The following is a 57032-nucleotide window of genomic DNA, read 5'->3' as shown; positions in this document are numbered from 1 at the left end:
TGGCTTCCAGAAGAACGATAGGCAGGCCAAGGCAACGCCGAAGCGGCCAAAGGGTTGGCGAAAATGTTCGCAGGCGCACACTTTGCGTTTCACCCACCGCTGCCCCCTCGCCTTGCCTTGGCCACGCTTCGGGCTATGCAGGCGTCATGACGACTTCCGACACGCCCGACGACACCCGATCCATGGTGGAGGCGGCGCGCGACGTCATCGGCCTAAACATCCAGGCGCTTCAAGCCCTCTCGGCGGCGCTGGACGAGCGGATCGCCCAAGCGGTCCGGATCATACTGGGCCGTGACGGCTATGTGGTGGTCACGGGCATGGGAAAGTCCGGTCACATCGGCGGCAAGATCGCCGCGACCCTGGCGTCGACCGGCACGAACGCCTTCTTCGTCCATCCGGCCGAGATGAGCCACGGCGACCTGGGCATGCTGCGCGGTGACGTCACCCTGTTGGCCATCTCCAACTCGGGCGAGAGCCGCGAATTGCGTGACCCGCTTCTATTTTGCCAGCGCAATGACATTCCGGTTATCGGGATCACCCAGCGACGCGGCAGTTTTCTGGAGCGGATGTCGACCGTCTCTCTGATGCTGCCCAAGGTCCAGGAGGCCTGTCCGAACAATCTGGCGCCGACGACCTCCACCCTGATGACCTTAGCCATAGGCGACGCCCTGGCCATGGTGCTGATGAAGGAGCGGGGCTTTTCGGCCGAGGACTTCGGCGCAAGGCATCCGGGCGGAGCCTTGGGGATGCGGCTCCAGTCCGTGCGCGAATGGATGCAGTTGAAGACGGTGGAGCCTGCGACCGTGGCCCCAGGCGCCGCCTTCGCCGAGGTGGTCTCGGCGATCACCAAGGGACGTCAGGGCTGTGTCGCCGTGACGGGCGCGGATGGTTTGCTGGTCGGAATGATCACCGACGGCGACGTACGCCGCGCCTTCTCCAACGACATCTCAAGCCTGACCGCCGCCGACATGATGAACCCGCGACCCAAGACCGTCGGACCCGACCAGCGGATGAGCGAGGTGATCGATATTCTGGCCGACAACCACATTTCGAACCTCTTCGTCGTCGAGGACGGTCGGCCGGTCGCGGTCGCTCACATCGGCGAACTGATCCTGGCCGGTTACGTCTCGTGACGGGCGCGATTGTCGCCGGCCCCGATATGCTGCTAACCATCTGATAACCGGAGCGGGGCGTATCACAGCCACATGAGTCTCAGTTCCTTCCCGTATGGATCCGGGTCGGGCACGCCGCGAGGCGGCCCGGGGAACGCCGGCCCGTTATCTTTGATTGAACGCCTGCTGGGCGGCGACGGCCTGTTCCGAAATCTGAAGACTGATTTCTGGCCCAAAGTGGTGCGGAGCTGGCGCGTGGTTGAGGCCATGATGCTCCGCGAGGCCCTGACCCGCTACGGTCGGCGGTCGGCCGGCTTCGTATGGGCCATCATCAATCCCATGATGCTGGTCATCATCATGATGGTGATCTTCACCTATCTAGGCCGCCAGGCGGCTGCCGGGGAATATCTGTCCGTCTTCTTCATCACCGGCATCATCCCGGTCATCGCGTGGCGGAATGCGGCGGTCCAGGGCGCGGGCGCGATCACCTCCAACCGGGGTTTGCTCAACTATCCGCAAATCCGGCCCTTCCACATCGTCGTGGCGCGAACCCTGCTGGAACTGTCCATCAGCGGGCTGGTCGTCCTGCTGTTCGTGGTGGGGCTGTGGGCCTTCATGGACGTGCCGCTGAACGCGTGGGTCGACGAGCCCTTCACCGCCATCAGCGCTCTCGGCTGTCTGGTCTTCCTCTGCTACGGCAGCGCCGTGCTCTCCAGCCAGATCGGCCGGGTCTTCCAGCTGTGGGGCCAGGTCATGTCGCGGCTGGGCCGGGTGCTCTTCTTCACCTCCGGCCTTTGGTACACCTTCGCCAGCCTGCCGACGGGGCCGCGGGCCCTGATGAAGTACAATCCCCTCGCCCACACCATCGAGTGGTTGAGGGACGGGGTTATCCCGGGTTTCGAGAGCGACTTCTATAATCCGTGGTTTCCGCTTTGGATCGGGCTGATCTTCCTCGCCATCGGCCTGCTGATGGAATGGCTGATCGCCATTTCCACCTTCGTGGACGAGTGATCCGGTGATCGAGCTCGTCGACATCGAGAAGACCTACAACACACGCTATGGCGTGAAACGGGTCATCAAACCCACCAACCTTGCCTTCTACAGGGGCGCCTCCACCGCGGTTCTCGGACTGAACGGCGCCGGCAAGTCCACGCTGTTGCGAATGATCGGCGGGGTGGAGAAGCCCGATCGGGGCAAGGTGGTGAAGACGGTGACGGTGTCGCCGCCCCTAGGCATCACCAACACCTTCAACGGCGCCCTGACGGGCGCCGAGAACCTGAAGTTCGTCTGCCGCCTGTACGACATCGACATCAAGAGAGCCGAGGCTTTCGTCGAGGACTTCGCCGATCTGGGTCCCTATTTCCACGAGCCGGTCAGGACCTATTCCTCAGGCATGCGCGGACGCCTGGCGTTTGGCATGAGCATGGCGGTGGACTTTCAGGTCTATCTGATCGACGAAGGACTGAGCGCGGGGGATGCGCGGTTTCGTCAGAAGTCCCGTGACGCCTTCGAGCGGCGCAAGTCGAGGTCGGACATTATCATGACGTCCCATAACATGAACACGATCCGCGACTTCTGCACGCGCGCGGTCGTCATTGACGACGGCAATGTCACGCCGTTCGAGGATCTGGACGCGGCGGAGGAATTCTACATGGAAGTGGTGGCGAGGCGCCGATGACCAGTCTGGACACCCCCGTCTCGAATGCGCGCCAGCGCACGCTTCGGCGACGCACCATTCTGGCGCGCTCAGCCCTCGTCGTGATCCTGGGCCCGGCCCTGATCTATTTCCTCTATCTGCTGCTGCTTGCCCCGCCGCAGTACACCGCCACGGCGGCCTATGCGGTGCGCGGCGCCCAGTCCGGCGGCGGCGATGCGCTGAGCGCCATCGGCCTGGTGGGCGCGACCTCTACGTCGACAGACGCCCGCATCGTCGACGACTTCATCCGTTCACCCGCCATGGTCGAGAAGCTGCGCGCTCGCTTCGGCTTCAACGAGGCCTATTCGCGCCCGACACTGGATCCTTTTTCGTACCTGCCGCGCAACGCGCCGCTGGAACGCGCCACCAACTTCTGGCGCGACAAGGTCGAGATGAGCTTCGATCCCGCCACCTCGGCGACGACGGTGCAGATCGCGGCTTATCGCGCGGAAGACGCGCTGAGACTGACGAACGGCGTGCTGATGCTCGGCGAAGAGCTGGTCAACACCATGTCCGACCGCGCCATGAGCGATCTGTCGGCGGCCGCGCGTCAGGAAATAGAGCGCAAGCGCACCGAGTACGAAACCGCCCGAGATCGCTTGGCCGCACTCCAGGGGACACGCTCCTCGGTGGATGTGAACACGCCGCAGGAACAGGCCGCCGGTCTGGTCGGCGCCTTGGATAGCCAGCTGGCCGCCAAGCGCACCGAACTTGCGTCGGCGACCCAGATCTATCAGCCGAGCGCTCCACAGATCCGCCAGCTTCGCCAGGAAATCGCCGCCCTGGAAGGCGAACGCGCCCGCGCCGTTTCAGCCGCGATGTCGTCGCCCGGGGAAGGCGCCGCCGCCGGCCAGATCGAGGCCCAGGCGGTGCTCATGGATTATGAGTTCGCCCAGACGGCCTATCAGAGTGCTCTGGCGGCCGGCGAGGCCGCCCGGCGTCAGGACATGACGGACCGCAAATACGTCATCGCCTACGTGCCGCCGGAATTGCCGCAGACCAATGACCGCTGGAGCCGGCTCAGCAATGTGCTGGCCCTGCTTATCGCCTCGGCTCTGATCTGGAGCATCGGCGCCCTGACCTATTCGATCATTCGGGACCACATGGAATGACCTGGGGAATGACCGTGCTCTCAAAGGCGCGCAACGCCATCGCGGCGCTCGTCGTCGCCCCCGTCTTGCTGCTGGGGTCCGCCGCCGGCGCTCAATCCCAGGGAACCACCGCGCCGGTTCAGACGCCTCAGACCGAACGCTCTGTGCTGGGGCCCGAGGCTCTGGTGCGCGATGACGCCCGCGGCTTCCGGCCGCCGCCTCTCGGTTCGGAGCTGTTCCTGTCGACGCCAGCGGACGGCGACAACACCATCGTCGATTCCGGCTATGTCCTGAAGCCGGGCGACCGGGTCAGAGTGACCCTGTACGGTCTCGTTGATAGCGACCAAGAGCTGGCTATCGACAGCCAGGGCAATGTGCTGGTGCCCGGCGTCGGGCCGGTGCGTCTGGCGGGCGTCACAGCCGGAAACGCACCGGGTGTGATCGAGCGGGCCAGTCGTCAGATCTATTCGTCTGGCGTTCAGGTCTATGCCGCCCCGGTGGCGGCGGCCAGCATCCAGGTTCTGGTCACGGGTCCGGTCGAACGTCCCGGGGCCTACGCCGGAGGGTCGGATGACGCCATCGTCAGCTATCTTCAGCGCGCCGGCGGCATTGATCCGGAACGCGGCAGCTATCGCCGCATCCGCGTGGTCCGGCAGGGTCAGACCATCGCCGAAGCCGACATCTATGACTTCCTGCAGCAGGGCCTGAGCCCTCAGGTCAATTTCCGCAACGGCGACGCCATCGTCGTCGGCGACCAGGGATCGATCGTCTCCGTCTCGGGCGACGTGCGCGCGCCCTACACCTTCGAACTGGCCCAGCCGACCGGCCTGGGCGGCGAAATCATGGCCTTCGCGCGCCCGCGCCCGGACGTCAGTCACGTCGCCGTGGTCGGCGTCCGCCAGGGGATGCCCTTTTCGGCCTATGTGCCAATGGCCGAGTTCGTGAACTTCCCGCTGTACGACGGCGACAGGGTCCAGTTCGAGAGCGACGTACGCGCCGCCGAAATCCTGGTGCGCGTCGAGGGCACGGCCGGCGGTCCCTCGGTGTTCTCCGTGTTGCGTGGCTCGACGGTGGCCTCGGTGCTGGCCCAGGCGCCGATCTCGCCCGAGGCCGACATGGCCAATATCTACATCCGCCGCGAAAGCGTGCGCCAGACCCAGAAGCAGCTTCTGGACGACGGCCTGGCCCGGCTGGAGCGGGCCATGTTCACCGCCCCCTCGCGCGGCCCATCGGAAGCCGCCGCGCGGGCCCAGTCGCTGAGCTTCGTCAGCGAATGGATTGAGCGCGCCCGTCAGGTCGAGCCTCTGGGTATCCTTGCGCTCGGCGATCAGGACCTGAACGCCGTCCGTCTGGAGACCGGCGACGTCATCGTCGTGCCCGGCTATTCGCAGGTGGTGACCATCGCGGGCGAGGTTCATGCCCCTCAGACGACCATCTTCACCGGGCGCAGCAATGTCAGCGACTACGTGAGGCTGGCCGGCGGCTACACGCCGCGCGCGGATCGTCGAAACGTGCTGGTGTTCCGCCCGGACGGCCGCATTCGTCCGGATCGGCGCGTGCAGCCTGGCGATCGCATCCTGGTGGTCGGCAAGCCGGATTCGACCTTGCTGCCGTTCATCCGCGACCTGACCCAGACGCTGTTCCAGACGGCCGGCATCTTCCTGGCCATCGACCGCGCCGGCAACTGACCGTCAGGACGACCTCAAACGATGACGCCCGCCGCGATCCGATCGCGGCGGGCGTTTCTTTGTGGCGAAGCCTCTGACCCTTAGCCGGCCAAGACGTTCCGAACCGCTTGAAGTCCGGCCTCGGCCTTCGACCCGTCGGGGGCGCCGCCTTGGGCGAAATCCGGCTTGCCGCCGGCGCCCTGCCCGCCCATCGCCAACACCGCTGCGCGCGCCAGATCGGCCGCGTTGACCTTCCCGGCCATATCGGAGGTGGCGGCGACGGTGACCGCCGCCTTGCCCTCGGTGACCCCGATCAGAGCCACGACGCCGGAGCCGACCTGTTTGCGGAAGTCCTCGGCGACGCCGCGCAGGCCCTTGCCGTCGACTCCCTCGAGAACCCGCGCGATCAGTTTGACGCCGTTGATCTCTTCCGGGGCGGCGTCCGCGCCCGAGCCACCGCCCAGGGCGAGCTGCTTCTTGAGTTCGGCGACCTGTTTCTCCAGCGCCTTGACCGAACCCGACAGCGCCTCGACCCGAGCCGGCACGTCGGCCGGCTGCACCTTGAAGCCCTGCGCCAGGCTTCGGGCGATCCGGGCCTGGCCGTCGAGGTACAGCCGGGCCGCCTCGCCGGTGAGGGCCTCGACCCGCCGCACGCCCGACGCGATGCCCGTCTCCGAAACGATCTTGAACAGGCCGATGTCACCGGTGCGGGCGACATGGGTGCCGCCGCACAGCTCGACGGAATAGTCACCCTCGCCGGTCAGCGCCTTGCCCAGCGTCAGCACGCGAACCTCGTCGCCGTACTTCTCGCCGAACAGGGCCACCGCGCCGGCCGCGATGGCGTCGTCAGGCGCCATCAGCCTGGCCTGTGCCGGCAGGTTCTGACGGATCACGGCGTTTACCTCGGCCTCGATCCGCGCCAGCTCATCCTCGGTCACCGGGGCGTTGTGGCTGAAGTCGAACCGCATGCGCTCGGCGTCCACAAGCTGGCCCTTCTGAGCCACGTGCGGACCCAGCACATTTTTGAGCGCGGCGTGCACCAGATGAGCGGCCGAATGGTTGGCGCGCGTGGTCAGGCGGGCGTCGGGCGTCACGCGCAGCTGGGCGCGAGTCCCGATGGCCAGTCGGCCCGAAGTCACTTCAATGGTGTGGGCGTAGAGGTCGCCGGCCGGTTTCTGCACGTCCAGCACGCGGCCCTCGCCGCCCGCCCATTCGATCTCGCCCCTGTCGCCGGCCTGGCCGCCGCCTTCGCCATAGAAGGGCGTCTGGTTGAACAGCACCTCGGCGATCTCGCCGGCCTCGACCGCGTCCGCCGCCTGCCCGTCCTTCAAAATGGCCAGCACCTCGCCCGACCCGTCCACGGCGTCATAGCCGGTGAAGACGGTCGGCCCGAGCCGGTCCTTCAGCGCCAGCCATTCGCCCGTCGAGGCGGTCTGGCCCGAGCCCTTCCAGTTGGCCTTGCCGCGCTGTTTCTGCTCGTCCATCGCCGCGTCGAAGGCGGCGGTGTCGACGGTGAAGCCGCGACGGCGCGCCTCGTCCTGGGTCAGGTCCAGCGGAAAGCCATAGGTGTCGTACAGGGAGAAGGCCGTCTGGCCGGGGATCGTCCCGCCGGCGGGCAGATCCCGCGTCGCGTCTTCCAGCAGGCCCATGCCGCGGCCCAGCGTGGTGCGGAAACGGATTTCTTCTTGCTTCAACGTGTCCTCGACAGAGGCCTGGGCGCGCTTCAGCTCGGGGAAGGCCTCGCCCATCTCGTCGACCAGGGTCGGGACCAGCCGGTGCATCAGCGGATCCTGGGCGCCCAGCAGGTGCGCATGACGCATGGCGCGGCGCATGATCCGGCGCAGCACATAGCCGCGTCCTTCGTTAGACGGGGTGACACCGTCGGCGATCAGGAAGCAGGACGACCGCAGGTGATCGGCGATGACGCGGTGGCTGGCGGCCTGCGCGCCCTCGGCGCGGGTCGAGGTGGCGTCTTCGGACGCCGCGATCAGGGTCTGGAACAGGTCGGTGTCGAACACCGAATTCTTGCCCTGGAGCACCGAGGTCATGCGCTCCAGCCCCATGCCGGTGTCGACCGAGGGCTTGGGCAGGGAACGGACGATCTCGTCGTTCTCCTTCTCGAACTGCATGAAGACGTTGTTCCAGATCTCCACGAACCGGTCGCCGTCCTCGTCCGGCGATCCCGGCGGGCCGCCGGGCACGTGGTCGCCGTAGTCCCAGAAGATCTCGGTGCACGGCCCGCAGGGGCCGCTGTCGCCCATGGCCCAGAAGTTGTCGGCGCCGGCGATGCGGATGATCTTGTCGTCGGAAAAGCCCGTGACCTTCTTCCAGATCGCGGCGGCTTCATCGTCGTCGATATAGACGGTGACCAGCAGACGCTTGGGGTCCAGGCCGAAGTCCCGCGTCACCAGCGTCCACGCGCTCTCGATGGCGTGGTCCTTGAAATAGTCGCCGAACGAGAAATTGCCCAGCATCTCAAAGAACGTCAGGTGGCGCGCGGTGTAGCCGACGTTGTCGAGGTCGTTGTGCTTGCCGCCGGCCCGAACGCATTTCTGGCTGGAGGTCGCACGCGGATAGGGCGGGGTCGCCGCGCCGGTGAAATAGTCCTTGAACGGCACCATGCCCGCGTTGACGAACATCAGGGTGGGATCGTTCTGGGGCACCAGCGGAGCTGAATGGACTTTGGCGTGGCCATCGGCCGCGAAATAATCAAGGAAGGTCGAACGGATCTGTTTCAGGCTGGCCATGACGCACGCGCGGGCTGGAGGACGGCTTTCGGACGGAAAGCGAGGAGGAACCGCGACATATAGGGGATCGGCGGCGATTGCATCACCCCGCCGTGATCGCGGACGCCGGTCAGGCGGTGACGAAGGCCTCGTCCAACAGGGCCTCGGCGCGCTCGGCCAGGACCGGCGCCCCCTCCTCGCGCGCCACCATCGAGGCTTCGGCCAAGGCCAGACCCAGGGCGGCCGCAGGCTTTTTCCCGGCCAGGCGCGCGGTGCGGATCGATAGCCGCGCGAGGCCGATCTGGTCCGCCGCCCAATCCAGCGGCGCATCGGTGGACTGGTCGGCGATGAGGCGTCGGCGGGCCAGGCCCTCGAGGCGCAGAAGACGCCCCGCGTCGGACGCGGCCATCTCGGTCGCCACCGCGAGACGACGTTCACGCGCCACAGCGCCGAGCACCAGTCCCTCTCCGGCGGTGAGCGCTTCCGCCTGGGTCAGCACCGCCAGTCGGCCGGGCCCCGAAGCCGGCCCGGGCCGCGCCAGTTCGATTGCCGCCCAGTCCAGCGGGCTGTGGTCGGGGGTGAACTGGCCCGCGGCGGCGTTGAACATCTCCTCGGCGGCGCGGGCCGAGGTGTCGTCTCGCGCCAGCCGGGCCAGAGTGGCCATGCCGACCCCGCAAAGCAGCAGGGCCCGGGCCCGCGTGACCGGTCGGTGGTCGGGATGACTGTCCTGGACCAGAGCGCGCAGCTCCTGCCCGGCCCGGTTCAGCAAGCGCGGATCGGCGAGACGAAGCCCGGCCCCCAAGGCCGTCGCCGCCTGGTCGAGCAGCAATTCCGTGGCGTCCTCATGCAAGCCGGCGTCGCGGAGCGGCTGTACCAGGGCGCTCATGGCGTCGATCAGGGCCGGCAGTTCGGGGTCAGCGGCGGCCAATGTCTGGGCCCGCAGGGCCAGGGCTGTCAGTGCCAGATCGCCTGGCGCCACGGTTTCGGCGGCCTCGAGCGCTGCGGTCAATTCCGCGGCTCGAGCCGAACCGCCACGCAAGGCGACCTCCTGATAGACCAGGCGCGCGGCCTCGACGGCGGCGTGGGCGCGGATGCGGCGGGAATTGCTGGTCTGGGCCGGCTTCAAGGCCTCGCGGGCGCGTTCAGCGCTGAGACGCGCTCCGGTGCGGCGACCGTGTTCGCGCCACAGGGCGGCGACGGCGAGAGCCCGCTCCGAAGGCCGGCGATTGTCGGTGCGGCCGTCGATGGCCCGACCGCGGGCCTCGCGCTCCAGCAGGCGGGCGTCGATCAGCTCGATCCAGGCGCGGTCCTCTCCAGCGCGCGCCCGGGCGAACAGTTTCAGCAGATCCTTCCCACGTTCAAACATCGCACCTCAGCCTTCGCCCAAGGCGCCAATCCCATTGCGGGAAAGGAGGCTCTCGGCGATCCGATCCCATGCAAACGCAGCGCCGCCCGGATCGTTCGCAGGCAACTTCCGGCGGAATTCGGCCGCTGTCACGGAGACTCTTTGGCTATGCCCTTTCGCCATCGGCGCGGGCGAGCGATGAAGGGCACATGATCGCGCGCCCCGCCTCCTCCAGCGCCATCGATATCGCCGCCGCGCGACGCGCGCTGGCCGTGAATGATCCGGCGCTTGCGCGGGTCGAGGCGGTGACGCCGATCTTCGCTTGGCGCCTGCGACCTGGCGGCTTCGAGGGGCTGCTGCGGATGATCATCGAGCAGCAGGTCTCGGTGGCGTCCGCCGCCGCCATCTGGCGCCGCGTGGTCGACGGGCTCGGCGAGATGACGCCCGAACGCGTGATGGCCACCGACGTCGAGACCCTTCGCGGATTTGGTCTGTCCGGCCAGAAGGCGCGCTATGGCCACGAGATCGCCCGCGCCCATCTGGAGGGGCGGATCGACCAGGCGCATCTGGCGCGGATGAACGACGCCGCAGCCACGGCCGCCCTGATGGCGGTAAAGGGCGTGGGCCGGTGGACGGCCGAAACCTATTTGATGTTCTGCGAGGGGCGGACCGACGTGTTCCCCGGCGGCGACGTGGCCCTGCAGGAGGCGATGCGCTGGGCCGACGGGCTTGAGCTTCGCCCGCGCGAAAAGGACGCCTATGCCCGCGCCGAGGTCTGGGCGCCGCATCGAAGCGTGGCGGCGCATCTGCTGTGGGCGTGGTATGGCGCGGTCAGGCGCGGCGAGGTCCGGCTGGAGGCGGCGGCATGAATCCGGGACTGGCCATCGAACTGACCGAGCCGCGCACCGTGCTGGGCGTGCTGGACTTCGCGGGCGTGGCGGTGTTCGCCGCCACCGGCGCCCTGGCCGCCGCGCGGCTGAAACAGGATGTTGTCACCTTCGCCTTCTTCGCCGCCATCACCGGCGTGGGCGGCGGCACCCTGAGAGACCTTCTTATCGGCGCGCCGGTCTTCTGGGTCGCGGACTGGCGCTACATGGCGGTCTGTCTGCTGGCCGCCGTCGCCGTGTGGCTGATCAAGGTCGGCGACTGGCGATTCCGGGCGCTGCTGTGGCTCGATGCGATCGGACTGGTGGCCTACGGCGTGCTGGGTGCGTCCAAGGCGATGGCCTATGGGGCGGCACCGCTGATCGCTATCGTCATGGGGACGCTGACCGCCAGTTTCGGCGGCGTCATCCGCGACCTGCTGGCCGGGCAACCGTCAATCCTGCTGAGGCGCGAGATCAATATCTCGGCGGCGATCCTGGCGGCCACCCTGTTCGTGGCGATGCGCAGCCTGGGGGTCGATCCCTGGCCGGCAGCCTTCGTCGCCTCCGCGATCGGGTTCGCGGTCAGGGCTGGGGCCCTGATCAAGGGCTGGAGCCTTCCGGCTTTCGCCGGGGGCGGACGATCATGACCACGCTGCGCGAGGCCCGCGATTTCACGGATTTCCTGCACGCGCGGTTCAGTCGCCGGTCGCCGGAACGTCTGAGGTTCGACAAGCTGGACGCCAAGGCGATCGCCTTGGCTTGCGGCGTGGAGACAGCCCAGGTTCTCGCTATTTACGATGAGCCTGAGGACATCGACTTCGATCGGCCGACGCCATTCGTCATCAAGCCCACCCGCTACGCCTCGAAGAAGGGTGTCCGCCTGATCGTTGGGCGCAACGCCAAGGGTCAATGCCACGACGCCATGCACGATGTCTGGCTGAGGCCCGACACCATCGTACGCAAACTGCGCGAACTGATCGACGAGAGCCCGAGCGCCGGCAACCGCTTCCTGATCGAAGCCTGGGTGACCGGAGCCAATGCGGGGATTCCGCATGACTATAAGGTCTATGTGATCGGCGGTCGGGCCGCCTTTCTTCTGCGTGTCGACCGCAATACACGGCCCGCAAGCCTGGCCTTTTTCGACGGCGACCTGGCCCCGCTGGGAGACAGTGACGTGCTCGTGGGCGACACAGCGACGCGAGGCGACAGCACCCCCCCGCCAAACGGTGTCCAGCTGATCGCGACGGCGGAGCGCATCGCCACCCATGTCGGGGTCAACTTCCTCGGCGTGGATCTGTACTCGGACGGAGAGCGCGTCCTTCTCGGCGAGCTCACGACCGTTCCTGGTGGTCCCTACTACGGACGCATGTTTCGCCTTTTACCCGAGCTTGATCGCGCCTTAGGGGAGCGGTGGCGCGCGACGAACCTGGCCATGGGCCTGCCCATCCCGGACGTGGCCAGCGAGCCGCCGGCCAAGCGCTCGGTCGGCGTCCGCTAGCCCCAACCGATCGCGCGGGCGCCCTGATAGACGACGAAGGCCGCCAGATAGGCCAGGGCGACCATGTAGACGAACATGATGATCGGCCATTTCCAGCTGTTGGTCTCGCGCTTGACCACGCCCAGGGTCGGGGCGCACTGGGGCGCGAAGACGTACCAGGCCAGGAAGGCCAGGCCCGAGGCCAGCGACCATTGCGCCGCCAGGGTCGAAGCCAGGACCCCCGTCGCGCTCTCGGCGTCGCCGACGGCGTAGACGGTGCCGAGCGCCGCGACCGCCACTTCGCGCGCCGCCATGCCGGGCACCAGGGCGATCGACATCTGCCAATTGAACCCGATGGGCGCCAGCAGCGGCTGGATGGCGTGGCCGATCATGCCGGCGAAGGAATAATCGATGGCCGGGCCCGTCGCGCCTTCCGGCGGGTAAGGGAAGGTCGACAAGACCCAGATCAGCACCATCAGCGGTAGGATGATCCGGCCGGCTCGATTGATGAAAATCATCGCCCGCTGCCACAGGTTCAAGGCCACGTTCTTGATGTCGGGCGCCTTATAGGCCGGCAGCTGCATCATGAAGGGCTCGACCCGGCCGCGCCAGAACACCCGCCGGATCAGGAACGACACGCCCAGGGCGCTGACGATGCCGGCGGCGTAGAGGCCGAACATCACCAGCCCCTGCAGATTGAAGACGCCGCCCACCGTCTGCTGCGGAATGAAGGCCCCGATGATCAGGGTGTAGACCGGAATGCGCGCGGAACAGGTCATCAGCGGCGCCACCAGGATGGTGGCCATCCGGTCGCGTTTGTTGTCGATCACCCGCGTCGACATGATTCCGGGGATGGCGCAGGCGAAGCTGGACAAGAGCGGGATGAAGGCGCGGCCGTGCAGCCCCGCCCCGCCCATGATCCGATCCATCAGAAAGGCGGCCCGGGCCATGTAGCCGAAGTCCTCCAGCAGGATGATGAACAGGAACAGGATCAGGATCTGGGGCAGGAAGACCAGCACGCTGCCGACGCCTGAGATCAGGCCGTCGATGATCAGGCTGCGCAGCAGATTGTCGGGCAGGGCCGCGGCGACCAGGCCGCCCAGTCCCGCCATCAACGCCTCGATCCCGTCCATCAGGGGTGCCGCCCAGGCGAACACCGCCTGGAACATGACGAAGAGAATGCCCAGCAGGATGGCCAGGCCGAATACGGGGTGCAGCAGCACGGAATCGATCCGGCCGGTCAGGGTGTCCGGATGCTCGGGCGGCCGCACATGGGCGCGCATGATCCGGCCGGCCTCGCGGTGGGCGGCGCGGATACCCTCGGCGTCGGGCGAGGTCCAGGCCGAGGGCAGGCTGGCGGGCTGGGCGGCCAGTTCGGCCTCGACGGCGGCGACCAGGTCATCCAGGCCGCGCTTTCTCGTCGCCACGGTGGTGACGATCGGCACGCCGAGTTCGGCGCGCAGGCCCTCGATGTCGATGCGCAGTCCCTGACGCTCGGCGATGTCGTACATGTTGAGGGCCAGCACCATCGGCCGGCCGACGGCCTTGAGCTCCAGGATCAGGCGCAGCACCAGCCTCAGATTGGTGGCGTCGGCCACGGCCACCATCACGTCGGGCGAGGCCTCGCCGGCGAAGCGGCCCAGCACCACGTCGCGGGTCACTTCCTCGTCCGGGCTGCGGGCGCGCAGGGAATAGGTGCCCGGCAGGTCGACCACAGACATCGTCCGGCCCGAGGCCCCCCGGATCATGCCCTCCTTCCGCTCGACGGTGACACCGGCGTAGTTGGCGACCTTTTGCCGGGCCCCGGTCAGGGCGTTGAACAGGGCGGTCTTGCCGGAATTCGGATTGCCGACCAGGGCGATCCGGGCGTGGTGCAGGACGGCGTCGGTCACGCGGCGTCGTCCGCCCGGACCATCAGGCTGGCCGCCTCGCGGCGCCGCAGGGCCACCACGGCCTCGTCGACCCTGAGGGCGATCGGATCACGCTTGATGCCGCCCTCGTGCAGCACCTCGATGCGGGCGCCCTCGACCAGGCCGAACTCCAACAGGCGCCGCTCCAGCTCAATGGCGTGTTCATCGTGATCACCGTGGTCGCCGACCTGGACGATCACGCCGCGCGCGCCGACGCGTGCCTGGCTCAAAGGGAAACTGTCGGACATGGGCTCGCGATACCGGAGACGGGGAGCAATCGGTGCGAACGCTTATCAGTGTCGGACCGCCCCCGTCCATGCCTCTAGGCTGAGACGGTGTCTTGGACGCCCTACTCCTTCGACAGATCCTGGCGTGAGAACAGCACCAGGGCGGCGGCCAGGGGGGCCAGCGTCCACAACGTAAGGCCGATCACGGCCCGGGGCAGGGCCGCCGTCACCTCGGCCGGGACGGGCTGGTCCAGCCACACCACAGGTCGGATCATATCGAAGGCCGAGCCCGGCAGGCTGAGCAGGGTCGGCCATCCGTCCGGCATCCAGCCCAGCCCCATCAGCATCGGCGCGGCGATCCCCTGGGCGGCGCCGATGGCCAAGGGCACGAACAGGGCCGCCAGCAAGGATCGGCTGACAACGGCGGCCAGCAGACCCAGCATGACGAACTGGAGAATGCGCCACAGGCAGAGTGCGGAGACGGTCGCGAGCCGCCCCAGATCCCCGCCGTCGATGCTGAAGCTGATTCCGCGCTCGAAGATCACCGCCTTGCTGATTTCGGCGAGGAGGCCACAGAGCAGGAACAGGAGCATGGCCCCCACAGCCAGGCCGGCCATCACCGCAAGCTTGGCCAGGATCAGGTTCGGGCGTCGGTTGCGGGCGATGACCAGCCGCCACGTCTCCCAGCGATAGTCGCCCGCGAAAAGCGTCGCCGCGCCGATGGTCAGGAACAGCAGCAATCCCGGATTGGCCAGTTGTCCCGCCGTCGCGACGAGAGCCTGACCCAGGTCCACGGGCGCGCCGGTCACGCCGACGTCCAACTTGAGCGCGTCCAGTTTCGTGGTGTTGGCTTGGGTGACCAGATTGACCACGATGCTGACGATCAGCGCTCCGACCGGCACGAAGGCGGCGCTCCAGAACAGGGTCGAGCGGTTGCGGATCAGCCGATAGGCCTCGGCGCGCACGGCGTCAGCGAACATCGCGGCCTCCCGTCTCGGTCATGAACACACTCTCCAGATCCGCGCCCTGCCAGCGTGCCTCGGTGATCTCGACGTCGGCCTCGACCAGGCGACGGATCAGGGTCGGCGCCTCCTCGCGGCGGGCCTCGACCAGGACGGCGTCGCCCTCCAGCCGGGCTGTCGGGCCAAGCAGGTCCAGGGCAGCGGCGATGGGCGTCAGCTCGAAGCGAAGACGGGCGCGGCCGGCGGTCAGGTCGCTGACCCGGCCTTCCCGCGCCAGCCGGCCGCGATCGAGGATGGCCACCCGGTCGCAGACACGCTGCACCTCGGCCAGCTGGTGGCTGGCCAGGATGACGGTGACGCCATCATCGTCGGCCAGCGACCGGATCAGGGCGCGCATCTCCTGGATGCCCGGCGGGTCCATGCCGCTGGTTGGCTCGTCCAGAACGACGAGGTCGGGTTTGGAGATCAGGGCGGCGGCGACGCCCAGCCGCTGCATCATGCCGACGGAAAAACCTCGCACCCGGCGATCGGCCGCCGCCGTCATGCCGACGCGCTCAAGCCAGGCGTCGATCCGCGCCTCGGCGGGCGACAGGCCGTGCGACCGCGCCAGCCAGGTCAGGACCTGTCGAGCGGTCAGGAAGGGCGGATAGCGCGGCGTCTCGATCATCGAGCCGGTGCGGCGCATGGCGGCCACATCGCCCACCTCTCCGCCCATGACATTCACGCGCCCGGAGGTCGGGCGGATCAGCCCTAGCAGGATGCGGAACAGGGTCGACTTCCCCGCCCCGTTCGGCCCCAGCACGCCATAGACGCCGCCGCGCGGGATGGAGAGGTCGAGCCCGTCCAGCGCCTTGACTGTTCCATACGCCTTTGAGAGGCCGGTGACCTCGATGACGGGCCCGGCGGAGTGATCTGTCATGACCCGACACTGTGACGCTTGGTCGCGAGGAGCAAGCCGCTTCGCAACCCGCGCGGGTTAATTATCGGCAATGGCTGCGTTCGCGGATTCACGATGCTAAGCCCCCGCCATGCGCCAGACCTTCGACCAGACGACCGATCCCGGCTTCGGGGCCCGCCATCTTCCTCTCCTGCGCGAGCGCATGGCCGCCCAGGGGCTGGACGCCTTCCTGATCCCGCACGAGGACGAGCATCAGAACGAATATCTGCCCGAGGCGAATGAGCGGCTGGCCTGGGCCACCGGCTTTTCCGGTTCGGCCGGGGCGGCTGCGGTGACGGCCAATGCGGCGACCATCTTCGTCGACGGCCGCTACACCACCCAGGTGGCGGCCCAGACCGACAAGGCCCTGTTCGACTATCGCGAGCTGACCGCCGACGGCATGGCGGACTGGGTGGCGGACCAGCCCAAAGGCTCGGTCATCGGCTACGACCCGCGTCTGCACAGCCCCGACGCCCTCGCCCGACTGCGTCGCGCAGCGGATCGCGTGAGCGTCGAGCTGAAGCCCGTGATGGAAAATCCGATTGACCTGGCTTGGGAGGACCGGCCCGATCAGCCCGCCGCCCCGGTGGTTCCGCACGAGGATCGCTATGCCGGCGAGAGCGCGGCCTCGAAACGCGCCAGGATCGGCCAGGCCGTCGCCAGGGCCGGCGCCGAGGCGGCAGTGATCACCGCGCCCAGCTCGATCGCCTGGCTGTTCAACATCCGCGGCGGCGACGTGATCCGCAGCCCCCTGCCGATCGGTCAAGCCATCGTCGACGCCGACGGCAAGGCGCGGCTGTTCCTGGATCCGCGGAAGGTTACCGACGGCCTCGCATCATGGCTCCGCAATGAAGTGTCGCTGCAGCCGGCCGAGGCTCTGCCCGCCGCGCTGGACGCCCTGTCAGGCAAGGCGGTGATGATCGATCCGGCCCAATCCTCGGCCTGGTATTTCGACCAGCTGGACCAGGCGGGCGCCCGGATCGTGCGCGGCATGGACCCCTGCGCCCTGCCCCGCGCGACCAAGAACGCCGTCGAGATCGAGGGATCGCGCCAGGCCCATCTGCGCGACGGGGCGGCGCTTGCGACCTTCCTGCACTGGGTGGCGACCGAGGCGCAGGACACCCTGCCGGACGAGCGGGAGATCGTCGAAAAGCTGGAAGCCTGCCGCGAGGCCACGGGTGCGCTCAAGGATCTCAGCTTCGACACCATCGCCGGGGCCGGCCCGAACGGCGCCTTGCCTCACTATAAGCCGACCACCGAGACCATCCGGCGGATCGAGAAAGGTTCGCTGCTGCTGGTCGATGGCGGCGGCCAGTATCTGGACGGCACCACCGATGTGACCCGCACCATGGCGGTCGGCGAGCCGACCGCCGAGCAGAAGGACCGCTTCACCCGGGTGCTGAAGGGCCATATCGCCATGGCGGTGGTGCGCTTTCCGGCTGGCACGACGGGGCATCAGCTGGACGCCCTGGCGCGTCTGCCGATGTGGGAGGCGGGGCTGGACTACGACCACGGCACCGGACACGGCGTCGGCAGCTACCTGGGCGTCCACGAGGGGCCGCAGCGGATCGCCAAGGCGGTGAATACCCAGCCGCTGCTGGAAGGCATGATCCTGTCCAACGAGCCCGGCTACTACAAGCCCGGCCACTGGGGCATCCGCATCGAGACCCTGCAGGTGGTGACGCCCGCCGTGGTCCCCGAGGGCGGCGAACGGCCGATGCACGGCTTCGAACAGCTGACCTTCGCCCCCATCGACCGGGCCCTGATCGAGGTTGATCTGCTGACCCCGGCCGAGCGCGCCTATGTCGACGCCTATCACGCCGAGACCTGGGCCAAGATCGGTCCGCTGGTCGCGGGCGAGGTCAAGTCGTGGCTGGAGCAGGCGTGCGCGCCGCTGTAGCGGGCCTGCTGGCCCTCGCCATCGCCCTGCCGGTCCAGGCCCAGGACCGGCTGCCCCGCGACGCCTTCGACGTGATCCCACCGCATGAGCGGGTCGCCGGCGGGCGAGGCGAGATGCGGGTGGTGCAGTCGCAGTGCCGGACCGGACCGACCGACTGGGCGCGGCGGCGGATCGTCGATGTGGCGGTGCAGGAATGGGCCGTCTTCGGCTTCCAGACCATCGACGCCAGGCCAATCGAGGCGGGACGGCTACCCGACGGGATCGTGCCGGACGCCCTCAATCCTCGCCGCGCCGCGCCCCGGCAGGCCCGCCACATCGTCCGCATGGGCCGCCGGGAACGCGATGAGGCGGCCCACGCCGACGTCGCCGGCTACTGGAGCGCGACGCCGGACGGACCCGAGGTGATCGGCGACCAGAACCGCCGCTGGCGCCAGACCCGCGCCCCGGTCGACTGGGTCCAGCCCTGGTCGGCGGCTTTCGTCAGCTGGGTGATGTGCGAGGCGGGCCTGGGGGAGATGGAGCAGTTCGCCCGCGATATCTCGCACCGCGTCTACATCGACCAGGCGATCCGCGCCCGGGACGGCCAGATCACGGGCGCGGCCTTTCAAGCGTTCGACGCCGGGGCTCAACCGGTCCAGCCGGGCGACCTGTTGTGCAACGCGCGCGGCTCCGCCAGCTACCGATCCCTGGCCGAGCGGCGCGAGGAAATCGGCGAATTCGCCCCGACGCATTGCGACATTGTGGTGCGGGTCGACGAGGCGTCACGCCTGTTTCACCTGATCGGCGGCAACGTGATGGACAGCGTCAGCCTGACCATCCTGCCGGGCACGCGAGACGGCGACGGCCCGCTGCGGCCGCTGGCCGACAGCGATCTGGACGGAGCGCGGACGATGTTCGCCCACCTGCAGCTCCGGGCGCCGCCAATCGAGCCGAACGCGCTGGACGCCACGCCGACGATCCGGGCCTTGGGAGGCGGCTGACGCCGGCGCCCTGCCCTTGCCCGCTTTGGTGCGTTAGAAGGGCGTCAACTCCGTTCTAGAGGGCGACAGAGACCCATGACCCCCGCCGATTCCGCCGCATCCGCGCCGATCAAGAGCGCCATCCAGCCCGTGTCGATGCGCGACTATGACACCGACTTCGACGCCTTTTCCCAGGCGCTGGGCGGGTCCTTCAAACGCTATGGCTTCGCCGTCGTGGCCGATCACGGCCTGGACGAGGGCGTCATCACTCGAGCGATCGACGACGCCAAGGCCTTCTTCGCCCTGCCGGAGGAGGTGAAGCGTCAGTATCACCAGCCTGGCACGGGCGGGGCACGGGGTCTGACCCCCTTCGGTGTGGAGGCGGCCAAGGGTGCGGCCACGGTCGATCTCAAGGAATTCTGGCACACGGGGCGGGAATTGCCGGAAGGCCACCCCTTGCGGAAATACATGCGCGACAACGTGTGGCCGTCCGAGATCCCGGGCTTCCGCGAAGACGTCTATGGAATGTTCGAGGCGCTGGACGCCCTGGGGCGCAAGCTGCTGACGGCCATCGCCCATTATCTGGGGCTCGACGACGACTTCTTCGAGGACAAGGTCCAGCTGGGCAACAGCGTGCTGCGCCTGCTGCACTATCCGCCGGTGCCGGCCGACGCGCCGGGCGTCCGGGCCGGTGCGCACGAGGACATCAATGTCATCACCCTGCTGCTCGGCGCTGAGGAGGCCGGGCTGCAGCTGAAGGACGCGGACGGTCAGTGGCTGGACATCGCCCCGCCGCCGGGGGCGCTGGTGGTCAATATCGGCGACATGCTGCAGCGGCTGACCAACCACGTCCTGCCGTCGACCTCGCACCGGGTGATCAACCCGGCGCCCGAACGACGCGGCTTCGCGCGTTATTCGACGCCGTTCTTCCTCCACTTCAACCCCGACTATGTGATCGAGACCCTGCCCTCGACCGTGACGGCGGAAAACCCCGACCGCTACGCTGGCCAGTCGATCATGGCCGAAGATTTCCTGACCGAGCGGTTGAAGGAAATCCGGCTGATCTGAGGGTCGCCGGCGTAAGCCCGGGCCTTTCCGCCGCGCGGACCTCGCGCTAAGCCCGGGCCATGGCCGCCGACACGCCGCAGGAACAGTTCAAGCGCGCCCTGGCCCACGCCGCCCGGGCCCTGGCCGAACAGGCCGAGCTGGAGGTCGCCTTCGGTTCGGACGGACCGCGCCTGTCGAACGGCGTCCTGACCCTTCCGCATCCGCCCCGCGCGCCGTCGGACGCCGAGAGCGCGGCCATCCGGGGCGCGGCAGACCGCATGGCCCTGCGCCTGGCCAACCACGACGAGGCGCTACATTCGCGCCTGACCCCGTCCGACCGTCAGGCCGCCGAGGTGTTCGAAGCGGTGGAGCAGGCGCGGGTCGAGGCTTTGGGTTCCGCCAGCCTCAAGGGCGTGCGCGCCAATATGGACGCGGCCCTGACCACGCGACTGGAGCGGATGGGCGCGCTGCGCGTCACCGAGGCCGCTCGCGCGCCCCTGGCCGAGGTGGCGGCGCTGCTGGCGCGCGAGCGGTTGACCGGCGAGCGGATCGCGGACGGCCCCGGGGCGCTGCTGGATCTGGTGCGCGACGACCTTGAGCGACGCGCCGGGCCGGCCTTCGACGCCCTGACCGAGGCGGCGGGCGACCAGGCCGCCTTCGCGGCGGCGCTGAAGACGGTGCTGCGGGCCCTCGACTTAGACCCGGGCGACGCCCAGGGCGACGACGCCTCGGACGATCAAGGCGAGGACCAGCCCGACCCGCAAGAACCCGACGCCTCAGACGAGGATCAGGACGAGGACGACGGCGCCGACGACGGCGGCCAGTCCATGGACGGCCAGACGCCGGAAAAGGCCGAGGGCGACGACGCCGAGCGCCGCTCCGACGGCGCGCCCGGCGAGGCCGACGCCGAACTTTCGGACGAGTCGCCCGAACTGGCCGAGGGCGAGCAGCCCAACCGCGGCCGAGCCGGCGACGATGGTCGTGCCGTCCAGCCCTACCGCGCCTACACCACCGCCTTCGATGAGACGATCGACGCCGCCGAGCTGTGCGATGCCAACGAGCTGACACGGCTGAGGGCCCTACTGGACCAGCAGTTGGCCGTTCTGTCCTCGATCGTGGCGCGGCTGGCCAACAAGCTGCAGCGCCGGCTGCTGGCCCAGCAGAACCGCAGCTGGATGTTCGATCTGGAAGAGGGGGTGCTGGACACCGCCCGCCTGACCCGGATCATCACCGACCCCACCGCGCCGCTGAGCTTCAAGGCAGAGAGCGAGAGCCCGTTCCGGGACACGGTGGTGACCCTGCTGCTCGACAATTCCGGCTCGATGCGCGGGCGGCCGATCATGGTGGCGGCGGTCTGCGCCGACATCCTGGCGCGAACGCTGGAGCGGTGCGGCGTCAAGGTCGAAATCCTGGGCTTCACCACCCGCGCCTGGAAGGGCGGACAGGCGCGCGAGCAGTGGATCACCGACGGCAAGCCGCCCAATCCGGGCCGGCTGAACGAGATCCGCCACATCATCTACAAGTCGGCCGACGCGCCGTGGAGGCGCGCCCGCAAGAACCTGGGCCTTATGATGCGCGAAGGCCTGCTCAAGGAGAACATCGACGGCGAGGCCCTGACCTGGGCGCACGACCGGCTGATGGCGCGGCCGGAACAGCGCCGCATCCTGATGGTCATCTCCGACGGTTCACCGGTCGACGACTCGACCCAGAGCGCCAATGCGGCGCTGTATCTGGATCAGCACCTGCGCCAGGTCATCGCCATGATCGAAGAGCGCTCGCCGGTCGAGCTGATCGCCATCGGCATCGGCCATGACGTCACGCGCTGGTACCGTCGCGCCGTCACCCTGGTGGATGTCGAACAGCTGGCAGGGGCCATGATCGAGAAACTGGCCGAACTGTTCGAGGCCAAGGAAGAACGACCGACGCGGCGACGCGCGGCCTGAACCCCTTCGCCGCGCTGGGAACGTCTAGTCCGCCAGGAAGCCGTCCAGTTCCTGGAAGAAGCGCTCCGGCTGGTCGAACATGATGAAGTGGGCGCTGTCGTCGATGCGGGTCAGTTCGGCCGAGGGCAGGGTGGCGTAGGACGCCTGATAGATCTGGTCGGTGATCTCGGGCGTCATGCGTGGATCGTTGAACTTCACATAAAGCACCTCGACCGGGGCGGTGATGGCGGCCAGTTCGGGGCGCAGGTCGGTGACGATCAGCTCGCGATAGGCGTTGGCCGAGACCTGGCGGTCACTGTTGCGCGCGTCCTCCAGAGGTCCGGCGCGCAGGCTCTCGGTGTTGATCATCCCGGTGATCGCCGCGTCCGCCTGGGCCCGATAGGCCTCGTCCGGACCGGAGCTCATCGCCGTGTGGATCTGGTCGGCGATCGGGGCGACCTGTTCGGCGGTCACGCCGGGCGCTCCAAACATGGCCCCCATGAAGGGCACCATATCCACCACCATCAGCTTGCCGACCAGATCAGGATGACGCGCCGCCAGCATCATGCCCATCGTCCCGCCCATGGAATGGCCGACGACCACGGGCCGCTCCAGCCCCTTTTCGCGGATATATCGGGCGATCTCCTCGGCCACCGGCGCGGCGACGGGACCTTCGGCATTGGCCTCAGCGTCAGCGCCGGCGAAGCCCTGAACGTGGATGGCGTGGGTCCGGTAGCGGCCGCCCAGATGGTCGATGGTCGATTGCCACACCATGGGCGAGGAGCTGAGACCCGGGATCAGGATGATGTCGGGCCCCTGGCCATCGACGCGCACATGCATCCGGTCGGAGTCGAAGTCGGCATGCTGGTGGCCGTGATGCGCGCCCGCATGCGGATCGGCGGCCTGGCCATGCCCAGCGGCATGGTTCGTATGACCGTCCTGAGCGAAGGCGGGGGCGGTCGCCAGCATCAGGGCGGCGACGGAGACGGCTAGGGCGGATCGAGACATGGGTTTCTCCTGAACAGACGCTCTGCCTAACACGGTAACTTTCAAACGCAAAGTGCTTTAGTCAAACATTGCGGCGCATCGGCGCGCAGTTTGCTATGCCATGGCTCATGACGCTCGCCGATCCCGCCGTCCAGTCTCCTGAACCCGCCACGAAGTCGCCGCGCGCCGCCTTCGGCCAGGGCTTCGTGCTGGACACCTGGTATTTCGCCGCCCTGTCGCGCGACGTGAAGCCGGCGTTCCTGAGACGCTACGAGCTGCTGGGCGAGCCGGTGCTGATCGGGCGCACGCGGGCGGGCCAGGCCTATGCCATGCGCGATATCTGCCCCCACCGCGCCGCGCCGCTGTCGGCCGGGCGGCTGGTCGACAAGCCCGGCGAGGGCGAGACGGTGGAGTGCCCCTATCACGGCTGGCGCTTCCGACCGGACGGCGTGTGCGCCGCGATCCCGTCGCTGGTGTCGGATCAGGCGATGGAGACGGATCGCATCCGCGTGCGGTCCTATCCGGTGGTCGAAAGCCAGGGCATGGTCTTCGTCTGGATGACGTCCGACCCGCGCCGCCCGGCCGAGCCGGATCATCCGCCCCCGGTCTTCCCCGGCGCCGAGGGCGAGGCGAAACTGGTCGAATGGATGGATTTCGACAGCCACATCGACCACGCCGTTGTCGGGCTGATGGACCCGGCGCACGGCCCCTATGTGCATCAGCAATGGTGGTGGCGCTCGGAACATTCGATGCACGAGAAGGCCAAGGCCTTCGAGCCGCGCGATCTGGGCTTCGCCATGGTGCGCCACGCGCCGTCGTCGAACAGCCGAGCCTACAGGATCCTGGGAGGCGCGCCCGCCACGGAAATCAGTTTCCGCCTGCCCGGCTATCGCTGGGAGCATATCCTGGTGGGCGAGAAGCAGGTTCTGGCCCTGACCTGCCTGACGCCGATCACCGAGACGAAGACACGGATCACCCAGATCTTCTGGTCCGACCACTGGGTGTTCGGCCTGGCCAAACCCTTTCTGCGCCAGGGCGTGCGCGCCTTCCTGAAACAGGACGGCGGCATGGTGAATCTGCAAAACGAGGGCCTGCGCTACGATCCGGCGCTGATCTGGATCGACGACTCGGACACCCAGGCGAAATGGTACCAGCAGCTGAAGCGCGAATGGGCGAAGAGCCGCGCCGAGGCGCGGCCCTTCATCAATCCGGTCAAGCCCCGGACCCTAAGGTGGAAGAGCTGATTCCTGCTCAGGCGGCCTTGCGCATGGCCTTGCCGGCACCGCCGAGGATCAGGTCCAGCTGGGCCGAAAGACGGTCCGACAGGCCTTTCAGGTCCCAGCCGTCATAGGCCGCCTTGCGATAGTTCGACAGATAGGCGTCCCACACCATTTCGCCGAGCAGCTTGACGTCGGCGTCCTGGGCGACTTCGCCGGAGCGAACGCCTTCCTGCAGGATGTCGGCGATCACGGCCTGGACGTTGCGACCGGCGGCGCGGGCGCGCATCTCGGCGGCGTGCGGCTGGAACCACGAGCGGGCGATGAAGGCCTGCATCAGCGGCAGGTGATCCAGACTGGCGTGATAGCCGGAATCGAGAACGGCCTGCAGACGGGTTTTCAGGTCGCCGTCCTTGCGGGCGCCGCGACGCATGTCCTCGGCCAGCTTGGCGAGATCATCGACCAGAACCGCCTCGAACAGCTCAGCCTTGTCCTGGAAATTGGCGAACACCGCGCCGGTCGACATGCCGGCGCCCTTGGCGATATCGCGGATGGTGGCGGGATCATAACCGCGCTCAGCGAACAGGCCACGGGCCGATTCCAGCACCTTCTGCCGGGTCCGGACCTTGGCGGCCTGGCGACGGTTGAGCTTCTCGGGAGCGGCCTGGGCCTGAACGGAACTGTCCTGCATACGACACTGACTCAACGACTGCTGCGGCGAACACGGCCGCATGACGAACATCTTGGGTGAGAAAGGCGAGCCGCCTTCGGAGCCACGCCATGCCCCCTTTGCATACCCAAAGATTGTCAAAAATGGGCCTGTAAGACGGCCAATGGGCCGAATTGCCGCAGATCTCCGCCAAGGTCGGTCAGCTCTTGGGGATATCCGGTGAGGCCCGAAGCGCGCGGTTCGGTCGTCCCCTTCGATCCTCCGGCGTCGCCTCCAAAAACAGTTTGCGGAACTGGTCGCGGCGCTCGTGGATGGAGGCGATGACGTGGCCCATGGGCACGCCGAGGTCCACCAGGGTGTTCTCGGCCAGCTGCAGACTGGCCTCGATCGTTTCGGGTACGGCGTCCGTAACCCCGATGGCGTAGAGGCGCTGGGCGTGGCGATCGTCTCGGGCCCGCGCGATGATGGTCAGGTCGTCGCGAAGGGCGCGGGCGGCGCGCACCACCTCCTCGACCTTGCCCGGCGAATCCATGGTCACGACCAGGGCCCGGACCTTGTCGATACCGCAGCGATTGAGCAGATCAGCCCGCGACGCATCGCCGAAACTGACGGGTCGCTTCTGACGACGCGCCTCGCGCACCGCCTCGATATCCGTGTCGATCGCCAGATAGCTCTGGCCATGTTCGCGCAGCATCTCGCCTACCAGGCGTCCGACCCGGCCGTAGCCGACCACCAGCACATCGGCGCCGTCGATGGCCTCGGGCAGCGCGGCCTCGGGCGGCGCCGCCTGATCCTTCCGCGTCCGGCGCTTCGCCAGCGCGTCGCCCGCCATGGCCAGGAAGGGGATGGTGAAGATGCTGAGCGTCGCTGCGATCATGGCCTGACCGGCGAACACGGGCGAGGCGACCCCCTCGACCATGCCCTCGGCCAGGATGACAAAGGCGAACTCTCCGGCCGGCCCCAGGACCAAAGCGGTCTGGAGGGCCGCGCCCGGCTTGAGGCCCCAGGCGCGCGCCAGGCCGAAGATCACCGCCACCTTCACCCCGATCAGGGTCAGGGTCAGGGCCACAAGGCCCAGCGGATCGGCGGCCACGGCGTCGAGGTCCAGCCCGATGCCGACCCCGACGAAGAAGACGCCGAGCAACAACCCCTTGAACGGCTCGATCGCCACCTCGACCGCGCGACGGAACTCGGTCTCGGCCAGCAGCAGACCGGCGATCAGGGCCCCAAGACTCATCGACAGGCCTGAGGCTTGGGCCGCGACGCCCGCGCCGATGACCACCAGGAGACAGGCGGCGAGGAACAATTCCTGCCCTTCGGCCCGGGCAACCAGCCGGAACAGCGGCCTCAGCACCAATCGTCCGATGATGATCAGCAGCGCCAGGCCGATGGCCGCGGGCGCCAGGGTCGACAGGGCCGCCAGCAGCGCTCCCGTATCCAATTCGCCCGCCGGGGTCGCGCCGGCCGTCACGATCGAGGCCAGAACCGTGACCGTGATCAGGATCGGCGCCACCGCCAGATCCTGGGCCAGCAGCACGGCGAAGGTGGAGCGTCCCACCGATCCCGCAAGCCGCCCTCGTTCAGCCAGCACCGGCATGACCACGGCGGTTGACGACAGCCCCAGGCCGAGACCCAGCACAATGGCGCTGACCAGCGGCTGGCCCATCAGATAGAAGGCGCCGCCCAACGCCAGGGCGCACAGGATGACCTGACTGAGACCCAGGCCGAACACCAGCCGCCGCATGGCCTTGAGCCGCTCCCACGACAACTCCAGCCCGATCATGAACAGCAGGAAGGCGACGCCCAGCTCGGACAGCACCCGCACCTGGGCCTGGTCGGTAATGGTGAAATAGGACAGCGGACCTTCGCCGCCGCTCATACGGCCGAGACCGTCAGGGCCAAGCAGCACACCCGCGGCCAGAAAACCCAGCACCGGGCTGATCTTGAACCGGTTGAACAGCGGAACCATGACCCCGGCGGCGGCCAGGAACACCACCAGATCCTTGAACTCGCCCGCGCCGTGGCCCGCTTCCATTCGGTCTCGTCATCCTTATCTCGATTGAGGTTGCGACACTCTGCCGCCTCGGACGATCGGGAGCGAGGGAAAATTCTCGCAAAATCCGCTGATCCGCCTAAAGATTGCGTCGGGAACAATCTGTCGCATTGGCGGACGCAAAGTCGGTGCTAGTCAGCCGCCATGGACGATATCCGCACCTTCGATTGCATCGCGTCTTCCGCCAGCCTGTCGGACGCCGCGCGCCGAATGGGCCTTTCAACGGCGGCCGTGAGCCGCCGGCTGGAGGCGCTGGAAAGCCGCCTGGGCGTGCGCCTCGTCACCCGCACCAGCCGGCTGTTCCGCCTGACCACCGAGGGCGAGCAGTTTCATCGCGACTGCAAGCGCATCCTGGCTGATCTCGCCGAGGCCGAGGAGACGGTCAGCCGCGGCGCGACGACCCCGCACGGCCTGCTGCGCGTGGCCGCGCCGATCTCCTTCGGCCGGAGGCGTCTGGCTCCGCTGTTCGCGGAATTCCGTAGACGAAATCCCGGTGTCGATCTGCAACTTGTCCTGACCGACGGCGCCGACGAACTGGGCCGCGAGGAGTACGACGCCGTCATTCGCATCGGCGCCCCGACCAATGGAGAATTCGTGGCCCGCCGGCTGCTGAAGGCGCGCCGCGCGGTCTGCGCCTCCCCGGACTATCTGGCGCGCTATGGAACGCCGCGAACGCCCGCCGACCTGGCCGAGCACGACGCCATCGTCATCATGCGCGACGGCCGCCTGCTGGATCGCTGGATGTTCGATATCGATGGCGTGATGCAGTCGGTCACGGTCAAGCCGGCCCTGTCGACCAACAACGGCGAAGTTGTTCACGAATGGCTGCTGGCCGGAGCCGGCATAGGGATGAAGTCGCTGTGGGACGTGGGTGACGATTTGGCGTCCGGTCGCCTGATCGAACTGTTTCCCGACACCCTGCGAGAGCGGGCTGACATCTTCATCGTCTATCCGGACCGACGGAACCTGCCGCTGCGGGTGCGAGCTCTAATCGACTTCCTGTCGGCCGAGCTGAAACAGGCGAGCGCGCCGTCCGAAGACGGCGCGCCGGCCCTGCGTCGGGCCTGATCCGAAATTTCAGGGGCGTCGCTCCACGACACGCCACCCCTTGCCAGTCCACGATCTGACCCGATGCGGACGGGGCCCTTATTCGGGCATCAGCACCGCGTCGATGCCGTGAATGACCCCGTTGGACTGGGCCAGATCGGGCGTGGTCACCGTCGCCGTGCCGCCGGCCGCGTCGGTGATCGTCACGGTCGAGCCCGACACGTTGACGGTCAGGTCCTCGCCCTGAACGGTGGTGACCGTGGTCGATCCGCCGTTGGCCTGGGCCTGGGCGACGATGTCGGCGGCCATCAGGTTACCCTGGACGACGTGGTAGGTGAGGATGCCCTGCAGCTGCTCCTGCTGGGCCGGCTGGGTCAGGTTTTCGACCGTGCCCGCGGGCAGAGCATCGAAGGCGGCGTTGGTCGGCGCGAAGACGGTGAAGGGACCTGGGCCTGACAGGGTTTCGACCAGACCGGCGGCCTGAACCGCGGTGACCAGGGTCGAGAAGTCAGGCGAGGCCTGAGCCGCCTGAACGATGTTGGTCGAGGCGGCGGGCTCGGCGGCCATCGCGTCGGCGGCCATGGGCTCGGCCGGGGTCGCGGGTTCGGCCGGCTCCTGGCTGCAGGCGGCGGTGGCGAGGCCAAGGCTGGCTGCGGCGATGAGGGCGATGCTGGAGGTCTTCATGAGGGTCGCTTCCTGTTCGGTGAACGTCGGGAACCTTGGGAGGTCACGGGTCGGTAAAGGCCGATCACGCGAACGCGATCCTTCAAACCAGCTTTGCGGGAGCCTGCGACGGGAGCGCGCAGTCAGCCATGATTTGGCTGCGAGTCTTGCCGCGATTTCATGCGCTTGGTTGCATCCGGAAGATGGGTTCGGCGGCTCCTGCCATCGTATCAGGGAGTCCTCATGCGCCAATTCGCCCCACCCGCCGTCGCCATCATGGCTTTGGCCCTCACCCTGGCCGCTGCGGCCAGCCCCGCCAAGGCCCAGCGACCGCCCGCGCCCGCCGCCGTGGTCAAGGCCGGTGACCTGTTCGACGCCGAGCAGGGTCGTATGGTGGGTGCGCGGGAAATCCTGATCCGGGGCGACCGGATCGTGGAGGTCGCCGCGTCCGTCTCCGCGCCGCCGGATGCGACGGTCATCGATCTCAGCCAGTGCCGGGTAATGCCCGGCCTGATCGACGCCCACACCCACCTGCTGCTGACTCAGGAGGCCGGTGAGGGGCTGTCCGAGGTCGCCGCCCGCGATCACGCCGTCGACGGCGACGGCTATCGCCTGCTCACCGCCGCTCAGTATGCGCGGGAATATCTTGAGGCCGGCATCACCAGCGTGCGCGACCTGGGCAATTCGGGCCGCTTCCTCGACCTCGTGCTGGCGCGCGCCATCAATGAAGGCCGCGTCGCAGGCCCACGCATCCACGGCGCCGGCCCGGGTCTGGCGCCCGCTGGAGGTCAGATGGAGCCCCTGCCCCACGATCCTCATGGCTTGGTCGATGGCGAATACCGGATCATCGAAGGCGTGGATGACGCCCGCGCGGCGGTCCGCGAGGCCGTGGCCGCGGGAGCCCGGGTCATCAAGATCTACCCCGAGGCGACGCCTCAGCGCACCCGGCTGTCGCCTGAGGAAATGACGGCGATCGTGGCCGAGGCCAGGCGTCACGACATGTCTGTCGCGGCCCACGTCACCTCGGATCGCGGGGCGCGAGAGGCGATCGAGGCCGGGGTCACCTCACTGGAACATGGCTATGATTTGTCTGACGAAACCCTGGCGCTGATGGCGGAGCGCGGCGTGTGGTGGGTGCCGACCCACACCAGTTTCGGCATGGCCAGGGAGCTGTCCTCGGCCTGGCCCCAGCCTCCCTCGGACCAGATGATCCGCGACCATCTGTCGGAAGAGCATCAGAGGCTCCGTAAGGCGCGGGCCGCGGGGGTGAGGATTGCGGCCGGACAAGACCTCTACGCTCCCACGGTCGTGGGACGGGGGCGCGCCAGCCTGCGAGTGCTCGACGCCTATGTCGAAGCCGGATTGACCCCGGCTGAGGCGCTGCAGACCGCCACGCTGAACGCCGGCCGGCTGCTGGCGGGCGAAGGGCAGTTGGGTGTCATCGCGCCCGGCGCCTTGGCGGACCTGATCGCCCTGCCCGCCGACCCGACCCAAAGCCTGGACGCCCTGGCGGGCATCACCCTGGTCATGAAGGGTGGACTGGTCGAGGTGGCGGACGGGTCGGGCGCCTGCGCGTCACGCTGAAACGAACCGCCCATCGATGATCTCGGCGAACAGGCCGGGATCGATGTTGCCGCCGGACAGGACGGCGACGGTGGTGCGGTCGCGAGCCTCGACCTTGCCCGCCAACAGCGCGGCCAACGACACGGCGCCGCCCGGCTCGACGACAAGCTTCAGGGTGCGGAAGGCGGTGCGCACAGCCTCGGCCACTTCGGCGTCGGAGACAGTGACCACCCGCTCCAGGCGGCGATTGATCGGAAAGGTCAGTTCGCCCGGCCGGTCGGTCATCAGGGCGTCGCAGATCGAGGGCCGCGCCACGGGCGGATGGGTCATCCGCTCGCCCGCCGCCAGCGACAGCTGGGTGTCGTTATAGGCCTCGGGCTCGAAGCCGATCACCGCCGTGTCGGGGCTGAGCTCGGCCATGGCCAGGTTGATCCCGGCGATCAGCCCGCCGCCCGAGGCGCCGCACAACAGCTGGTCGATATCGGCGCCTCGCGCCCGGGCGTCCTCGACGATCTCCAGCCCGGTCGTGCCCTGACCCTCGATGATGAAGGGATCGTCGAACGGCTTGACCAGGACCGAGCCGCGCTCGGCCGCGATGGCCTCGCCGATGGTCTCGCGGCTCTCGGTGTAGCGGTCATAGCTGCGCACCTCGCCGCCGAAGGTGATGACGCCCTCCACCTTAACCCGTGGGCTGTCGGCCGGCATGACGATGAGGGCGCGCGTCCCCACCATCCGCGCCGCCGCCGCCACCGCCTGGGCATGGTTGCCGGAGGAATAGGCCACCACCCCGCGCGCCTTCTCCTCGTCGTTCAGGCGGCTGATGCGGTTATAGGCACCCCGGAATTTGAAGGCCCCCGCCACCTGCATCGTCTCGGCCTTCAGCAGCACCCGCCCGCCCAGCCGTTCATTCAGGGCCGGGCTCTCGATCAGGGGGGTGCGCACGGCGACGCCCGAGATGCGGCGGGCGGCGTCCTCGACGCCGGCGAAGGAGGCGGTGTGGGTCATGGGGCGCTTCTGCCCGATGATGCGCCCGTCGTCACCTCGCGCTCGACGCCGGCCCTCACCCCGTTAAGGTGCCGCCTATGAACGACCTGATCCTCGCCATCGACCAGGGCACCACCTCGACCCGGGCCATCGCCTTCGACGCCGGCCTGCGCCCCGTGGCGGTCAGCCAGATCGAGCTGCGCCAGCATTTCCCGCGCTCCGGCTGGGTCGAGCATGACGCCGCCGAGATCTGGCGGGCGGTGGTCAAGACCTGTCGCGAGGTGATCGATCGGGTGGGGGGCGTCACCCGGTTCGCCGGCATTGGCCTGACCAACCAGCGCGAGACGGCGGTGATCTGGGAGGCGGCGACGGGCAAGCCGCTCCACCGCGCCATCGTCTGGCAGGATCGCCGCACGGCCGAGGCCGTGGCGCGGCTTAAGGCGGCGGGCCATGAGGAGGAGGTTCAAAGTGCGACCGGCCTGATCCTCGATCCCTATTTCTCGGCCTCGAAATACGCCTGGCTGCTGGACGCCGTGCCCGACGGCCGGGCGCGGGCCGAGGCGGGCGAGGTCAAGCTGGGCACCATCGACGCCTGGCTGATCTGGAACCTGACCGGCGGGCGGGTCCACGCCACCGACGCCACCAACGCCGCCCGCACCTCGCTGATGGACCTGAAGACGCAGGCGTGGCGCGACGATCTGTGCGCCCTATTCGGCGTGCCCCGTCAGGCCCTGCCCGAGATCGTCGGTTGCGCCGAGGCGGTCGCCGAGACCGAGCCGTCGCTGTTCGGCCGCGCCCTGCCGATCGCCGGCTCGGCGGGGGACCAGCAGGCGGCCCTGGTCGGTCACGGCGCGCTGAACCCCGGGGACGCCAAGATCACCTATGGCACCGGCGCCTTTCTGGTCGCCAATGTCGGACCTGAGCCCGTCGCCTCGACCAGCCGGCTTCTGGCCACCCTCGGCTACCGGATCGGGCAGGACAGCGCCTATGCGCTGGAGGGCTCCATCTTCTCGGCCGGCTCGACCATCCAGTGGCTGCGCGACGAACTCGGCCTGATCGGCGCCTCACGGGAATCCGAGGCCCTGGCCGAGAGCCTGCCGGACTGCGGCGGCGTTTATCTGGTGCCCGGCTTCACCGGTCTGGGCGCGCCCTGGTGGCGGGCCGAGGCTCGGGCGGCGATCCTGGGCCTGTCGCGCGGCTCGACCCCGGCGCACATCGTCCGGGCGGGGCTGGAGAGCCTGGCCTATCAGACGCGAGATCTGCTGGACGCTCTGGCCGCCGACGGTTCGCCGCGTCCGACGCGGCTCAGGGTCGATGGCGGGGTCACCGCCAACGCCTTCGCCATGCAGACCGTCGCCGACATGTGCGAGGTCGAGGTCGAGCGTCCGGCCTTTCAGGAGATGACGGCGCTGGGCGCCGCGCGCCTGGCCGCCTACGGCCTGGGCCGCGAGGGGGCGTTTGAGCCGCTTCAGGGCGACACCCCCGCCGTCTGGACGCCTCGCATGGACGCCAAGGCTCGCGACGCCGCCCTGGCCGGCTGGCGTCGCGCGGTGCAGGCCGCCATCCTCGCCGCCGGAGACGAACCCGGAGACGCCGCATGAGCGCCACGCCCGACCCCCAGATCGCTTTTTCCGGCACGCGCGAGGTCGACCCGCGCTACCGCCTGGACGAGGCGGCGCTGGACCGCTGGCTGACGGCCAATGTCCCCGGCTACGCCGGACCCCTGACGTTGCGCCAGTTCAAGGGCGGCCAGTCCAACCCGACCTATGAGCTGGCCACGCCCGGCCGCGCCTATGTCCTGCGCCGCAAGCCCCCCGGAAAGCTGTTGCCCTCGGCCCACGCCGTGGACCGCGAGTTCCGGGTGATCTCGGCGCTGGATTCGGTCGGCTACCCCGTCGCCCATCCCCATGTGCTGTGCGAGGATGAGGGCGTCATCGGGTCGGTCTTCTATGTCATGGACCGGGTCGATGGCCGGGTGTTCTGGGACCTGAAGCTGCCGGGCATGACACCTGAGCAGCGGCGCGACATCTATCTGGCCCAGACCGATGCGCTGGCCCGGCTGCACGCCGTCGATCCCGCGGCGGTCGGCCTGTCGGACTACGGCAAACCGGCCGACTATTTCGCCCGTCAGATCGGCCGCTGGTCGAAACAGTATGCGGCCTCCGAGACCCATACGATCGCGGCCATGGACCGGCTGATCGCCTTCCTGCCGCAAAGCCTGCCGCCCGAGCGCCCGGCCACCATCGTCCACGGCGACTGGCGCCTGGACAACATGATCTTCGCCCCGGACCGGCCGGAAATCCTGGCGGTGCTGGACTGGGAGCTGTCGACCCTGGGCGATCCCACCGCCGACCTCAGCTATTTCCTGATGGGCTGGGTCATCCCGGCCAGCCAGCGCAACGGCCTGGGCGGGGCGGACCTTGAAGCCCTGGGTATCCCGTCGATCGAGGAGATCGTCGCCCGCTACGGCGAGACCGCCGCCGCGCCGCCGCTTGAGCATCTGGACTGGCTGTTCGCCTATAACCTGTTCCGCCTGGCCGCCATCTGTCAGGGCATCGCCGGCCGCATCCGCGAGGGCACCGCCGCCAGCGCCCACGCCCAGGCCATGGCGTTGCAGGTTGAGCCCTTGGCCGAGGCCGGCTGGAGTTTCGCCAAGAAGGCGGGAGCCTAGCGCGTCGCCGCCGCCAGGATGGCGCCGGTCGGGCGGGCCTGAACGATGACGGCGGTCTTCAGGCCCTCTTCGCCCGCGTCCGGCAGGGCGAGCAGGATCGGCTCGCCACGCCATTCCCCGAGCCGTCGGACATCGCGCACGACATTGACGTGGCTGATGCTGCGCCCGCGATTTTCGCCGCCGGCGACCTCGACCACCTGTTCGCCTGGCCGATAGCGCACCATCCAGACTTCGGCGCCTCCCGCCGGGGCGCGACCCGATCCGACCCCAACACCGTCGCCCGTGGCGCGAAATTCGATCTCAGGCGGCGGCGTCTTTGTATCGGCCAGTTCACGCACGGCGGCCTCCACCGCTGAAGCCTGACCGCCCGGAGCTTGCCGACGTCCGTCGATCACCACCTGCGGCGTGTAGACACTGCGCTGTCGCAGGCCTCGCCGATAGGCGCGCTGGCGCTCGGCGAACTCGGGGCGAGCAAAGGTATCGGGCCAGCCGAGATAGTCCCAATAATCGACGGCGTAGGTCAGGGCCAGCACGCCCGGCCGATCCGCCATGTCCTCGATCAACCGGTTGGCTTCCGGGCAGCCGGCGCAGCCCTGAGCGGTGAACAGCTCGACCACCACCGGCGCGACGACCACGGCCGTCGCCGACTGCGCGTCATCGATCCGCGCCGCGCCCATCAGGGCGACGGACGCCGCGATCATCGTTAAGGATCGACCCCAGGCTCCCATGGCGACGCTGCATACGCCTGTCGCGGGACGCGCGCCCCTCATATGTGCGTGAGCACGCGGAAATCCGGGGCTTGGGGCCAGGCTCGACGCGCCCTATCTTGGCAGCGGATGCGCACCCCCTTCCTCAAGATGAACGGCGCCGGCAACGACTTCGTGGTCGTCGACGCCCTGTCGCGCCCTTTCGCGCCCGACGAGGCGACGGTGCGTGCCATCGCCGACCGAACCACGGGCGAAGGCTGCGACCAGGTCATCGCCATCGAGCCCTCGGCGGTGGCCGATGCCTTCATGCGCGTGTGGAACGCCGATGGCCGCCAGGTCGAGACCTGCGGCAACGCGCTTCGCTGCGTCGGCTGGACGCTGATGCGCGCGACCGGCCGCGACCGCGTGCGGATCGACACCCTGGCGGGCGTTGTCGAGGCGCGGATGGCCGATGATGACCAGATCACCGTGGACATGGGCCGCCCACGTCTGGACTGGACCGACATTCCCCTGGCCGAGGCGTTCGACACGCGGGGCATCGAGCTCCAGATCGGCCCGATCGACGCCCCTGTGCTGCACACGCCGGGCGCCGTCTCCATGGGTAATCCGCACGTGGTCTTCTTTCCCGACTTCACGCCCGACGATGCCTTCGTGCGCGGGTCCGGCTCCCTGATCGAGCATCACCCCCTGTTTCCCGAGGGCGTGAACGTCGGCTTCGCCCACATCGAGGCGCTTGATCGCATCCGTCTCAGGGTGTGGGAGCGAGGGGCGGGCCTGACCAAGGCCTGCGGCACGGGGGCCTGCGCGGCCCTGGTCGCCGCGGCGCGACGCGGCAAAACCCATCGCCGCGCCCGGGTCACGGTCGATGGCGGCGACCTGCTGATCAGCTGGGACGCCCGCACCGATCACGTCTCCATGACCGGCCCGGTGGTCGTCGAGCGCACGGGCATGCTGGCCTGAGCGTCAGGCCTCGGCGCGCAGTCTCAGGGCCTCGCCCATCTCCTCGCAGGCGCGTCGCAAGAGGCGCTTGTTCTTGTTGAAGAAGCCTTCGCCGAACATGCCGCCGAAGATCTCGCCGTTGGCGACGATACAGCTGCCCGGCGCCAGCTCCTCGATCTCGATGTAGCGGGTGGAGGTGAACTGGAAACCGCGCCGCTCCGACCAGATCAGCTGGGCATAGGGCACCCAATCGTTGATCGCCGCGCGCACCGGCCGCTCGTCCAGGCCCTCGATGGTTTCGGTCAGGGTCAGGACGCCGCCGATGGCGATGATCCCCTCCGCCTGGGGAAAGGTCGGGTTCCAGTCGCCCCATGACGGCAGGTCGGCGATGATGTCCCAGATGCGGTCGGACGGCGCCTTGACGCCCACCCGGTTCTCGACGCGAAAGCTCATGCGGCGCTTTTCCCACGGCTTTTCGGCTTAGGGAAGGCGGTGCGGCGATCAGCGCGTGGGGCGCGAGCCTTCCGGCCCCGGCTGGCTGGCGGGACCGGGCGCGGAGGGGGCCGTGGCGGCGGCCGGCTCGTCAGCGGACAGCGTCGGTCTGAGGAAGGCCAGGGCCACGGCCAGGGCCAGCAGCACGATGTTGGCGATAAAGGGCGCGGGCTCGGCCAGCTCGTACAGGGCCACCCCGATCACCGGGGGCGCGAGGAAGCTGAGCCCCGCCAGGGACATAATGAGGCCGGCGATGGCGCCTTGCTCGCGCCCGGTCACGGCCAACGACGACCCCGCCGTGAAGCCTGGCCGGGCGAAACCGACGCCCATCGACACCACCGCATAGCCAACAACCACACCGTAGTAGCCGGGCCCCCAGACACTTAGCGCATTGCCGACCAGGGCCAGAACCGCGCCCCAGCGCATCAATTCGCGCGGCTTGAGGTGCAGAGCCGGGATCAGGCCCCACTGGACCATTAGCGTGGCCGCCGCCCCGGCCAGCATGGCCACGCCGATATAGGGCTGGGCGGCGGCGGCGCTGGTTTGGCCCTCGGCGGCCAGTTCGTCGATGATGTGAAAACCCAGCACGGCGATGTTGATGGCCTGCGCTCCGGTGACCAGCAGGCCATAGAGCAGGAAATCGCGCACGCGCGGGTCCTTCCACAGGCCCTTGCCGGAGGGGGACTGCCCGGCCTCGGCCGCTTTGCGGGTGACATCTCCTGAGGGCAGCTTTCGCCAGACCACCAGCAGCACCACCAGTCCCAGCACCGCATAGGCGTACATCGGCCCGGCGAGGCCGACGATGGGCAGGACGAAGAAGGGCGCCAGCGCCGGGCCCACGACCGTGCCCAGCCCCTGAGCCGAGGCCAGCATCGACATGGCCTCGGTGCGGGTCTTCGGCCCCGTGCGGTCCGCCACATAAGCCTGGCTGGCGATCGGCGCGGCCGAGCCGAACAGGCCATAGAAGGCCCGCGCCACCGCCATCAGGGTGAAGGCGACTCCCGCCCCCAGCACGCCGTTCAGCCCCAGGCTCGCCGCGACGCCGAACCCCGACATCGACAGGACGAAGCCGGTCAGGCCGATCAGGATGACCCGTTTGCGCCCCAGTCGGTCCGAGAGGCGCGCCCAGAAAGGCGAGGTCACGGTCCACAGCAGGGCCGACAGGGCGAAGGCGCCGGCTACCAGTGTGTCGGCCAGCTGAAACTCGCGCCCGATGGCCGGCAGCACCGACTGCAGCGCCATGTTGCCCGCCGCCGCCGTCAGGCTGACGGCGAACAGCATCATGAAGGCCGGGCTGCGAGGGCTCATGCCCCTCGGATAGGACGCGTCGCCCGCCGTCGCAATCGGCGTTTGATCAGCCCTCGGCGGCCTTCTTGTCGGCGGCGGCCTTCATGCCGGCCTTGATCAGGTCGGCGGCCTCGGCGGCGTCGGCCCAGCGGTGGACCTTGACCGTCTTGCCCTTCTCCAGGTCCTTGTAGCGGGTGAAGAAGTGTTCGATCTGCTCGATCAGGATGGCGGGCAGCTGACGATAGCTGGCGACGTTCGAATAGAAGGGGTTCAGCTTGTCGACCGGCACGGCCAGGATCTTCTCGTCGCCGCCGGCCTCGTCGGTCATCATCAGGGCGCCGATCGGACGGGCGCGGATGATGCAGCCCGGCACCACCGGCGTGGGGTTGATCACCAGCACGTCGCAGGGATCGCCGTCGTCCGACAGGGTGTGGGGCACGAAGCCGTAGTTGCCCGGATAGTACATGGCCGTGTGCAGGAAGCGGTCCACGAACAGGGCGCCGGAGTCCTTGTCCATCTCATACTTGACCGGCAGCCCCCCTTGCGGGATTTCGATCACCACGTTCACGTCCCAAGGCGGGTTCGGGCCGACGGGGATGGCGTCGAGGTTCATGGCGGTTCACTCTTGTGCAACTGCGAAACGGGGAGGCCGGTCTGATAGGCCGCTCCGACCCGCATCTCAAGCGTGACGTGAGGGGACGGGACGATGGAGACCGCCGTATTCAGCCGGGCCGACATCCTGGCGCTGCTTCTCTTCTTCGCCTGCTGGCTGGGCTATGACGCCGCGCTGAGGCTGCTGGCGCGAGGGCCCGGCACCTTGAACGCCGACATGATGGTGGTGCGCGACGCCTGGATGCGGGCCATGACCACGCGCGAGGTCCGGATCGTCGACAGCCAGCTGATGGGCCATTCGATCAATTCCGCGTCCTTCTTCGCCTCGGCCAACCTGCTGTTGATCGCGGCGGTGGCGGGAGTGCTTTTCGGCGGCGAGGCGGCGCTGCGGGGCGTGGCGGAGGTGTCGCGCGACGAGGTGCCCCTGGGCCTGATCGAGGCCAAGCTGGGGCTGGTCACCCTGTGCCTGGCCCGGGGCCTGCTGGATTTCATATGGTCGATCCGCCAGCTGAACTACTCCCTGGCCGTGATCGGCGGCGCGCCCGACGACGGCGAGGAGCGCGCCCGCTATGCCCGGGCGGCGTCCGACCTCCTCAATCCGGCTTTGGCCTCGTTCAGCCAGGGGGTGCGGGGCTACTATTTCGCCCTGGCGGCCGGCGCCTGGATGATTGGACCCTGGGGGTTGGCCGTGGGGACGGCGGGGGTTACGGGATTGCTGGTCTGGCGGCAGTCCCGATCGGCGGCGGCAAGGGCCATTCGTCGTCTGCGCGGAGAAATCGAGGGCGATCACGACCCCTCTGGGAGTGGTAACGCGGTGTGATCGCAGGTGCGAAATGACGCCTTGACGATTTGTGCACCGCAACCTAGCTTGAATTCGACGCCTTCGGGCGTCTGCCCTTCCTGGGCGTTTCCTCCCTATCGACTTTCAACCGCGGCTTCGGCCGCGGTTTTTTTCTGTCGTCAGCCTGTCCGGCGGCGAAAATCCGCTGGCTTCAGTCCATGTCGGGTCAGCTTGTCGTAAAACGTCTTGCGCGGCAGCTTCAGCGCCGCCAACGCCCGGGCGATGTCGCCCTTGCTGGCGATCAGGGTCTCGCGCAGGATCTCACCCTCCAGCCTGGCCATCCGTTCTGTCAGTCCCTGCGTGTCATCAACCCTCGGCTCGGTCGCCTCCAGCCCCAAGACGACCCGTTCGGCGACACTCGCCAGCTCCCGGATGTTTCCGGACCAGTCATTCTCCATCAATCGACGCCTGAGGCGATCATCCAGCGCCGGAACCGGTGCGCCATGGCGATCCGCCGAGGCGCGCAGCAGCTGGGTGAACAGCAGCGGCAGGTCATCGCGACGCTCGCGCAGCGGCGGCACACGCAGCCGCACACCGTCCAGCCGATAATAGAGGTCTTCGCGGAAGCCCCCGCGCTGCACCCGGTCCGCAAGATCGACCTTGGTCGACGCCAGGATACGCAGATCCAGCACGCGAGGCTCGGCGGCCCCGATCGGCAAGATTTCGCGCTCCTCGATGACCCGCAGCAGCTTGACCTGAACGTCCGGCGGCATGGCATCCGCCTCGTCCAGAAAAAGCGTGCCGTTGTGGGCGCGTTCGATGTGGCCGACACGACGCCGAAGCGCGCCGGCGAAGGCGCCCAGCTCGTGACCGAACAGCTCGCTCTCAATCAGGCCTTCGGGCAGGGCGCCGCAGTTGACCGCCACGAAAGGCCCGAGTCGCCGACGGCCGCCACGATGCAGGGCGCGCGCCACCGCCTCCTTGCCGGTCCCGGTCTCCCCCTCGATCAGGACCTCCATCCGGGCGTCGGCGATCTGGGCGATGCTGGCGTTGAGAGCGGTGATTGCCGACGAGTCGCCCATAAGAGGCAGGTCGTGCTCGCTGTCGGCGGCCAGGGCGGCGAGACGTCTGTTGTCCAGCACCAGGGTGCGCTTCTCCAGCGCCCGCCTGAGACTGCCGGCCACCATGTCGAATGCGAAGGGTTTTTCCACGAAGTCGTAGGCGCCGGCGCGCAGGGCCGCGACCGCATCCGCCACCTCGCCGTGGCCGGTGATCATGATGACCGGCAGATCGGGGTCGATGGTCTGAAGCCGGGACAACAGCTGCCGTCCATCCATCCCCGGCATCCTGAGGTCCGTGACCACCACCCCGGCGAAGTCTTCCCCCAGGCCCTTCAGCGCCGCCTCGCCCGAATGAAAAGCTCGCACCCGGAAATCGGCAAGCATAAGCCGTTCCGCCAGCGCTGCACGGAAATCGTCGTCGTCGTCGACCAGAACGATCTCGCCGGGCGGCGGCCCCCGATCGTTCATGGCGCCGCCTTCAGACGCACCACGAACACGGCGCCCTCGTCGCTGTCGGCCAGGCTCAGCTCGCCGCCGAAACCGGCGACGATGTCGCGGCAGATGACCAGCCCCAGTCCCAGACCCGCGGGTCGGCTGGTGGTGAAGGGGGTGAACAACCTCTCGCGCATCTCGGACGAGACGCCCGGCCCATTGTCGGCGATCGACAGAAGGATGCTCTCGCCGTCGCGGCTGACGGCGATCATGATGCGAGGATCGGGCAGACCCTCCAGCGCCTGGCAGGCGTTCTGCACAAGATTGACGATCACCTGCTCCAGCCGGAAACGGTCAGCGGTGACGCGGATGTCGCGCCCGCCGGTGCGAACCAGTTGTACGCCGCCCTCCCGCAACCGACCGCCGAGGAGCAGCAGCGCCCCGTCCACGGCCTCGGCCATCCGAACGGACTGCAGTCCCGGCTCGGATTTGCGGGAAAAGGCCCGGAGCTCCTGGGTGATGGCGCCGATCCTCTGGGTCAGATCGGAAATCCTGCTCAAGGCCCCGCGCGCCTTGTCGCCTTCGGCGCGGCCGACATAGGTCTCGGCGATCTCGGCTTGGGTGCGGATGGCGGCGACCGGCTGGTTGATCTCGTGCGCCACGCCGGCGACGATCTGGCCCAGCGCCGCCAGCTTTCCGGCCTGAACCAGTTCATCGCGCAGCAGTTCGCGGGAGGCCTCGGCACGGCGGCGCTCCTCCATCTCGGCATTGAGCGCCTGATTGGCCTCGCGCAATTCTCGCGTCCGTTCGTCGATGCGGCGTTCCAGTTCCTCGCGGCGTCGCTCGTCCTCGCGGGCGCGCACGGCCTGTTGCTGGCGGCGCCGCAGCATCAGGGCGGCGCCGACCGCCAGCAGGGCGACCGCCAGGGCCGCGACGGCTCGAGCGCTCGCCGCAGCCCCCTGGATCGCGCCGCGGGTCGGGGCAAGGAGGTGCAGCGTCCAGCCGGGCGTGGCCGTACCAGTGCGGGCGTACATCCAGCGCTGAGCCTCTCCGCCGACCGCCACCTCGATCAAGGCGGGCGCGGCGTCGGGCGTCTCGAACGGCAAGGGGCGCAGGTCCTCCGGCGCCAGGGTCTGATCGGTCAGGGTCAGGCGGCGGCGGCGGTCGTCCAGCGGCTCCAGCGTGCGGAACCGCCAGTCGGGCTCGCTGGTGATCAGCACGACGCCGCCGGGATCGACCACATAGGCCGGTTCGCCGGATGCGCGCCATTCGGCCTCCAGCGCGTCAAACTCGACCTTGACGACGACAACGCCGAGCGCCTGTCCGCCTGATCCCTCGACCCGCCGCGACAGGTAGAGCCCCGGACGACCACTGACCGTGCCGAGCGCGAAAAACTCGGCCTCGCCGCGCGCCATGCCGTCGACGAAATAGGGGCGGAAGCCGTAGTCGGCCCCGACAAAGCTGGTCGACAGGCGCCAGTTGCTGGCGGCGCGGGTCACACCGTCCGCGCCGATGACATAGATCACCGCCGCTCGGGTCTGGGTGGCCAAGATCTCCAGCTTGCCGTTGATGGCCTCAGTTTCCCCCGCGCCGCCGCCGGCCAGGAGATGCGCGATGTCGGGGTCGCCCGCCAACGCCACCGGCAGGGACCGGTGCTTCTCCAGCTCGCTGCGTAGAACGGCGGCATGCAGATCCGCCGCCGCCTCGGCCTGCCGGGCCAGTTCGGCGCGGGAGTCGCGCTCAGCCGCCGCCCCCGCCAGCCACATCGCAGCCACCGTCGACGCCAACCACGCGCCAATCAACACGATCCAGGCGGATCGTTCGGACCGTGCGACGCGGGGGGTGGCTAAGGCCATCACTGAGGCCAAGTGTGCGACATTTCGCACGACCGAACCAGTCACCTGTGCGAAAAACCGCACAGATCGGCCGGACCCTGATGAACCGGCGCTCACGAACAATAGAAAAGACAGAGGGTTAAGCGCATGGCGAAACCGATTTTGCCCGAGGCTTCCAAGCGCCGACAGTCGTCGTCGAAGAGCGCGACGCAGACCGCGCCTTCGGAGGAACCGCGGCTTCGGCCGGCAGACCAGGAGCAGCCCGTGATCCCGACCCCGTCGGACGGGGCGTCAGCGCCCGCGATCAAGAAGCCGTTCTATCATCACCTGTATTTCCAGGTGCTGACGGCCATCGTGCTGGGCGGCCTGATCGGTCACATCTGGCCCCTGTTCGGCGAAAGCCTGAAGCCCTTGGGCGACGGCTTCATCAAGCTGGTCAAGATGATTATCGCCCCGGTGATCTTCCTGACCATCGTCACGGGCATCGCCGGGATGCGCGACATCGGCCGGGTGGGCCGGGTCGCCGCCAAGGCCTTCGGCTATTTCCTGGTGTTCTCCACCCTGGCCCTGATCATCGGGCTGGTCGTCGCCAATGTGATCCAGCCCGGCAGCGGCCTGAACATCGATCCGGCGACGCTGGATACCGGGGCGGTCGAGGGCTACGCCCAGGCGGCCCACGAAAGCACCATCGTCGGCTTCCTGCTCAGCATCATTCCCGACACCCTGGTCGGCGCCTTCACTAGCGGCAGCATCCTGCAGGTGCTGTTCGTGGCCATCCTGTTCGGCATCGCCCTGGCCATGATCGGCGAGCGGGGCCAGCCGATCCTCGACTTCTTCGATACCCTGTCGACGGCCGTGTTCAAGCTGGTCGCCATCCTGATGCGCGCGGCGCCCATCGGCGCGTTCGGCGCCTTCGCCTTCACCATCGGGGCCTATGGCATCGGCACGGTGCTGAGCCTGGCCGCCCTGATCGGCACCTTCTACCTGACCTCGCTGATCTTCGTGCTGGGCGTGCTGGGCATCGTCGGCTGGGTCAACGGTTTCTCGATCTTCAAGCTGATCCGCTATCTGAAGGAAGAGCTGTTGCTGGTGCTCGGCACCTCCAGCTCCGAGGCCGCCCTGCCCAGCCTGATCCAGAAGATGGAGGGCGCCGGCGCTGCCAAGTCGGTGGTCGGGCTGGTCGTGCCCACCGGCTATTCGTTCAACCTGGACGGCACCAACATCTATATGACTATGGCCGCCCTGTTCATCGCCCAGGCGCTGAACATCGACCTGACCCTGCAGGAGCAAATCCTGCTGCTGCTGGTCGCCATGCTCAGCTCGAAGGGCGCGGCGGGGATCACCGGCGCCGGGTTCATCACCCTGGCGGCCACCCTGTCGGTGGTGCCCTCGGTGCCGGTCGCCGGCATGGCGCTCATCCTCGGCATCGACCGCTTCATGAGCGAGTGCCGGGCCCTGACCAATTTCATCGGCAACGCCGTGGCGACTCTGGTCGTCGCCCGCTGGGAAGGCGAGCTCGACATCGACCAGATGCGCCTGGCGCTGAACGGCGAGCCGCGCCCGCTTGCCGCCAAGCCCGACCCCGCCGCCGGACCCGGCGACGACCTCGTACTCGCCGACGACTGAACAATCAGCGCCGCAAAGGCGCGGACCTTGGGAGGATAGACAATGACGCGCTTCAGAACCCGGATGGTTTCGACCACCGCCCTGACCCTGGCCATGAGCTTCGCCGGCGCCGCCCTGGCGCAGGAAACCGCTCAGCCCGCGCCACTGCCGCCCGAGGACGAGGCCACGGAGCTGGAGGAGATCGTCGTGGTCGGCACTCAGATCCGCGGGGCCTCGACCACCGACGCCCTGCCGGTGGTGGTGTTCGACCAGGAGCAGATCCTGGCCACCGGCGCGACCTCGGGTGACGACCTGTTCCGCTCCATCCCCCAGATGGGCGACGTATTGTTCGAGGCGGCCAACAATCCGCAGACCTCGAACTCCGCGCGCGGCGACGTCAATTCCGTCAACCTGCGCTCGCTGGGTGTCGGCAACACCCTGGTGCTGATCAACGGCCGGCGCATGGTCCAGCACCCGACCAGCCAGGGCACGTCCGACACCGGCACGGTGCCGGTGCTCAGCTACAACTCCAACGCCGTGCCCGTGGCCGGTCTGGAGCGTCTGGAGGTGCTGCTGGACGGCGCCGCCGCCATCTACGGCGCCGACGCCGTGGCGGGGGTGGTCAACACCGTCATGCAGGACGACTTCGACGGCCTGACACTCTCGACCCAGTACGGCGGCGCGGAGGGCACCGGCTTCACCGAGCTGGAGTTCAATGTCTTCGCCGGCAAGGATCTGGATCGAGGCAATATCTCCCTGTTCGCCAGCTACACCGATCGCTCCAAGCTCTGGGCCGACGAGCAGGACTTCACCCGTTCCGACGACATGCGGGCGATCTTCGCCCAGTATGAGGGGTACGAAGACGCCACCGTCACCGACGGCCGCTCGTCGCACACGCCGTGGGGCCGGTTCGAGCTGCCGGGCTTCACCTCCTCGACGCGCCCGCGCTATTTCGGCGTGCCGATCGCGGCCACCTCGGGCACCTTCCGCATCCAGCCGCTCAGCTTCGGCTGCGGCGGCGCCGACATCGGCGGCGGCCTGTGCCTGGAATCCGGCGTCACCTCCTACAACTCGCTGAACCGCGAGATGCGCTACGACACGCGGGTCGACACCACGGTCCGCTCAGCCATCGAGCGGATCAACGTCTTCGCCTCGGGCCACTACGACCTCACTGACAATGTCGAGGCCTTCGGCGAACTGGGCTTCTACGGGGCCGAGAGCCGGGCCACCCAGCCGCCGGTGATCAATCTGAATGAGCTGTGGGTGCCGGCCAGCAACTACTGGAACCCGTTCGGCCCGGTGACCTTCGCCGACGGATCGACCAATCCCAACCGCCTGCCCGGCCTGACCGGCATCCCCGACGAGGGCCTGCCGGTGCTGATGGGCAACCACCGCTTCGTCGACGCCGGCTTCCAGGAGGTCGTGGTCGAGAACTGGCAGAGCCGTGCGCTCGCCGGGCTGCGCGGCGAGTGGCGCGGCTTCGACTGGGAGACGGCGCTGCTCTATTCGGCGGCCGAGGCCACCGACAGCTCGCCCAACGTCAACTCCACGGCGCTGCAGCAGTCCTTGGCTCTGTCGACGCCGGACGCCTACAACCCGTTCAACGGCGGCTGTGTCGATACGCCCAGCTTCGGTGACTGCACCCCGTCGTCGCGGGTGGCTATCGACGCCATCGTCTTCGACCTCGAGCGCAAGTCAGAGACCACCCTGACCCTGGCCGACTTCAAGATGAGCCGGCCCGACCTGTTCTCCCTGCCCGGCGGCCCTGTCGGCGTCGCCTTCGGCGTGGAGGCGCGCCACGAGACCCAAAGGGACGAGCGCGACGAGAACCTGGACGGCACCATCACCTTCACCGACATGGTGACGGGCGCGGTCAATCAGTCGAATGTCGCCGCCGTCAGCCCTAACCCGGACACCGAAGGCAGCCGCGACGTCTTCGGCGCCTTCATCGAATTCGCCGTGCCGGTGGTCTCTCCGGAGATGAACATCCCGCTGGTCCACAGCCTTGATGTTCAGCTGGCCGGGCGGTTCGAGGAGTATTCGGACTTCGGTTCGGTGGCCAAGCCCAAGATCGCCGTGGCCTGGGACATCATCGACGGCTTGCGGGTTCGCGGCTCGTATTCCGAGGGCTTCCGCGCGCCGAATCTGGAACAGGTCAACGCCACCCAGTACGCCCGCCTTGCCGGCAACGAGGACTATATCCGCTGCGAGGCCGACCTGCGCACCGGCGAGATCGACAACTTCAACCAGTGCGGCCGCAACGCCAGCGCCTCACTGCTGATCGCCGGCAATCCGGACCTGGAGCCGGAGGAAAGCACCAATCAGTCGGTCGGCCTGGTCTTCCAGCCCTACTGGATCCCGGAAAATCTGGGCAATTTCACCTTCACCGTCGATCGCTGGAAGATCGAGCAGGAGAAGATCGTCGGCCTGCTGGGCGCCCAGACGGCCCTGGCGCTAGACTATCTGCTGCGGCTGCAGGGGTCGTCGAACCCCAACGTCAATCGCGATGAACCCAATGCGGACGACATCGCCAATTTCGAAGGCACGGGCCTGGAGCCGGTCGGCGACGTGGTCTCCATCAACGACCAGTTCGTCAATCTGCTGCCGCAGACGGTCGAGGGCATCGATTTCGGTGTGGACTGGTCCAACCGGACACGCTGGGGCCGGGTCAATTTCAGCCTGAACGCCACCAAGATGCTGGAATATTCCCGCGACCCGGGTCCGATCGTGAACGAGCTGTTCGAGGCGCGAGAGGCCGGCATCATCAACGAGCTGACGCCCCTGCCGCAGTCGGCCCAGCTGGTCGGCGTGGACGGCCGGCCCGAATGGCGCCTGATGTCGAACCTCAACTGGAGCCAGGGGCCCTGGCGCGCCGGTCTGACCGCACATTATGTCTCGGAGATCGAGGAGCCGGGCCTGCTGAGCTCGACCGGCGAGCCCTGGGTCGTCGATGATCAGCTGACCTTCAACCTCTATGGACAGTATGAGTTCGAGAATGCCGGCCTGGCCTCGGGCGCGCGGCTCAGGGTCGGCGCACGCGACATCTTCGACGAGGGTCCGCCGCTCGCCGATGGCGGCTATCTCGGATCGGTGCACCGGCCCTATGGTCGCTACTGGTACGCCAGCGTGAGCAAGACCTTCTGATGACGAGATCGTCGCGACCCGCCTCCTTCCTCCGGCCGGTCGCGGCGCGCCGTCGGGGGCGGGGCCTTCTACGACCGGGGCGCATCCTGAGCGTTCTGGCCGGGCTGGCCTGTCTGGCGTCCTCCCCCGCCGGGGCCCAGCCGGCCTCGCCCCCGACGACATCCTTTCCCGCGCCCCAGAGCGTGAACTGCCCCGAGTTCCTGGCGAACGGTGTCCGGTGCGTGCGCGGGCCGGGATTGAAAGGCGGCTACTACTGGATGGCCGTGCCCGCCGTCTGGAACGGCGTGCTGGTGGTCCACGCCCACGGCGGCCCCCGCCTGGGCGCGCCCGAGATCGACGATTCCGTGGAGGACCTGGAACGGTTCTCCATGCTGGTCGATCAGGGCTACGCCTGGGCCGGCCATACCTATCGGCGCGGCGGCTATGGCGTGCGCATGGCGGCCGAGGACACCGAAGACCTGCGCCGGATCGCCTGGGCTCATCTGGGCCGACCGCGGCTGACCGTGCTGCACGGCCAGTCGTGGGGCGGCAACGTCGCGGCCAAGGCGGCCGAACTCTACGCCCGTGACGCCGAGGGCCGGGTGGTGTGGGACGGCGTGGTCACGACTAATGGCCTGCTGGCCGGCGGGACGCGCGGCTACGAGTTCCGCGCCGACCTGCGCGCCGTCTATCAGTATGTCTGCCGCAATCACCCCCGGCCCGACGAGGCGGCCTATCCGGTGTGGCGCGGTCTGCCCGACGACAGCGACCTGACCCGCGCCGAGCTGACCCGGCGGGTCGAACAGTGCACGGGCGTCGACCGACCCGACGCCCGCCGCTCGCCGGAACAGCGCCGGAATCTGGCGGATATCCTCGGCGTCATCGGCATCGAGGAGGATCAGCTCGTCTCGCACTTGGCCTGGGCGACCTTCACCTTCCGCGACATGGTCGGGCGGCGGCTGGATGGGCTCAACCCCTTCGACAACAGCGACACCGTCTATCAGGGCTCGCACGACGACACGGCGCTGAATGCCGGGGTGGAGCGGTTCGCCGCCGATCCCCAGGCCGTGGCGCGGCTGGCCTATGACGCCGACCTGTCGGGCCTGATCGTCGCGCCGATGATCACCCTGCACGCCAAATACGACCCCACCGTCTTCGTCGAGCACGAGGCCATGTATCGCGAGACGGTCGCGCGGGCGGGGCGCGACGACCTGCTTGTCCAGACCTTCACCGACGAGGACCAGCACAGCCGTCTCAGCGGCGCGGAATATCTGGCCGTGTTCGACGCCCTGGTCGCCTGGATCGACACCGGCGAACGTCCCATCCCCGCGGCCATCGCCTCTCGTTGCGAAGCCCAGCCCCAACCTCACCGCGCCGAGGGATGCCACTTCGACACGGACTTCCACCCGACGACGGACTGAGCTCAGTCGGCGAATGCCGGCGCCAATCGGTGCGAATGCAGGGGAAAATGGTGGACGCGACAGGGATTGAACCTGTGACCCCCTCGATGTCAACGAGGTGCTCTCCCGCTGAGCTACGCGTCCGCCGTGACGGGCCCCGGCGTACGCCGGGGTCGGGAAGGCGCGGTCTATAGCCCGGCCGCCACCGGGCCCGCAAGCCCTCAGGCGGCGATCATCTTCTCGACCTCGCCAACCAGCTCGCGCAGGTGGACGGGCTTGGACAGCACCTTGGCCTGTGGCGCGGCCTGGGCGGCGGTCAGGGCGACGGCGGCGAAGCCTGTGATGAACATGATCCTGAGGCCCGGCTGGCGCGCGGCGGCCACGCGAGCGACCTCGATACCGTCAGCGCCCGGCATGACGATGTCGGTCAGCAGCAGGTCCCATGGTCCATCGTCGATGCGGTCGATGGCGTCGTCGCCGTTCTCGCAGGCGGTCACCTCATGACCCGCGCGCTCCAGCGCCCGGGTCAGGAAGCCGCGCATCGACTCATCGTCCTCGGCCAGCAGAATACGCGCCATCGAGGGGCCTTTCGTTAGAATCACTCTGGCTTGAACGTAGCGTGGGGAGGGTAAAGCGGCCATGAAGGCCCGATGCCGCTCCACCCGGATTCGCCCGCGTCCGCCCTGGTTATCCACCGCCCCGATGGCGAGGCTGGGCCCTGGGTGTTCGCCTCGCCGCACTCCGGAACGTTCCTGCCGGCCGACCTGGGCGCCGATCCCGCGCTGGACGAAGGCTCGCTGCGCAGCGCCGAGGACGTGGCCATGGACGTGCTGGCCCGGCCGGGCGTGGCCCTGGGCGCGCCTCTGATCGCGTGCGCCGTGTCGCGGGCCTATGTCGACGTCAATCGCGCACCGGATGACCTCGATCCGCAAGTGGTCGCAGGCTTCGACCCGCCGCAACCCGTCAGCGCCCGCGTCCAGGCCGGTTATGGCGTCATTCCCCGGCTGACCGGGGACGGGCGCCCGATCCGCGCCACCCGGTTGTCGGCGACGGAGGCGGAGGGCCGGATCGATCGGGTTCATCGGCCCTACCACGAGGCGCTGGCCACGCTGATGACCGAAGCGCAAGAACGCCACGGCCGCGCGACGCTGATCGACTGGCACTCCATGCCCGCGGGCGGCTCCGGCGGACCCGATGTGGTGCTGGGCGACCGCCACGCAAGCAGTTGCGGCGCCGCCCTGACCCGTCGCGCCCGCGCGGCCTTCGAGCGGCGCGGCTGGCGGGTGGCGCTGAATCGGCCCTACGCCGGAGGTTACGCCACGCGACTGTGGGGCCGGCCGGACGAAGGGGTTGAGGCGCTCCAGATCGAGATCAGCCGGGGACGCTATCTCGACCCAACCACCGGGCGGCCTGGCCCCGGCTTCGGTGCGGCCCAGGCCGTGATCCGTCAGGTCATCGAGGACCTGCTCGGCGGCTGACGCGCCTCAGCGGTCGTGCTTGTCGCGTCGGCGGCGGCCCATCAGCAGGCCGGATTCCAGCCGTCCGCGCATGGCCTGGTAATAGGCGGCGAGGAACTCCCGGTCGCTCTCGAAACCCCGCTCGTGGTCGATCTTGGCGGCGATGCGCTGGGCGATGGCTCTCAGAGTGGCGCGGTCGGCGGTGCGCAGGGCCTGTTCCAGCACGTGCAGTTCGTGGACGCCGTAGGCGTCGAGCTGGGCCTCGGTGAAGCCTCCGGGCGCCGCCGGGGCCGCCTCCTCGGCCAGATCGCGGGCCAGCCGGGGCTTGGGCGCGGTCAACACCCAGGTGCCGGCCACGATGTCGCCGGCGCGCAGCTTGTCGCGGTTGAACACCGGCAGCAGCACGAAGACCAGGCACCACATCACCGCGGCCAGATGAATCCAGCCGTCCACGCCGCGTGCGCCCGCGCCGATCATCACCGTGATCGGCAGGAACAGCTCTAGCTCTCGCAGCGCATTGCGGGTGAACACCGCCTCGGGGCGCAGCCGCCCGCCGTCGCGGCTGGCGACCCTAAGGCCGACGATCCTTTTGCCGGGCGTGGCGGCGCGGGGCGACATTTCGAACAGCAGGAAATAGGCGTTCCGGAACAGGAACATCCCCAACGTCCAGATGACCAGAACCAGCTCTCCGGACGATTGCCCGATGGCGAAGAAGGTGGACAGGGCGGCGATCGTCAGCACGATCATGGCGCCGACGATGATGGCCAGATCGATCAGCAGCGCTCCGAACCGGGCCCCCACCGTGCCGACGCCGAGCCTGAGGGGCACCCCCTCCGGCGTGACCAGCATCCGCTCCATCGCGGCGGCGCTCACGAGCCATCGCTCCCGGCCCGCGGAGCACGCCGTGGGGCATAGAAGTACAGCGCCCAGATCAAAGCCGTGACGGCCGCCACGGCGTAGCGGGCGCCGTCATGGGTGATCAGCTGGCGTCCAAAACCTTCCAGCAGGCCGGCGCAGAACAACATGACGACCACCCCGACCAGCACCAGGCTGCCCTGGCGGCCGGCGGCGGCGGCGGCGTCGAGCCGCGCCATCCTGCCAGGGAAGGCCACGGCCCAACCGATCCGCAGTCCCGCCGCGCCCGCCAGAATGACGGCGAACAGCTCGGTCACCCCGTGGATGGCCAGCCAGCCCCCGAACTCATAGCCCAGCCCCTTCGACGCGAAGACATGGATCATCGCCCCCAGCATGGCGCCGTTGGCCAGCAGCACGATCAGGGTCGGCGCCCCAAAGGCGAAGCCGAGCGCAAAGGCGACCAAGGCGATCTGGGCGTTATGGGTGAACAGGAAGGCGGCGAAGGCCGACAACCCCGACGATCCCTCGTCGTGATACAGGGTCTCTCTCAGGCTGTCGGCGCTGGCGGTCGGGTCGCGTCCGGAGGCGAGGCCGCCGTCGACGAAGGCGTAGAACCAGTCCGCCTCCTGACCCATCAACCAGGCGGCCATCACGGCGCCCAGCACCAGGGCGGCGACACTGACCAGGGTCTCGCGCCACAGGCCCCGCACCGCCTGGGGCCAGGCGTCGCGAAAGAAGGTCGCCACCTGTTTCGACGGCGAGGTGCGCGCGCCATAGACGAAGAAATAGGCCCGGGCCGACAGGCTCTCAAGATAGGCGATCAGCCCGGCGTCCAGCGAGGTGGCGCGCGCCACCGACAACGACGACAGGGCTCCGCGATACAGCACCGGCAGATCGAGGATCTCCTGATCGCTCAGCGTGCGTAGCGACTTCTTCTCGGCCTTGGTGACGATGGCGTCGAGCCGCTTCCACTGCGCCTCGCGCTCGCGGCGAAATCTCTGGCTCTTCAGCGGCGGAGCGGCGTCGGTCACAGCAGATCCTTGCGCTTCAGGTCGAGATAGGCGTTCAGCGCCGCCGGACCGACCTGATCGGCGGGGGCCTCGACGACGTGGGCGCCCATGCGGCGCAGGCGGGTCAGCACCAGGGTCCGCTCACGCATCAGATCGGTCGCGACCACGGCGCGGGCGACATCGTCCGGCGTCTCGGGCGCATGGCCGGCCATGCCCTCCAGCTCGTCGTCGCGCATCACTACGAACAGGATCAGATGGGTGCGCAGCGCCCGGCCGACGCTCTCCAGCATCAGCTCGGCCGCCGTGGCGTCGGCGAACTCGGTGAAGATGACGATCAGGCTGCGCCGCCGCAGGCCGGCCGACAGCGTGCTGAGCCCGAGCGCGTAGTTGGTCTCCTCGGTCCCGTAGTCGATCCGCGCCGCCTGCCGGTGCAGCAGAGGAAAGGCGCCGACTCCGGTCAGGGCGCCGGTCGACAGACGCGGCCGGTCGTCGAAGGCGTAGAGGCCCGCCCGGTCACCGCTTCTCAGACAGACATAGGCCAGGAGCAGCGCGCCGTGCACGGCCCGGTCGATGCGCGGAGCGCCGCCGACCGGCTCGCTCATCACCCGACCGCTGTCCAGGGCCATGACCACCTGGTGATTGCGCTCGGTGCGGAACTCCTTGGCCAGCAGATGCCAGTGCCGGGCCGACTGTTTCCAGTCGATGGTGCGGCGATCCATGCCGGAGCGGAACTCTTGCAGGGCGTGAAATTCGGCGCCCTCTCCTATGTCGCGCTGGATCTTTGCGCCGAATTCGGCGTCGCGGGAAAACATGCGCACGGCGTCGTTTTCGATGCGGCGGATGTCGGCGCCGACCCCGACCTCGGCCCGGTCGTCGCGACGCAGCTGGCGCCACATCAGACCCAGCGGCCCCTTCCATCGCGCCCATCGGCTCTGAAAGGCCACCAGGCCACGGCGCGGCGGGACCATCAGGAATCGCGCGACGCCGTCAGAGCTGGCGGCGATGCTCGGCTCGATCAGTCCGGCGGGGCCGTCCGCGTCCAGCGCCGCCTCCAGCCCGCGGAGGCGTCCGCGCCCCGTCGTCGCCCTGACCTCCGCTTCGCCGGGACGACCCACGGCCAGATAGTCTGGCGAGTCGAGGGTCAGCTCCACGTCTCTCGCAGCGGGCGAAAGCACCGCATCCAGCACAGCCGCGCCGGCCAGCGCCGCCAACCAGGCGACCCCCACCGTCCACAGCCCGGGCGCCAGCACGCCGACCAAAAGCGCGACCGGCGCCCCGGCCAGGGCCCACATCACCAGGGCGCGGGTCGGATAGACCAGCACCTTCGGACCGTCGCTGGATCGGGGTCGCCAGAGAGGTTTCACGCAAGGCGCCTCATCGCGGCGCCGCGACCTGATGGACCAGGGTCTCGACCACCTGGTCGGCGCGGCGGCCCTCGATCTCGGCGGCGGGCGACAGCACGACCCGGTGGCGCAGCGCCGGCAAGGCCAGGGCCTTCACATCGTCGGGGATGACATAGTCGCGGCCGTCCAGAGCCGCCCGCGCCCGCGCGGCGACGCCCAGCATGGCCCCGGAGCGCGGCGAGGCGCCCGTCATCAGATCGGCCGACTCGCGGGTGGCCCTGATCAGATCGACGATATAGGCGACCACCTCGTCGGACACCCGGATCGCGGCCACGGCGGCCACGGCCGCCTCCAGGGTGGCGCCGTCGGCCACGGTCTCGACCCCCAGGGTCCGGGGGTCCGGCATACCGACCCGCGACCCGTGTTCTCGCACCACCCGCAGCTCGTCCTCGCGCGACGGATAGGGCAGGACATGCTTGAACAGGAACCGGTCCAGCTGGGCCTCGGGCAGGGGATAGACACCCTGCTGCTCGATGGGGTTCTGGGTGGCGATGACGGTGAAGCGCCGGGGCAGGGCGTGGGTCTCGCCGTCGATGGTCACCGAACGCTCCTGCATCGCCTCCAGCAGCGCCGCCTGGGTCTTGGGCGGCGTCCGGTTGATCTCGTCGGCCAAGAGCACGTCGCAGAAGATCGGCCCGCGCGTCAGACTGAAGCTGGAGGTCTGGAAATTGAAGATGTTGGAGCCCAGGATGTCGCCGGGCATCAGATCGGGCGTGAACTGGATGCGGCCGAACTGGACCCCCAAGGCGGCCGAGAAGCTCTGGGCGAGCAGGGTTTTGGCTACCCCCGGCGGTCCCTCCAACAGTACGTGACCGCCGGCGAACAGGGCCGTCAGCATCAGGTCGACCGAGGCGGTCTGGCCGATCACGGCCTTGCCGATCTCTGCGCGGAAACGGTCGGCCAGGGCGCCGAGCTCTTGTGGGGTCATGAAGGGCGTCCCTTGGTCATCGAGGTCTTCCAGTCAGTCAGGGCGCGGGCGAGCGCCATCAGGTCCTTGGGCGTTCGCGTCGTCAGGGCCCGGTCGTTGAGCGCGGTCCACCGCTCCGGACTGCCGCCGGCCTCGGCCAGCCGATCCAGCAGCGCCGTCTGCCGCGTCTCGTCGCCGTCGGCAGGCGCGGCCACGGCCTTCAGCGCGGCGGCGCGGGTCAGGCGCGCATAGGGACCGGCCAGGCGGTGCTCCTTGCCGGCCAGGGAGATCAGGGCGGCGGTGTTGTCGGCCAGGGCGCGCTTGCCCAGCGGCACGACCCGCTCGCCCCGTCGGTGCGGACCGAACCGGACCAGCGCGCCCCAGCCGACCAGCAGGAAGGCTGCGAACAGGCACAGGCTGAACCCCAGCAGCGGCGGCTCCAGCATCAGGCGCAGCAGGCTGCGCGGCCGGCTGAACCCCGCCGCCGTCAGGTCGAACACCAGGGGCGCGTCGCCCGCCAGATAGTCAAGCATCGCCACGGCCGCCCGGGCCCGGCCCAGATCGGCCATGCCCTGGGTGTTCAGCAGGTCCGGCTCGGCCAGCACATAGGAACCGGTCTCGTCATGGGTCACGACCAGCGCCCGCCCGGCCTCGTCCAGGATCACGGGTCGCCAGCCCTCGCCCGACAAGGTGCGCAGGCCTTCGATAGGTTGGTCGGGTCGTCCCAAAATCGCGCCCGCGCTCGTTCTCAGCGACGGCCGGCTGTCGCCCTCGACCTCGGTGACCGCCAAGGCGCTTGTGGCCGCGACCACGGCCAGATCCTGGTCGGCGTCCTGATTGGCACGGGGATCGTCGCCCGGCGCCCCCGGCGTGACATCCCCCATGTCCGGCAGTACGGCGGCGGCGAACATGGGCGGTAACCGCCCCGCCGCCCGGACCCAGCCCGGCCGCACCGGATCGGGCGTGGTGTTCCACTTTGGCAGCACATACAGCAGGGCCCGATCGCTCTCGGCCAGGGCCTCCAGCGGTTCGCGGCTGACGCCGTGCAGAGGCGTGACGATCGTCAGGCTGTTCGGCGTCAGCTCGCCGGGGCCACGGACCATCACGGGATCGCGACCCGTCTCCTCCAGCAATCGCACAAGCCCGGCATAGCCTACCGCCGATTTCGACAGGGCGTGGGCCTGGCCGTCGTCGCCGTCCCTGAGGTCGGGCGCATAGGCGCTGAGCACACCCATCGACGCCAGGGCGAAGACGGCGACCCCAACCAGGCCGACGACCACCGCCGGCTTGAACGGACCCGACCTCGCGCCTTCGACCCCCGCGCTTGCCGCCGCCTCGACGCTCATCCGGTCCAGGTTCCGGGCAGGGCGAAGGCCTCATAGTCGCGGCGACAGGCGGCGAAGGCGTCGGCGTCTACCGGCCGGCCGCCGAACAGACTGGCCTCGACCGCCTGGGCCATACGCGCAAAGGCCGGCCGCGCCGTGGCCGGCAGGGCGTCGAGATCGCGGATGTCGCGCGCGGTCAGGGCCGGGCGGATGGCGCTGGGCCGCCGCGCCTTCAACTCGTCGATGCTGCGCAGCAGGATCAGGTGCACCGCCTCGGCGAACCGGCCCTGGGCGGCCAGGGCGTCTGCGTCCGACAGCAGCACCCGCGCCGCCGCTTGATCCGGCCGCCAGCTCTCCGGACCCAGGTTCCGCGCCTCGGGCCGCGCCGACCGCCCGATCCGCACCAGTTCACGCCCGATCAGCCAAAGGATCGTCGCCACGATTGCCGCCAGCCCCAGCCAGAAAATGCCCTGCCATAGCGGACCGAGCGCTCGCAGCATGTCCAGCAACGGCTCCAGCCATCCCGGCGGGCGCGGCGGCTGAAATTCGGTCATGCGGAACTGCAGGTCGCGATCGGCGAGGAGGCGCGCGTGCGCCTCGGCCAGGTCGCCCGCGCGTCCCGCCCCGTTCGCCGTGCTCGTCGCTCCCGTCGGGGCCGTCATCACGCCTGCCTGCACCTCTGACGCGACCTTAGCACCGTGACCGCCCGCCCTGTCGAGGGACGAAGCACCGCGACCGATCGCGTTCAGATCGCGGCGGCGGCGTTGAACGTCCGGATGTCCTCGACCGACAGGAAGTCGGGATTGTTGCCGGAGTGGTATTCGAACCCCTGCTCGACCCGCTCGCCTCGCTCGCCCAGCCCGTTGACCGAGAAGTCCTGATCCACGTGGTGGAAGCGGATGGTCGGGGCGATCACATAGTGATCCGAAAAGGCGTAGGTCAGATGGCTGTCGTCGGCCGGGCACATGATCTCGTGCAGCTTCTCGCCCGGCCGGATGCCGACCACATGGGTAGGCATGCCCGGCGCCATCGCCTCGGCCAGGTCCGAGATGCGCACCGACGGGATCTTGGGCACGAAGATCTCGCCGCCCTGCATCCGGTCGAAGTTCTTCAGAACGAACTCGACGCCCTGCTCCAGGGAGATCCAGAACCGGGTCATGCGCGGGTCGGTGATCGGCAGGCTGCCGGCGCCCTGGGCGATCAACGCCTCAAAGAAGGGCACGACGGATCCGCGCGACCCCACCACGTTGCCGTACCGGACCACCGAGAAGCGTGTCCGCTTGTCGCCCGCGATGTTGTTGGCGGCCACGAACAGCTTGTCGGAACACAGCTTGGTCGCGCCGTACAGATTGATGGGATTGGCCGCCTTGTCCGTCGACAGGGCGATCACCCGGTCCACGTCATTGGCCAGGGCGGCGGCGATGACGTTTTCGGCTCCGTTGACGTTGGTGCGGATGCATTCGGTCGGATTGTACTCGGCCGCCGGCACCTGTTTCATCGCCGCGGCGTGGATCACGAAATCGACCCCGCGCATGGCCTGGGTCATCCGCTCGGCGTCGCGCACGTCGCCCAGGAACCAGCGCATGCAGGGGTCGGTGAAGACCTGCTGCATCTCGAACTGCTTCAGCTCGTCGCGCGAATAGACGATCAGTCGCCTGGGCTTGAAGCGCGCCAGGATGCGCCGGATGTACATCCTGCCAAAGGAGCCGGAGCCCCCAGTGATCAGGATCGACTTGCCATCGAACATCGGCTGTCCCCCGCGCCTACCCGTCGCCCTTTGTGCCCATGCGTCGCGCCTCGGGACAAGCGCATCCCCCATCTCTGATCACACGCTTTCGCGCCGCTGCTGGACGGCCTATCTCTTGACCTGTGATCGACGACCTCTACAGCACCCGCATCCTTCGCCTCGCCGCCGAGATGCCTCACGCCGGCCGACTGGCCGCGCCAGGCGGCACCGGCGAGCGCGTCGCCAAGCTGTGCGGATCGCGCGCCGTGGTCGATGTGGTGCTGAACGGCGACCGGATCGCCGACTTCGCCCAGGAGGTGAAGGCTTGCGCCTTGGGCCAGGCCGCCGCCGGGGTACTGGGCCAGAGCGTCATCGG

At 68.7% G+C, this 57032-nt stretch carries 50 protein-coding genes and 1 tRNA gene (2 of these 51 running past the window's edge); 24 read left to right on the top strand and 27 right to left on the bottom strand.

Annotated elements, in window-relative coordinates; genetic code table 11:
• Position 1, bottom strand: partial view of a trehalose-phosphatase gene (gene otsB, locus EES48_RS12445; protein ID WP_122467530.1) — a 1-nt sliver only. Its footprint begins 776 nt before the window's first position; a 1-nt sliver of its 777-nt coding sequence is all that appears in the window; its start codon straddles the left edge of the window (only 1 of its three bases is visible, at position 1); its stop codon lies off the left edge, out of view.
• Between the two features lie 145 nt (positions 2-146).
• Here otsB and EES48_RS12440 point away from each other — a divergent pair, with 145 nt between their 5' ends.
• The 5 genes from EES48_RS12440 to EES48_RS12420 all read left to right on the top strand — a co-directional run bounded on the left by EES48_RS12440 (position 147) and on the right by EES48_RS12420 (position 5587).
• Positions 147-1133 carry a KpsF/GutQ family sugar-phosphate isomerase gene (locus EES48_RS12440; RefSeq protein WP_122467527.1) on the top strand — a complete coding sequence of 329 codons (987 nt, stop codon included), beginning with the start codon at positions 147-149 and terminating at the stop codon, positions 1131-1133.
• Positions 1134-1283: 150 nt separating this feature from the next.
• The gene (locus EES48_RS12435) at positions 1284-2123 is read left to right on the top strand and encodes an ABC transporter permease (protein ID WP_162998146.1); all 840 of its coding nucleotides are present in this window, start codon (positions 1284-1286) and stop codon (positions 2121-2123) included.
• A gap of 4 nt (positions 2124-2127) precedes the next feature.
• Positions 2128-2790 carry an ABC transporter ATP-binding protein gene (locus tag EES48_RS12430; RefSeq protein ID WP_122467519.1) on the top strand — a complete coding sequence of 221 codons (663 nt, stop codon included), beginning with the start codon at positions 2128-2130 and terminating at the stop codon, positions 2788-2790.
• A complete protein-coding gene (locus EES48_RS12425) occupies positions 2787-3920 on the top strand; it encodes a KpsE/RkpR family capsule polysaccharide export protein (RefSeq protein WP_122467515.1) in 1134 nt (377 codons plus the stop codon). The genes EES48_RS12430 and EES48_RS12425 overlap by 4 nt, the downstream gene beginning before the upstream one ends.
• 8 nt (positions 3921-3928) lie before the next feature.
• Positions 3929-5587, top strand: coding sequence for a polysaccharide biosynthesis/export family protein (locus tag EES48_RS12420; protein WP_162998145.1), 1659 nt, complete (start codon positions 3929-3931; stop codon positions 5585-5587).
• An 80-nt stretch (positions 5588-5667) separates the two neighbouring features.
• On the opposite strand, the gene alaS is transcribed toward EES48_RS12420, so the two are convergent.
• Together alaS and EES48_RS12410 are read right to left on the bottom strand one after the other, a co-directional pair.
• Positions 5668-8313 carry an alanine--tRNA ligase gene (alaS, locus tag EES48_RS12415; RefSeq protein WP_122467506.1) on the bottom strand — a complete coding sequence of 882 codons (2646 nt, stop codon included), beginning with the start codon at positions 8311-8313 and terminating at the stop codon, positions 5668-5670.
• Positions 8314-8422: 109 nt separating this feature from the next.
• Positions 8423-9658, bottom strand: coding sequence for a hypothetical protein (locus EES48_RS12410; protein ID WP_122467501.1), 1236 nt, complete (start codon positions 9656-9658; stop codon positions 8423-8425).
• Between the two features lie 188 nt (positions 9659-9846).
• Here EES48_RS12410 and EES48_RS12405 point away from each other — a divergent pair, with 188 nt between their 5' ends.
• From EES48_RS12405 to EES48_RS12395, 3 genes are read left to right on the top strand one after another with little or no spacing between them, the layout of a single operon-like run.
• Entirely contained in the window at positions 9847-10506 is a 660-nt protein-coding gene (locus EES48_RS12405; RefSeq protein ID WP_122467496.1) for a DNA-3-methyladenine glycosylase family protein, read from the top strand.
• Positions 10503-11150 carry a trimeric intracellular cation channel family protein gene (locus EES48_RS12400; protein ID WP_122467490.1) on the top strand — a complete coding sequence of 216 codons (648 nt, stop codon included), beginning with the start codon at positions 10503-10505 and terminating at the stop codon, positions 11148-11150. Before EES48_RS12405 ends, EES48_RS12400 begins: the two co-directional genes overlap by 4 nt.
• Positions 11147-12001, top strand: a complete 855-nt coding sequence (locus EES48_RS12395; RefSeq protein ID WP_122467486.1) for an ATP-grasp fold amidoligase family protein — start codon at positions 11147-11149, stop codon at positions 11999-12001. The genes EES48_RS12400 and EES48_RS12395 overlap by 4 nt, the downstream gene beginning before the upstream one ends.
• On the opposite strand, the gene feoB is transcribed toward EES48_RS12395, so the two are convergent.
• From feoB to EES48_RS12375, 4 genes are all read right to left on the bottom strand, one after another.
• The gene (gene feoB / locus EES48_RS12390) at positions 11998-13872 is read right to left on the bottom strand and encodes a ferrous iron transporter B (protein ID WP_122467481.1); all 1875 of its coding nucleotides are present in this window, start codon (positions 13870-13872) and stop codon (positions 11998-12000) included. The two genes, EES48_RS12395 and feoB, sit on opposite strands and share 4 nt — an antisense overlap.
• Positions 13869-14138: a FeoA family protein gene (locus EES48_RS12385; RefSeq protein ID WP_122467478.1), complete on the bottom strand. Its 270-nt coding sequence runs from the start codon at positions 14136-14138 to the stop codon at positions 13869-13871. The genes feoB and EES48_RS12385 overlap by 4 nt, the downstream gene beginning before the upstream one ends.
• Before the next feature lie 101 nt (positions 14139-14239).
• Positions 14240-15097: an ABC transporter permease subunit gene (locus EES48_RS12380; RefSeq protein ID WP_122467473.1), complete on the bottom strand. Its 858-nt coding sequence runs from the start codon at positions 15095-15097 to the stop codon at positions 14240-14242.
• Positions 15087-15998 (bottom strand): ABC transporter ATP-binding protein, encoded by a 912-nt coding sequence (locus EES48_RS12375; RefSeq protein ID WP_122467469.1) that lies wholly within the window; start codon positions 15996-15998, stop codon positions 15087-15089. The genes EES48_RS12380 and EES48_RS12375 overlap by 11 nt, the downstream gene beginning before the upstream one ends.
• A 109-nt stretch (positions 15999-16107) precedes the next feature.
• On the opposite strand from EES48_RS12375, the gene EES48_RS12370 reads away from it, so the two are divergent.
• The 4 genes from EES48_RS12370 (at position 16108) to cobT (ending at position 21865) form a co-directional block, all read left to right on the top strand.
• Complete coding sequence (locus EES48_RS12370; protein WP_122467465.1) at positions 16108-17916, top strand: aminopeptidase P family protein; 1809 nt, start codon at positions 16108-16110, stop codon at positions 17914-17916.
• Complete coding sequence (locus tag EES48_RS12365; RefSeq protein ID WP_122467461.1) at positions 17901-18896, top strand: DUF2272 domain-containing protein; 996 nt, start codon at positions 17901-17903, stop codon at positions 18894-18896. The genes EES48_RS12370 and EES48_RS12365 overlap by 16 nt, the downstream gene beginning before the upstream one ends.
• Positions 18897-18971: 75 nt before the next feature.
• A complete protein-coding gene (locus EES48_RS12360) occupies positions 18972-19943 on the top strand; it encodes an isopenicillin N synthase family dioxygenase (protein WP_122467457.1) in 972 nt (323 codons plus the stop codon).
• Positions 19944-20002: 59 nt separating this feature from the next.
• The gene (gene cobT, locus EES48_RS12355; protein ID WP_122467452.1) at positions 20003-21865 is read left to right on the top strand and encodes a cobaltochelatase subunit CobT; all 1863 of its coding nucleotides are present in this window, start codon (positions 20003-20005) and stop codon (positions 21863-21865) included.
• 24 nt (positions 21866-21889) lie between these two features.
• On the opposite strand, the gene EES48_RS12350 is transcribed toward cobT, so the two are convergent.
• Entirely contained in the window at positions 21890-22852 is a 963-nt protein-coding gene (locus EES48_RS12350; protein WP_122467448.1) for an alpha/beta fold hydrolase, read from the bottom strand.
• A 107-nt stretch (positions 22853-22959) separates the two neighbouring features.
• Between EES48_RS12350 and EES48_RS12345 the strand changes: the two genes are divergently transcribed.
• Complete coding sequence (locus EES48_RS12345; protein ID WP_122467637.1) at positions 22960-24075, top strand: aromatic ring-hydroxylating oxygenase subunit alpha; 1116 nt, start codon at positions 22960-22962, stop codon at positions 24073-24075.
• A 7-nt stretch (positions 24076-24082) separates the two neighbouring features.
• On the opposite strand, the gene EES48_RS12340 is transcribed toward EES48_RS12345, so the two are convergent.
• Positions 24083-24739, bottom strand: a complete 657-nt coding sequence (locus EES48_RS12340; protein WP_122467443.1) for a TetR/AcrR family transcriptional regulator — start codon at positions 24737-24739, stop codon at positions 24083-24085.
• 178 nt (positions 24740-24917) lie between these two features.
• Positions 24918-26753 (bottom strand): cation:proton antiporter domain-containing protein, encoded by a 1836-nt coding sequence (locus EES48_RS12335; RefSeq protein ID WP_122467438.1) that lies wholly within the window; start codon positions 26751-26753, stop codon positions 24918-24920.
• 162 nt (positions 26754-26915) lie between these two features.
• Between EES48_RS12335 and EES48_RS12330 the strand changes: the two genes are divergently transcribed.
• Positions 26916-27839, top strand: a complete 924-nt coding sequence (locus tag EES48_RS12330) for a LysR family transcriptional regulator (protein WP_122467434.1) — start codon at positions 26916-26918, stop codon at positions 27837-27839.
• A 78-nt stretch (positions 27840-27917) separates the two neighbouring features.
• On the opposite strand, the gene EES48_RS12325 is transcribed toward EES48_RS12330, so the two are convergent.
• A complete protein-coding gene (locus EES48_RS12325; protein WP_122467430.1) occupies positions 27918-28502 on the bottom strand; it encodes a fasciclin domain-containing protein in 585 nt (194 codons plus the stop codon).
• 222 nt (positions 28503-28724) lie between these two features.
• Here EES48_RS12325 and EES48_RS12320 point away from each other — a divergent pair, with 222 nt between their 5' ends.
• Entirely contained in the window at positions 28725-30065 is a 1341-nt protein-coding gene (locus EES48_RS12320) for an amidohydrolase family protein (protein WP_162998144.1), read from the top strand.
• On the opposite strand, the gene EES48_RS12315 is transcribed toward EES48_RS12320, so the two are convergent.
• Positions 30057-31049 carry a threonine ammonia-lyase gene (locus tag EES48_RS12315; protein ID WP_122467422.1) on the bottom strand — a complete coding sequence of 331 codons (993 nt, stop codon included), beginning with the start codon at positions 31047-31049 and terminating at the stop codon, positions 30057-30059. The genes EES48_RS12320 and EES48_RS12315 overlap by 9 nt on opposite strands.
• 77 nt (positions 31050-31126) lie before the next feature.
• Here EES48_RS12315 and glpK point away from each other — a divergent pair, with 77 nt between their 5' ends.
• Positions 31127-32629, top strand: coding sequence for a glycerol kinase GlpK (gene glpK, locus EES48_RS12310; protein ID WP_122467417.1), 1503 nt, complete (start codon positions 31127-31129; stop codon positions 32627-32629).
• Positions 32626-33699 (top strand): phosphotransferase family protein, encoded by a 1074-nt coding sequence (locus EES48_RS12305; RefSeq protein WP_122467414.1) that lies wholly within the window; start codon positions 32626-32628, stop codon positions 33697-33699. Before glpK ends, EES48_RS12305 begins: the two co-directional genes overlap by 4 nt.
• Here the strand turns inward: EES48_RS12305 and EES48_RS12300 are convergent.
• Positions 33696-34400, bottom strand: coding sequence for a DUF1223 domain-containing protein (locus EES48_RS12300; RefSeq protein ID WP_122467409.1), 705 nt, complete (start codon positions 34398-34400; stop codon positions 33696-33698). The two genes, EES48_RS12305 and EES48_RS12300, sit on opposite strands and share 4 nt — an antisense overlap.
• Positions 34401-34535: 135 nt before the next feature.
• On the opposite strand from EES48_RS12300, the gene dapF reads away from it, so the two are divergent.
• Entirely contained in the window at positions 34536-35366 is an 831-nt protein-coding gene (dapF, locus tag EES48_RS12295; RefSeq protein WP_122467404.1) for a diaminopimelate epimerase, read from the top strand.
• Positions 35367-35369: 3 nt separating this feature from the next.
• Here dapF and EES48_RS12290 read toward each other — a convergent pair whose 3' ends face one another.
• The 3 genes from EES48_RS12290 to ppa are packed head-to-tail and all read right to left on the bottom strand — an operon-like array spanning position 35370 to position 37737.
• Positions 35370-35798: an SRPBCC domain-containing protein gene (locus EES48_RS12290; protein WP_122467400.1), complete on the bottom strand. Its 429-nt coding sequence runs from the start codon at positions 35796-35798 to the stop codon at positions 35370-35372.
• Positions 35799-35846: 48 nt separating this feature from the next.
• Positions 35847-37145, bottom strand: coding sequence for an MFS transporter (locus tag EES48_RS12285; protein WP_122467395.1), 1299 nt, complete (start codon positions 37143-37145; stop codon positions 35847-35849).
• Positions 37146-37191: 46 nt separating this feature from the next.
• Positions 37192-37737, bottom strand: coding sequence for an inorganic diphosphatase (gene ppa / locus EES48_RS12280; RefSeq protein ID WP_122467390.1), 546 nt, complete (start codon positions 37735-37737; stop codon positions 37192-37194).
• 93 nt (positions 37738-37830) lie between these two features.
• Here ppa and EES48_RS12275 point away from each other — a divergent pair, with 93 nt between their 5' ends.
• A complete protein-coding gene (locus tag EES48_RS12275; protein WP_122467386.1) occupies positions 37831-38556 on the top strand; it encodes a DUF599 domain-containing protein in 726 nt (241 codons plus the stop codon).
• Between the two features lie 140 nt (positions 38557-38696).
• On the opposite strand, the gene EES48_RS12270 is transcribed toward EES48_RS12275, so the two are convergent.
• Both EES48_RS12270 and EES48_RS12265 read right to left on the bottom strand, forming a co-directional pair.
• The gene (locus EES48_RS12270) at positions 38697-40046 is read right to left on the bottom strand and encodes a sigma-54-dependent transcriptional regulator (protein ID WP_122467381.1); all 1350 of its coding nucleotides are present in this window, start codon (positions 40044-40046) and stop codon (positions 38697-38699) included.
• Positions 40043-41776 carry a sensor histidine kinase gene (locus EES48_RS12265; protein WP_240623354.1) on the bottom strand — a complete coding sequence of 578 codons (1734 nt, stop codon included), beginning with the start codon at positions 41774-41776 and terminating at the stop codon, positions 40043-40045. The genes EES48_RS12270 and EES48_RS12265 overlap by 4 nt, the downstream gene beginning before the upstream one ends.
• A gap of 333 nt (positions 41777-42109) precedes the next feature.
• On the opposite strand from EES48_RS12265, the gene EES48_RS12260 reads away from it, so the two are divergent.
• From EES48_RS12260 to EES48_RS12250, 3 genes are read left to right on the top strand one after another with little or no spacing between them, the layout of a single operon-like run.
• Positions 42110-43471, top strand: coding sequence for a dicarboxylate/amino acid:cation symporter (locus EES48_RS12260; RefSeq protein WP_276309626.1), 1362 nt, complete (start codon positions 42110-42112; stop codon positions 43469-43471).
• 42 nt (positions 43472-43513) lie between these two features.
• Entirely contained in the window at positions 43514-46594 is a 3081-nt protein-coding gene (locus EES48_RS12255) for a TonB-dependent receptor plug domain-containing protein (protein WP_122467369.1), read from the top strand.
• Positions 46594-47994: an alpha/beta hydrolase gene (locus tag EES48_RS12250; protein WP_162998143.1), complete on the top strand. Its 1401-nt coding sequence runs from the start codon at positions 46594-46596 to the stop codon at positions 47992-47994. The genes EES48_RS12255 and EES48_RS12250 overlap by 1 nt, the downstream gene beginning before the upstream one ends.
• A gap of 48 nt (positions 47995-48042) precedes the next feature.
• Here the strand turns inward: EES48_RS12250 and EES48_RS12245 are convergent.
• Positions 48043-48117 (bottom strand) — tRNA-Val (locus tag EES48_RS12245).
• Positions 48118-48194: 77 nt separating this feature from the next.
• Complete coding sequence (cpdR, locus tag EES48_RS12240; protein ID WP_122467359.1) at positions 48195-48551, bottom strand: cell cycle two-component system response regulator CpdR; 357 nt, start codon at positions 48549-48551, stop codon at positions 48195-48197.
• A 72-nt stretch (positions 48552-48623) separates the two neighbouring features.
• Here cpdR and EES48_RS12235 point away from each other — a divergent pair, with 72 nt between their 5' ends.
• Positions 48624-49451, top strand: a complete 828-nt coding sequence (locus EES48_RS12235) for an N-formylglutamate amidohydrolase (RefSeq protein WP_122467356.1) — start codon at positions 48624-48626, stop codon at positions 49449-49451.
• Between the two features lie 6 nt (positions 49452-49457).
• Here EES48_RS12235 and EES48_RS12230 read toward each other — a convergent pair whose 3' ends face one another.
• The 7 genes from EES48_RS12230 to pseB all read right to left on the bottom strand — a co-directional run bounded on the left by EES48_RS12230 (position 49458) and on the right by pseB (position 56677).
• Positions 49458-50303 (bottom strand): RDD family protein, encoded by an 846-nt coding sequence (locus tag EES48_RS12230; protein WP_240623347.1) that lies wholly within the window; start codon positions 50301-50303, stop codon positions 49458-49460.
• Complete coding sequence (locus EES48_RS12225; protein WP_122467351.1) at positions 50300-51316, bottom strand: stage II sporulation protein M; 1017 nt, start codon at positions 51314-51316, stop codon at positions 50300-50302. The genes EES48_RS12230 and EES48_RS12225 overlap by 4 nt, the downstream gene beginning before the upstream one ends.
• Complete coding sequence (locus EES48_RS12220) at positions 51313-52659, bottom strand: DUF58 domain-containing protein (protein WP_240623346.1); 1347 nt, start codon at positions 52657-52659, stop codon at positions 51313-51315. The genes EES48_RS12225 and EES48_RS12220 overlap by 4 nt, the downstream gene beginning before the upstream one ends.
• 10 nt (positions 52660-52669) lie before the next feature.
• Positions 52670-53626: an AAA family ATPase gene (locus tag EES48_RS12215; protein WP_122467347.1), complete on the bottom strand. Its 957-nt coding sequence runs from the start codon at positions 53624-53626 to the stop codon at positions 52670-52672.
• Positions 53623-54951 (bottom strand): hypothetical protein, encoded by a 1329-nt coding sequence (locus tag EES48_RS12210; RefSeq protein WP_122467344.1) that lies wholly within the window; start codon positions 54949-54951, stop codon positions 53623-53625. The genes EES48_RS12215 and EES48_RS12210 overlap by 4 nt, the downstream gene beginning before the upstream one ends.
• Positions 54948-55592 (bottom strand): DUF4129 domain-containing protein, encoded by a 645-nt coding sequence (locus tag EES48_RS12205; RefSeq protein ID WP_122467627.1) that lies wholly within the window; start codon positions 55590-55592, stop codon positions 54948-54950. The genes EES48_RS12210 and EES48_RS12205 overlap by 4 nt, the downstream gene beginning before the upstream one ends.
• 83 nt (positions 55593-55675) lie before the next feature.
• On the bottom strand, positions 55676-56677 hold the full coding sequence (gene pseB, locus EES48_RS12200) for a UDP-N-acetylglucosamine 4,6-dehydratase (inverting) (protein ID WP_122467341.1): 1002 nt from the start codon (positions 56675-56677) through the stop codon (positions 55676-55678).
• A 122-nt stretch (positions 56678-56799) separates the two neighbouring features.
• Here pseB and EES48_RS12195 point away from each other — a divergent pair, with 122 nt between their 5' ends.
• Positions 56800-57032 carry the 5' portion of an iron-sulfur cluster assembly scaffold protein gene (locus tag EES48_RS12195; RefSeq protein WP_122467336.1) on the top strand. It continues 226 nt past the right edge of the window, so the window shows 233 of its 459 coding nt (coding positions 1-233); its start codon is at positions 56800-56802; its stop codon lies beyond the right edge, outside the window.

The organism is Brevundimonas lutea (assembly GCF_003704105.1).
Lineage (GTDB): Bacteria > Pseudomonadota > Alphaproteobacteria > Caulobacterales > Caulobacteraceae > Brevundimonas > Brevundimonas lutea.
This window is presented reverse-complemented; position numbering and strand designations above follow the sequence as displayed.

Excerpts from the sequence above, each read along its gene's own strand:
- EES48_RS12440 (WP_122467527.1), top strand. The coding sequence starts at position 147 with ATGACGACTTCCGACACGCCCGACGACACCCGATCCATGGTGGAGGCG.
- EES48_RS12425 (WP_122467515.1), top strand. The coding sequence starts at position 2,787 with ATGACCAGTCTGGACACCCCCGTCTCGAATGCGCGCCAGCGCACGCTT.
- EES48_RS12420 (WP_162998145.1), top strand. The coding sequence starts at position 3,929 with ATGACCGTGCTCTCAAAGGCGCGCAACGCCATCGCGGCGCTCGTCGTC.
- alaS (WP_122467506.1), bottom strand. The coding sequence starts at position 8,313 with ATGGCCAGCCTGAAACAGATCCGTTCGACCTTCCTTGATTATTTCGCG.
- EES48_RS12410 (WP_122467501.1), bottom strand. The coding sequence starts at position 9,658 with ATGTTTGAACGTGGGAAGGATCTGCTGAAACTGTTCGCCCGGGCGCGC.
- EES48_RS12405 (WP_122467496.1), top strand. The coding sequence starts at position 9,847 with ATGATCGCGCGCCCCGCCTCCTCCAGCGCCATCGATATCGCCGCCGCG.
- EES48_RS12400 (WP_122467490.1), top strand. The coding sequence starts at position 10,503 with ATGAATCCGGGACTGGCCATCGAACTGACCGAGCCGCGCACCGTGCTG.
- EES48_RS12395 (WP_122467486.1), top strand. The coding sequence starts at position 11,147 with ATGACCACGCTGCGCGAGGCCCGCGATTTCACGGATTTCCTGCACGCG.
- EES48_RS12385 (WP_122467478.1), bottom strand. The coding sequence starts at position 14,138 with ATGTCCGACAGTTTCCCTTTGAGCCAGGCACGCGTCGGCGCGCGCGGC.
- EES48_RS12380 (WP_122467473.1), bottom strand. The coding sequence starts at position 15,097 with ATGTTCGCTGACGCCGTGCGCGCCGAGGCCTATCGGCTGATCCGCAAC.
- EES48_RS12375 (WP_122467469.1), bottom strand. The coding sequence starts at position 15,998 with ATGACAGATCACTCCGCCGGGCCCGTCATCGAGGTCACCGGCCTCTCA.
- EES48_RS12370 (WP_122467465.1), top strand. The coding sequence starts at position 16,108 with ATGCGCCAGACCTTCGACCAGACGACCGATCCCGGCTTCGGGGCCCGC.
- EES48_RS12360 (WP_122467457.1), top strand. The coding sequence starts at position 18,972 with ATGACCCCCGCCGATTCCGCCGCATCCGCGCCGATCAAGAGCGCCATC.
- cobT (WP_122467452.1), top strand. The coding sequence starts at position 20,003 with ATGGCCGCCGACACGCCGCAGGAACAGTTCAAGCGCGCCCTGGCCCAC.
- EES48_RS12350 (WP_122467448.1), bottom strand. The coding sequence starts at position 22,852 with ATGTCTCGATCCGCCCTAGCCGTCTCCGTCGCCGCCCTGATGCTGGCG.
- EES48_RS12345 (WP_122467637.1), top strand. The coding sequence starts at position 22,960 with ATGACGCTCGCCGATCCCGCCGTCCAGTCTCCTGAACCCGCCACGAAG.
- EES48_RS12340 (WP_122467443.1), bottom strand. The coding sequence starts at position 24,739 with ATGCAGGACAGTTCCGTTCAGGCCCAGGCCGCTCCCGAGAAGCTCAAC.
- EES48_RS12335 (WP_122467438.1), bottom strand. The coding sequence starts at position 26,753 with ATGGAAGCGGGCCACGGCGCGGGCGAGTTCAAGGATCTGGTGGTGTTC.
- EES48_RS12330 (WP_122467434.1), top strand. The coding sequence starts at position 26,916 with ATGGACGATATCCGCACCTTCGATTGCATCGCGTCTTCCGCCAGCCTG.
- EES48_RS12325 (WP_122467430.1), bottom strand. The coding sequence starts at position 28,502 with ATGAAGACCTCCAGCATCGCCCTCATCGCCGCAGCCAGCCTTGGCCTC.
- EES48_RS12320 (WP_162998144.1), top strand. The coding sequence starts at position 28,725 with ATGCGCCAATTCGCCCCACCCGCCGTCGCCATCATGGCTTTGGCCCTC.
- EES48_RS12315 (WP_122467422.1), bottom strand. The coding sequence starts at position 31,049 with ATGACCCACACCGCCTCCTTCGCCGGCGTCGAGGACGCCGCCCGCCGC.
- glpK (WP_122467417.1), top strand. The coding sequence starts at position 31,127 with ATGAACGACCTGATCCTCGCCATCGACCAGGGCACCACCTCGACCCGG.
- EES48_RS12305 (WP_122467414.1), top strand. The coding sequence starts at position 32,626 with ATGAGCGCCACGCCCGACCCCCAGATCGCTTTTTCCGGCACGCGCGAG.
- EES48_RS12300 (WP_122467409.1), bottom strand. The coding sequence starts at position 34,400 with ATGATCGCGGCGTCCGTCGCCCTGATGGGCGCGGCGCGGATCGATGAC.
- dapF (WP_122467404.1), top strand. The coding sequence starts at position 34,536 with ATGCGCACCCCCTTCCTCAAGATGAACGGCGCCGGCAACGACTTCGTG.
- EES48_RS12290 (WP_122467400.1), bottom strand. The coding sequence starts at position 35,798 with ATGAGCTTTCGCGTCGAGAACCGGGTGGGCGTCAAGGCGCCGTCCGAC.
- EES48_RS12285 (WP_122467395.1), bottom strand. The coding sequence starts at position 37,145 with ATGAGCCCTCGCAGCCCGGCCTTCATGATGCTGTTCGCCGTCAGCCTG.
- ppa (WP_122467390.1), bottom strand. The coding sequence starts at position 37,737 with ATGAACCTCGACGCCATCCCCGTCGGCCCGAACCCGCCTTGGGACGTG.
- EES48_RS12275 (WP_122467386.1), top strand. The coding sequence starts at position 37,831 with ATGGAGACCGCCGTATTCAGCCGGGCCGACATCCTGGCGCTGCTTCTC.
- EES48_RS12270 (WP_122467381.1), bottom strand. The coding sequence starts at position 40,046 with ATGAACGATCGGGGGCCGCCGCCCGGCGAGATCGTTCTGGTCGACGAC.
- EES48_RS12265 (WP_240623354.1), bottom strand. The coding sequence starts at position 41,776 with ATGTGGCTGGCGGGGGCGGCGGCTGAGCGCGACTCCCGCGCCGAACTG.
- EES48_RS12255 (WP_122467369.1), top strand. The coding sequence starts at position 43,514 with ATGACGCGCTTCAGAACCCGGATGGTTTCGACCACCGCCCTGACCCTG.
- EES48_RS12250 (WP_162998143.1), top strand. The coding sequence starts at position 46,594 with ATGACGAGATCGTCGCGACCCGCCTCCTTCCTCCGGCCGGTCGCGGCG.
- cpdR (WP_122467359.1), bottom strand. The coding sequence starts at position 48,551 with ATGGCGCGTATTCTGCTGGCCGAGGACGATGAGTCGATGCGCGGCTTC.
- EES48_RS12235 (WP_122467356.1), top strand. The coding sequence starts at position 48,624 with ATGCCGCTCCACCCGGATTCGCCCGCGTCCGCCCTGGTTATCCACCGC.
- EES48_RS12215 (WP_122467347.1), bottom strand. The coding sequence starts at position 53,626 with ATGACCCCACAAGAGCTCGGCGCCCTGGCCGACCGTTTCCGCGCAGAG.
- EES48_RS12210 (WP_122467344.1), bottom strand. The coding sequence starts at position 54,951 with ATGAGCGTCGAGGCGGCGGCAAGCGCGGGGGTCGAAGGCGCGAGGTCG.
- EES48_RS12205 (WP_122467627.1), bottom strand. The coding sequence starts at position 55,592 with ATGACGGCCCCGACGGGAGCGACGAGCACGGCGAACGGGGCGGGACGC.
- pseB (WP_122467341.1), bottom strand. The coding sequence starts at position 56,677 with ATGTTCGATGGCAAGTCGATCCTGATCACTGGGGGCTCCGGCTCCTTT.